Below are 57671 nucleotides of genomic sequence, written 5' to 3' on the forward strand. Positions count from 1 at the left end.
GAAATATCTGGCCGTACCCGGGGAAACCCGTGGCCACAAAATGCGCCGTATACGGCCGCCAGCGGGGAGCTTACGAAGACCGCCGTCACCCGTTCCCGAGATCGGCGACGAGTACGCCGCCGGCCGCGCCCTCGCGGAACTCGCGCGCCAGCTGCTCCACGCCGGAAGGACGGACGCCACCGCGAACGAGCCGTGAGGTCGACCGGATCGGTGGTGTCGGGTCCGAACCGGTGGGTGGTGAGCTGTGCCGCGCGGCCGGGGTGCGCCACCGCCCTGCGCCGGTCCGCCCGGGCGCGGGTGATCACGACCGCCCGTTCTCCCGCCGGTCGGGCGTCAGATCCGCGACCAGGAGCGCCAGCAGTTCCGCCGGCGCCTCGATGAAGCGGTAGTGGCCTCCCTCCAGGAGTTCGAAGGTCGCTTCGCCGCAGGCCGACCAGCCGGTCATCAGCGACGGCGGTATGCCCGTGTCCTCGGTCCAGCCGATGGCGGTGACCGGGCAGGGCAGCCGGAGCGGCTCGGCCACGTGGTAGCGCTTGTTCATGTCGACGTCGTTGCGCAGGACGCCAAGGTAGAGCGCGAGCAGGCTCGGTTCCAGGGTGCCGCCCAGTTCCGCGACGAGCCCGCGCAGTTCGGCGGCCAGCTCGTCGTCGTCCATGTCGAGGAAGCGGCCGTAGGGGCCGTCCTGCGGTGCGACCTCGGAGGAGACGAACACCTGGGTCGGGGCGGGGCAGCCCCTTTCGACCAGCCGTACGGCGGTCTCGTACGCCGCCAACGCGGAGCCGCAGTGCCCGAACAGGGCGTAGGGGCGGTCCAGGTAGGGGCGCAGGGCCTCGCAGAGGTCGTCGGCCATCGCCTCGTAGGTGGTGTGGGCGGGCTCGCGCATCCGGTTCTCCCGGCCCGGCAGCTGTACGGGGCAGAGCTCGACGCCGTCGACCGATGACGGCCACCGGCGGTACATGCTCGCCCCGCACCCCGAGTAGGGCAGGCAGAACACCCGCGCCGGTGCCACCGGCGACGGCTCGCGGATGAACCACTTGTTGCGGATGGGGGCCGTCGGAGCGTCCACTGATGTCCTTCCGGGTGGGGGCTTGTTCGCGGATTCGGCCGCGGTGCTGCCGGTGGAGGTGACGCCGGCTGCGGTGAAGGCGGCGAGGAGCGGTTCCTATCGGGTCCGCGCGGTGATCGGCAGGTGCGTGAAGCCCGCGATGACGTTCGAGCGCATGCGCCGCGGCGCACCGGCGAGTTCGAAGTCGGTGAACCGGCCCAGCAGTTCGGCGAACAGGATCCGCAGGGCCACCCGTGCGACGGTGTGTCCGATGCAGTAGTGCGCGCCGACGCCGAACGCGATGTGCCTGTTGGGCCGCCGTCGGATGTCGAAGGTGTCCGGGTCGGCGAACACGGTCTCGTCGCGGTTGGCCGACCCCAGCCACACCACGACCGCGTCCCCGGCGGGGATCGGCACGCCCCGGATCTCGACGTCGCGGGTGGCGTGGCGCATGAAGTGCTGGGTGGGCGAAGCCCATCGCAGGGCCTCCTCCACACCGCTGTGGAGCAGCTCCGGGTGTGCCGCCCAGTCGTCCAGGACCGTGGTCCCGGCCAGTTCGACCATCGCCGCGATCGGCGGCTGGGCGGTGGTGACGGTCGCACCGAGGAGCAGGCTGTAGCAGTTGGACACGATCTCGCCCGGCGACAGTCGGCGTCCGTCCAGTTCCATGGTGAGCAGCACGCTGATCAGGTCGTCGCCCGGTGCGCGCCGACGCGCGGTGACGGTGTCCTGGAAGTAGGCGAACAGTTCGCGGTGGGCGGTCACCAGGGTGGCCCGTGGTCCGTCGGCGAGCTGGAACTCGGGGTCGTCCGCGGCGATGCAGGCGTGGGCGAGCCGGACGAGCCGCGGCCAGTCCTGTTCCGGTAGCGCCATCATGGTGCCGATCACGGCCATCGGCAGGCCGGCCATGGCGGCGGCGAAGTCGTACGGGCCGCCGTCGGCCAGCGGCCGGAGCAGTTCGACGACGACCCGGCGGATGGCCTCCCGGTCGTTCTCCACCGTCTTGATCGACAGCGCCTGCTGCAGCGGGCCGCGCAGGTGCGAGTGCCGGGGCGGGTCGGTCGCGGCCATCTGCCGGCCGCCGGCGGGGTCGCCCTTGCCGAGGAGGTTGAGCAGGGTGCCCTGTTCGGAGGTGAACGTGTCGTGGTCGCGCAGGACCCGGCTGGCCTCGGCGTGGCCGACGATCGACCAGTAGCCGATGTCGCCGACCGGCTGCCAGCTCACCGGGGCGTGGCGGCGCAGCCGTCGCCACACCTCGTGGGCCCCGCCCGAGTGGTGGAGGTCGGGGTCGATCAGGTCGACCGGCTGCGGGGCGAGGACCGGGCATCGCGTGGTCGGGGGAGGCGTCGTCATCGGTGCCGCTCCTCCCCCGCCGCGTCGTCCGGGCTCCCTGTCGGGCCGTCCGGGCCGTCCGGGCCGTCGGCCGGCCGGATCCGGGCGGTGAGGGCCGTCGCCAGTTCGGCGACGGTCGGCGACAGGTACAGGGTCTGCGCGGGGAGGTCCACGCCGAACTCGCGCTGGGTGGCGACCAGGAGGTCGGTGGCCAGCAGGGAGTGTCCGCCGAGGTCGAAGAAGTCGTCGCCGACGCCGACCGGTTCGACGCCGAGGACGTCGCCCCACAACTCGGCCAGTCGCGTCTGCACCTCGGTGAGGGGCGGGACGAACTCGTTGGCCACGTTGCGCGGTACCCGGGTGGCGGTGGGCAGGGCCGCGCGGTCGATCTTGCCGTTGCGGTTCAGCGGCAGCTCGGGACGGACGAGGATCGCCCAGGGGATCAGGTAGCCGGGCAGCCTGTCCCGCAGTTCACGGCGCAGCCGCCGACCGAGGTCGGCGGTACTCGCCGGAGCGGGTTCCGCGGGCACGACGTAGGCCAGCAGCCGGGTGCCGCCCGCCGGATCGGGCTGCGGCAGGACGACCGCGTGCCGCACCTCGGCGAGCCGTTCCAGTTCGACCTCGACGGCGCGCGGTTCGGCGCGGTAGCCCTGGACCTTGACCTGGTCGTCCGCGCGTCCGACGAACTCCAGCGTGCCGTCCGGCAGCCATCGCACGAGGTCGCCGGTCCGGTACATCCGGGCGCCCGGTTCGGTCCCGAAGGGATCCGGCAGGAACCGTTCGGCGGTCGCGGCCGGGCGGCCCAGGTAGCCGCGGGCCAGTCCCGCCCCGGCCACGTACAGTTCCCCGCACTCGCCGACGGGCACCGGCGTGAGGTCGCCGTCGAGCACGGCGACCCTGGTGCCGCTGATCGGGCGGCCGATCGGCACGCTGCGCAGTTCCGGCAGGGTGCTGCTGGTCCAGCAGGTCGTGTACGTGGTGTTCTCGGTCGGTCCGTAGCCGTTGGTGAAGAGCAGCTCCGGGTAGCGGCCCAGCAGGTGCCGGACATGGCTCGGCGAGGCCACGTCGCCCCCGGTGAGGACGTGCCGCACGTCGGCGAACGCCTCCGGGTGGGAGCTCGCCATCTGGTGGAAGAGCCCGGTGGTCAGCAGCAGGACCGTGACGCGCTCGGCGCGGACGACGCGCGCCACGTGCTCCAGCGTGATGGCGACCGGCGGGAAGAGCACCAGTCGGCAGCCGTTGACGAGGGGTGCCCAGATCTCGAACGTGGACGCGTCGAACGCGACCGGCGCGAGGTGGAAGAAGACGTCCTCGGGGCGGACGTCCATCCAGTCCGCGCCCCGGACGAGCCGGTCGATCGCCCGGTGGGGCACCCCGACGCCCTTGGGCTCGCCGGTGGAGCCCGAGGTGTAGCTGACGTAGGCGAGCCGGTCCGGGTCGCCGGGGCGGGCGGGAGCCGTCGGGGCGGTGGCCGGCTGCTCCTGTGCCGGGTGGTCGTCCGTCACCGTGACGACGGTGCCCGGCAGGTGCTCCCGCAGGGCCCCTTCCGTGATCACCATGCGCGCGCCGGCGTCCTGGAGCAGCAGCGCGTGGCGGCCGGCCGGGTCGTCCGGTTCGAGTCCGAGGTAGGCGCCGCCGGCGACGAGGACGGCGAGCAGGGCCACGATCAGCTCCGGTGAGCGCGGCACCAGCACGCCCACGACGTCCTCCTGCGCCAGTCCGGCCGCTCGCAGTCGCGCGGCGAGCCGGTGGGCGCGGTCGTGGAGCTGCCGGTAGGTGAGGGTCCGTCCGTCGCAGGTGACGGCGGGCGCGTGCGGGGCCCGCTCCGCCTGTTCGGCGACCAGCTCGTGGATGGCCCGTGCGTCGAACGGTGGCCGTCCGCTGCCGACGAACGCCGGGTTGTCGGAGGTGAGGAGCGTCTCGGTCAACTGCTTCCCGCTTTCCTGTGCTGGGGTGTCCCCGTCGGGGTCGGACGAGTTGCCGCGTGGGCCGGCGCCGCGGTGGCCGCTGCCGGCGCTGTCCGGTGGGTGGTCGTCCCGGCGGCCGGTGCGCGGCACGAAATGCGGCACGGGGTGCGTGGTGTCACCGGGTGTGTCCACCGGCTCAGACCGCCGGCACGTGGAAGAAGGTGTGCCGCGAGGCGATGCGGCCCTGCGGCGTCATCCGGAAGAAGTCCGCGAACCGCAGTTCGACCTCATCGCCGTCGTGCAGCACGCCGCGGAACAGGCCGTGCACCGCCACCTCGTCGTCGGTCGTGACCACGGTGGACAGGGTGTGCACGCCGGTGCGGATCACCCGCTGGTCGCGGTAGAAGCGTTCCAGTTCGGCGTGCCCGACCATGGGTTCGTAGCCGGGGCGGTGGTAGCGGGCGTCCGGGGCGAACAGGGCGACCAGCGCGGGAACGTCCCCGGCGTCGACGAGCTGGTAGTACCGGTGGATCTGGGACACCGCCGGCGCCGGGGTCACCGGGTCGGCCGGGGTGGTCGGGGCGGTCGGGGCGGTCGGGATCGCCGTGGCCACCGGTGTTTCCGGTGGTGCCGGCGTTCCGTCGGGATGGGAGAGGGTGTGGGCCATGCCGAGGTGCTTCCTGTGATCGCTGTCGGATGATCGGGGTCAGAGAGGTGTCAGGGGTGTCGGAGTCGTGTCACGTGCTGTGAGAGCCGGTACGGCCGCGGCGTCCGGGGCTCCGTCGAGCGCTTCGACCAGGCGCGCCGGCGTGGGTGCCTGGAACAGGGCGCCGAGGGTGAGTTCACGGCCGAACCTCACCCGCACCCGGTTGACCAGCCGGGTGGCGAGCAGGGAGTTGCCGCCCCGGTCGAAGAAGCCGTCGTCGACTCCCACCGCGGGCAGGCCGAGCACCTCGGCGAACAGCGCGCACATCGTCCGCTCCGCCGGGGTCCGCGGCCCGGGCCCGGACGGTGCCGGGGCGGGGTCCGGGGCGGGCAGCGCGGCCCGGTCGATCTTCCCTCTGGGTGTCAGGGGAAAGGCGTCGAGCGTGACGATCGCCGAGGGCACCATGTAGTCCGGCAGCACCGCGCGGGCGTGCTCCCGCACCGACGCCGGGTCGAGCCGCGCGTCCCCGGCCGGGACGACGTAGCCGATCAGACGCCCGCCGGGCGAGCTGCCGGGGCCCGCGAGCACGGTCGCCTGGGCGACGGCGGGGTGCCCGGCCAGGACCGCCTCGATCTCGCCCAGCTCGATGCGGAAGCCGTGGAGCTTGACCTGCTCGTCCGCGCGGCCGAGGAATTCCAGCTCCCCCTCGGCGTTCCAGCGGACGACGTCGCCCGTGCGGTACATCCGCTCGCCCGGGTCGCCGAACGGGCACGGCACGAACTGGTCGGCCGTCCGGCGGGGGTCGCCCAGGTACCCGCGCGCCACGCCGGCGCCGGCGACGTACAGCATGCCCGCCACTCCCGGCGGCACCGGGGACAGCGCCTGGTCCAGGACGTACACCCGCCTGTTGTCCATCGGCCGGCCGAGGGGGACGACGTCGGGCACGGCCTGACCGGGGCGCAGCACCCTGCGCGTGGTGAACGTCGTGGCTTCGGTCGGGCCGTACCCGGCGACCACCACGGAGTCCGGGCAGCGTGCCAGGACGCGCCGTACCGCGTCGGCCGGCACGATGTCACCGCCGGTCCACACCTGGCCGACCCCGGCCAGCGTGCCGGGGGACTCCTCGGCGAACACCCGGAACAGCCCGGCCGTCAGCCACAGCGCACCGACCCGGTGGTCGACGACGAGCCGGTGGAGGTCCGAGAGCGCCAGCTCGCCGGGCGGGGCCACGATCACCCGGCCCCCGTTGAGCAGCGGCACCCACCACTCGTAGGTCGAGGCGTCGAAGGCGTGCGGGGAGTGCGCGAGCACGCGCGGGCCGTCCGCGCCCCGCCAGCACTGTTGCGCGGTCAGGCTGACGACGTTGCGGTGGCTCAGGGCCACGCCCTTCGGCGTGCCCGTGGACCCGGAGGTGTACAGGACGCACGCCAGGTGGTCCGGGCGCAGCGGCACGACGGGGTCGGTGGCGGGCTGGTCGGCGAGGCCGGGGTCGGCGTCGACGACGACACCCGGGGTGCCGTGGGCCAGTTCGTGGTCCCGGGTGGCCCGGTGGGTGAGCAGCACCGCCGCCCCGGTGTCCGCCAGGACGCGGCGCAGGCGGGCCGCCGGGGCGCGGGTGTCCAGCGGCACGTAGGCGCCGCCGGCCTTGACGACCGCCAGGACCGACACCACCACGTCGACGGAGCGTTCCATGAGCACGGCGACGGTGCTGTCGCAGCGGACGCCCAGGGCGATGAGCCGGTGGGCCAGCCGGTTGGCCCGGGCGTTCAACTCCGCGTAGGTCAGGGTGGTCTCCCCGCACACCACGGCGGTCGCGTCGGGTGTGCGCCCGGCCTCGGCCGCGAAGGCGAGCGGCACCGTCGGGTGCGGGAGCGGACGCGTGGTGCGGTTGGCGGCCACGAGGGTCCGGTGCCGTTCCCCGGCGGTGAGGAGGTCGGGCCGGCCGATCGGCCGGTCCGGGGCGGCGGCCACCGCGTCGAGGAACCACAGGAACCGCCGCTGGTGGGCGGTGAGTTCGGCCTCGGAGTAGAGCGCGGGGTTGGCGTCGACGTCGAGCCGGGGCTCGGTGCCGTCGGAGCGGTCGTAGACGGAGAACGAGAGGTCCTCGACCGGTCCGTTGGACAGGTTGTGCGCGGTGGCCCGGACGCCCGCGAAGTCCAGGTGGTAGTAGAAGGACATGATGTTGACGACGGGCCCGAACAGGACCCGTTCCGACCGGGCCGGGTCCAGCTCCCTGCGCAGGTCCTCGCTGCGGTGGCGCTGGTGCGGGCGCAGGGCGGCGATCTCCTCGGCCACCTGTCGCGCGAGTGCGGACAGACCCTGGTCCGGGTCCACGCGCAGCCGCAGCGGCACCACGTTCGCGACCATGCCGGGGACGGCCGGGGCGGCGGAGCCGGTGCGCCCGGTCACCGGCATGCTGAGCACGATGTCCCGTTCGCCGCTGAGACGGTGGAGGTACCCGGCGACCGTCGCGGTGAAGGCGGTGGGCCAGCTCGCGCCCACGGGTCGGGCGGCCCGCCGCAGCGCGGCCAGGGTGGGCGCGTCGAGGGTGCCGGTACGGCGCAGGAAGCCGTCCGAGGCGGCCGCCGAGCGGCTGGCGAGGCTGACGGGATCCGGCCGGCCGGCCAGCCGGGCCGACCAGAACGCCCGGTCCTGTCCGGGCTGTTCCGACGCGTGGTAGCCGGCGTCGTACGCCAGCAGGAGGCTCAGCGGCCCGAAGGCCGGCCCTGCCCCGTCCCTGCCCCGGACCAGTGCGGTGTAGGTCCTGGCGACGCGGCGCGCGATGAGCGACATGCTGAAGCCGTCGACCACGATGTGGTGGACCCGCTGGTACCAAAGGAAGCGGTCCGGCGCGATGGCGAACAGGGCCTGGCGGAACAGCGGGCCCCGGGTGAGCGCGACCGGTGCGGCCAGGTCGGCGCGCATCCACTGCTCGGCCGCCCGCAGCGGATCCGGTGTCGCCGTGAGGTCGACGTGGTCCATCGTCCAGTCGGGCGACGGGGTGACGACCTGCCGGGGGCCCTCGGCACCGTCGACGAGGCGGACGCGCAGTGACGCGGTCCCGTCCACGACGCGCCGCACGGCCGTCTCGAACAGCTCCGGGTCGATCGGTCCGGGGATGTCCACGTACTCGCCGGTGTTGTACGCGGGGCTCCCGGGGCGCAGGTGGTGGGCGAACCAGATGCCGGACTGCGCCGAGGACAGCGGCAGCTCGTGTGCGTCGCTCATCCGAGCTCCTCCAGGACGGCCGACAGCGCGTCGGCGAAGGGCACCACGTGGGGCTGCGACAGCATGTCGTGGTGGTTGCCCGGGACCTCGACCACGGTCAGCGCCCCGTGGGTGCGTTCCCGCCACCGGGCGGGGACCACGACCGGGCCGGCGAGTTCGGGGTGGGTCCCGGTGCTGGTGAACAGGTGGATCGGTGTCCGCAGCCGGGCCGTCGACCGGTAGCGTCGGGCGGCGGCGCCGTTGGTGGTGAGGACCCGTGCCATGCGGCGCAGTTGTTCGGTGCGCACCCGCTGGGGAAGGCGTTCACGGGTGTGCGCGTCGTGGAGCAGCAGGGCGAGGGCGTCCTTCTCGTCGGGCTCGTGGTCGGGCCCTTCGGTGGTTCCCCCGGTGGACGCGGGCGCTGCGGCGTCGATGATCCCGAGGAATCCCGGGGGGTTCCCCTGTTCCTCCAGCAGGCGGGCCATCTCGAAGGCGACCAGCCCGCCGAAGGACCAGCCGGCCAGCAGGTAGGGGCCGTCGGGCAGTTCGGACCGCAGCTCCCGCAGGTAGCGCCGCGCCTGTTCCTCGACGGTGGCCAGTGGCGGCTCGTCGGTGTTGTAGCCGACGGCCTCCAGACCGTGGACGGGCCGGCCGCCGGCGAGTTGTCCGCTCAGGTGGAGGAGGGAGCACACGTCGCCGCTCTGCGGGTGCACCAGGATCAGCGGCGCCCTGCGGCGGTCCCCTTCGGCCAGCGGGACCACGAGCCGGCGCAGGGCCCGCGAGGCGTCGGGCACCTCCGCGCACAGAGCCTCGACGGTGGGGTGGCGGAACACCGTGTTCAGCGGCACGGTGACCCCCCACTCGCGCCGGATCGCCTCCACGAGCTCGACCGCCCTGAGGGAATGCCCGCCCAGCGCGAAGAAGTCGTCCCGGACGCCCACCCGCGGGGCGCCCAGCACGCGCTCCCAGATCCCGGTCATCAGGAGTTCCAGCAGGTCCCGCGGCGGTAGCGCGCCCGCCTCGCGGCCGTGGCGCTCGGGCGCGGGCAGGGCCGCGCGGTCCACCTTGCCGTTCGTGGTCAACGGGATGCGGTCGAGTGCGGTCAGCGTCGCGGGCACCATGAACTCGGGCAGGGTCTCGCGCAGGGAACGCCGCAGGAGCGCCGGGTCACCGGGCTGGTCCTGCCACACCAGGTAGCCGGCCAGTTCGGCGTCCGTCCCGGCGCCGCGCACCGTCACCGCGGCCCTGGCGACGCCGGGCTGGGCGCACAGCGCGGCCTCGACCTCGCCCGGCTCGATCCGGTATCCGCGGATCTTCACCTGCTCGTCGGTGCGGCCGAGGAAGACGAGGCTGCCGTCCGGCAGGTACCGCGCCAGGTCGCCGGTCCGGTACAGCCGGCCGCCGTCGGCGCCGAACGGATCGGGCACGAAGCGCTCGGCGGTCAGCCCGGGCCGGTTGGCGTACCCACGGGTGACGCCGACCCCGCCGATGTGGATCTCCCCCGCCACGCCGACGGGCACCGGGGCGCCGGCGGGGTCCAGCAGGTGGATCCGCAGGTTGCCGAGCGGCCGGCCGATCGGCACGGACCCTCCGGGCCGGGCCAGGTCCCGTTCGGCGTCGACGCGCCGGGTGACACAGCCGACGGACGCCTCGGTGGGACCGTAGCCGTTCCACAGCGTGGAGACCCGGTCGAGGAGCCGGCGGGCCAGCGCGGGCTGGAGCGGTTCGCCCACGCAGATCGCCTGGAACCGGCCGCCCTGCCAGCCGCCGTCCAGCAGCAGGAGCCAGGTCGCCGGTGTGGCCATGAGCGTGGTGACGCCGAACTCGCGCAGCATCTCCGTCAGGCGCGGGCCGTCGACCGCGACCTCCGACGGGGCGATCACCACGCTCGCGCCCCAGGCCAGGGGCATGAGCACCTGGGGAACGATGACGTCGAAGGAGATCGAGGCCACCGAGGCGACGACGTCGTCCCCGCCGAGGTCCAGCTGCCGGCCGCGGACCACCAGGTAGTTGACCACACCCTCGTGCGGGACCAGCACGGCCTTGGGGCGGCCGGTCGAACCGGAGGTGTAGATCGAGTACGCCAGGTTGGCGGGCACCGCGAGCGGTGGCAGCCGGTCCTCGGGCAGGGCCGCGACGTGCCCGGCCTCGGCGTCCAGCCACACCGTCGTGGCGTCGTGCCGCGGCAGCCGGTCGGCCAGGGAGCGCGTGGTGAGCAGCAGCGGCACGTCGGCGTCGGCGAGCATGAACGCCATGCGCTGCGCCGGGAGGTCGGGGTCCAGTGGCAGGTAGGCGGCGCCGGACTTGAGGACGGCCAGCAGGGCCACGACCAGGTCCGCCGAACGCGGCAGGCACACGCCGACCAGGCGTTCCGGCCGGGCTCCGCGAGCTCGCAGGTGCCGGGCCAACCGGTTGGCCCGGCGGTCGAGTTCCCGGTAGGTCAGGCGCTCGGAGCCGCAGCGGACGGCCACCGCGTCGGGGGCCAGCCTGGCCCGCTCCTCGACCAGCTCGTGCACGCAGAGGTCCCTGGGGAAGGGTTCGTCGGTGGCGTTGGCGGCCACCAGCAGCGCTTCGCGCTCGGCCTCGGTGAGCAGGTCCAGTCGCGAGACGCGACGGTCGGGATCGCCGGACGCGGCGTCCAGCAGCCGGAGGTAGTGGCCGACCAGACGCTCCACGCTCGCGCGGTCGAACAGATCGGTGTCGAAGGCCACCGTCCCGGTCGTGCCGGCCGGCCCGTCGGCCACCACCAGGCTGAGGTCGACCTTGGCCGTGCCGTTGTCGACGTCGATCCGCTCGCTCTGCGTCCCCTCCAGCCGGAGGGAGTCGGTCGGGTCGGACAGGCCGGCGAACATCACCTGGAACAGCGGATTGCGGTCGAGACCGCGTGCCGGGCGCAGCTCCTGCACCAGCCGTTCGAACGGCAGGTCCTGGTGCGCGTAGGCGTCCAGGGCGGTCCGGCGGACCCGGTCGAGCAGCTCGGCGAAGCTCGGGTCGTCCGAGAGGCCGGTGCGGATGACCAGGGTGTTGATGAACGAGCCCACGAGCGGGTCGAGTTCGGGACGGGTCCGGCCCGCGACCGGTGTGCCGACCGCCACGTCGAACTGCCCGCTGTAGCGGGCGAGCAGGGCCTGGAACGCGGCGAGCAGCGTCATGAACATCGTCGCGCCGTGCCGTCGGCCCAGCAGCCGCAACCGCTCGGCCAGTTCCTCGGGCACCGTGAAGCCGATGCGCTCGCCCCGGCCCGCGCGGGCCGGTCCGCGCATGCGGTCGGTGGGCAGGTCCAGCGGCGTGAGCCCGGACAACTGGGTTCTCCAGTAGTCCAGTTGGCGCTGGAGGAGGTCCCCGGAGAGCCGGGCCCGCTGCCAGTGGGCGAAGTCCGCGTACTGGATCCGCAAGGGGGGCAGCTCGGGCTCGCGGCCCTCCAGCCGGCTCCGGTACACCTCCGCCAGGTCGTCCCAGAGCAGCGGCATCGACCAGCCGTCGACCGCGATGTGGTGGACGACCACCACCAGGAGGTGTTCGTCCTCGTCGACCCGTAGCAGGGACGCACGCAGCAGCGGGGCGGTGGCCAGGTCGAACGGGCGCAGGATCTCGGACCGGACGAGGTCGAGGGCCAGCCGCGTCCGGCGCTCCGGGCGCTCGGTCCGCAGGTCCGTGACGGGGAGGTCGAGCGGCCGGGCCGGCTCGAGCGAGGGGCCGGGGCGTCCGTCCCGTTCGGGGAAGGCGGTGCGCAGGACTTCGTGGCGCCGCACCAGCTCGGTGAAGCCGTGGCCGAGGGCGGCCACGTCCAGCGGGCCGCGCAGCCGGAAGACCTCGTGGACGTTGTACATCGCGGGTCCGTCGGCCAGCCGCTCGATCAGCCACATGCGTTCCTGGGTGAACGACGTCACCCGCGTGCCCTCCGGGCGGGGTGGGATCGTGGCCTCGGGCTCGCCCCCGGCGGCCCTGTTCCGGGCCGCGCGGACGCGCTGGTCGAGCAGGGCCCGTGCGGTGGCCGGCGTGGAACCGGTCGGCCGGCCGGGCTCGGGGCGGCTGTGCTGTGCCTTCACGGGTGACGGGCCTTTCCGGCGGGAAGCGGTTCCGCTTCGGCGGCGGCGCCGAGGTCCGCCAGCAGGGCGGCGTCGATGCCGTCGGCGAGTTCGGCGACGGTCGGGTGGTGGAACAGCAGGACGACCGGCAGTTCGAGGTCGAGTGCCCGGCCGAGTCGGGACATGACCTTCGACGCGAGGAGCGAATGGCCGCCCAGCTCGAAGAAGTCGCTGTGCACGCCGTCCGGGGTCACTCCGAGCACCTCGGCCCAGGTCTCCAGCACGAGCAGCTCGGTCTCGGTCCTGGTCTCGGTCTCGATCTCGGTCCTGGCGGCGGGAGCACCGGCCCGGTCGGCCTCGGGCCGCGGGGCCGAGGGCCGCCCGGCGGGGGCGGCGGGGGCGGCGGGGGCGGAAGGGCTCACCCGGAGGGTGGGAGGGGTCTCCCACGCCGACACCGGCCGTTCGGGGCTGCCGGCGAGATGGTCGAGCAGCGCCCTGAAGTTCTCGCAGAGCTGCCGCACCGTGTCGTGGTCGAAGAGGTCGGCGGCGTAGCGGATGACGCCGGCGAAGCGGTCGCCGAGGTCCGTGAGGGAGACCTCGAGGTCGAACTTCGCCACGACGTTGGGTATCGGATGGTCGCTCACGTCGAGTCCTGGCAGGCCGGACGGGAGCGCGGGCGGATCCTCCAGCTGGAACATGACGGTGACCAGCGGGTGCCGGCCGAGATCGCGTTCGGGCCGCAGCTCCTGCACCAGCCGTTCGAAGGGGACGTCCTGGTGGGCGTAGGCCTCCACCGCGCACCGCCGTACCCGGGCGAGCACCTCGGTGAAGTCCGGGTCGCCCGACAGGTCGGTGCGCAGGACGAGCGTGTTGACGAAGAAGCCGACCAGCGGCTCCACCTCGATCCGGGTCCGCCCGGAGATCGGCGTCCCCACCGTCACGTCATCCTGTCCCGTGCAGCGCGCGAGCAGGACCTGGAAGGCGGCCAGCAGCGTCATGAACGGCGTCACCTCGTGGGCGCGCCCCAGTGCGCGGATCCGGTCGGTGAGTCCTGCGGGGATCTCGATCTCGACCTGGTCGCCCCGGCCCGACCACACGGCGGGGCGGGGCCGGTCCGTCGGGAGCGCTGACGGGCTCAGCCCAGCCAGGTGGTCGCGCCAGTAGGAGAGTTGATCCCGCAGTGCCGTTCCGTCCTGGTGGCTCCGCTGCCATGCGGCGAAGTCGGCGTACTGGACGGGCAGTTCCGTCAGGGTGGCCGACCGGCCCTGCACGGCGGCGCCGTAGCCGGCGGAGAACTCCTGCCACAGCACCGACAGCGACCAGCCGTCACAGGCGATGTGATGGATCACCAGGACCAGCAGGTGGTCGTCGGGGGCGACGCGGATCAGCCGGGCCCGCAGCATCGGAGCGGTCCCGAGGTCGAACGGGGTAGCCGTGTCGGCGGCCACCAGCCCCCGGGCCCGCCGCCAGGCCCGCTCCGCCGGGAGGTGCGTCAGATCGGTGACCGCCGGTACGAAGGCCTCGACCGGCTCCGTGACATGGCACGGGCCGTCCCCGGAGTCGACGATCCTGCCGCGCAACACCTCGTGGCGCCGCACGACTTCGGTCAACGCCCGGTTCAGCGCCCTCTCGTCCAGCCGGCCGCGCAGGCGGACCGCGGTCGGAACGTTGTGGTCCGGCCGCCCCGGCCGCAGCCGGTCGAGGAACCACAGCCGCTGCTGGGCGAAGGACAGCGGAGTCGGAGCGTGCGCACGCTGATCGGGGCCAGGCATGACGGATCCACCTTTCACGGCGATCGGGAACGCTTCGGCGTCCCGGAAATCCCTTTGCCGATTCGCTACTTCGCGAACAGTACGGCGGATACTAGGCAGCTCCCGTCTCACTCCGCAAGATCGGTACGAGGGATTCGGGCGTCAGGACAATCTTTACGCCAGCCCACCGGATTCCTTATCCAGATCGAACACGCTCGACGGCTAGCATTCGCGCGCCAGGCCCGGGCACGCGGACTGACGTGCTGTCATGCGACCCCTGGCGAACCCCACTTCCGTGGACGGCCACCCCCGTGATAATTCTTCTGTCGCCAAGGCGGCGGCCCGGCGGGCCCCTTTTCTGCCGGGCCTCGAATGTTCCGATCGAGATCGGTGAACCCATTGCGTGAACTCATCCGTTGTCCATGAGCCCGCCCCCGTCGCATGAAGTCGGAGAATTCGTGAAACGGAAACAGAGCCTGGTGGGTTCATTCGTCTCGCACGCCGCCACCCACCCCGGTGATCCGGCCCTGGTGTGGCACGGGGAAGAGACGACCTACCGTGAACTCCACCAACTGGCGGAGCGGGAGCGCCTGCGGATCGCCCGGCTCGCCCCGGGCGGGGACGAACCGATCGGCATCGTGGCCGTCAAGTCGCCCTCGGTGATCGCCCTGGTGCTCGCCTGCCTGCTGGAAGGGCGGCGCTTCCTGCTGCTGCCGGCACCCACGCCGGACGGGAGAACGTCCCGCGCGCTGGTCGAACAGGCCGGGATCCGGCACGTCCTGTCGCCGGACGGCCCCGAGGTGCCCGGCCCCGGGCCGGGTGCCCCGGACCGGCCGGTGGAACCGAGGGCGCCGCACCGTACCGAGCCCGGCGACGTCTCCTTCATGTTCACCACCTCCGGTTCCACCGGGCGGCCGAAGATCGTGCCGCTGAGCACGGGGGCGGTGGACCGCTTCACCACCTGGGCCGGCGAGCGGTTCGGCATCCGCCGGGGAACGACGGTCCTCAACCACGCCCCGCTCACCTTCGACCTGTGCCTGCTGGACATCTGGGCCACGCTCAAGCACGGCGGCCGCGTCGTCCTGGTCGATCCGGCCCGGGCCACCCAGCCGGGCCACCTGCTGGACCTCGTGTCCCGCCACGCGGTACAGATCGTCCAGGCGGTACCGATGTTCTACCGGCTGCTGGTCGACGCGACCGCGCGGAGCGGCCGCCGGCTCGACACGGTCGAACACGTCGTCTTCACCGGCGACAGCATGCCCGCCCGCTGCCTGGCCGAACTTCCGCGCCTGTTCACCGGCGCGCGGTTCTACAACGTCTACGGCTGCACCGAGACCAACGACAGCTTCCTGCACGAGGTCGACGGCGCCGAGCCGGCGGACGGCCCGGTGCCGATCGGGCGCCCACTGCCCGGGGTCCACGCGGTGATCGTCGATGCCGACGGCGGGATCGTGACCGGGCCGGGTCGCGGCGAACTCCACGTCGCGACGCCGTTCCAGACCGACGGCTACCTGGACCGGGAACAGGACGCGGACAGGTTCGCGACCCACCACCACGAAGGGCGGACGCGGCGCTACTTCCGCAGCGGCGACCTCGTGCGGCGGGACCGGGACGGCCGCATCACCCTGGAAGGCCGGAACGACCACCAGGTCAAGGTCCGCGGTGTGCGGGTCAACACCCACGAGGTCGAACAGGTGCTGCTCGACCACCCCGACGTCGTCGAGGCGGCCGTGGTGGCCGTGCCCGACCCGGTGGCCGGCCGCCTGCTGCGCGGCGTGGTCCGCCGCGCCCCGGACAGCCCGCTGAACTCGCTGGCGCTGCGCCGGCACTGCGCACAACGGCTTCCGCTCACCGCGGTCCCCTCGACCCTGCTGATCACGGACGACCCGCTGCCCAGGACGTCCACCGGAAAGATCGACCGCGCGCCCGTCGAGCGCGCCTGCTCCCCGTCCCAGCCGAACGAAGGAACGACCACGTGAAACACGCCGCGGCAGTCACGCAGTTCATCATCGAGGAGTTCCTGCCGGACGTCGGCGAGAGCGAGCTGGACGCCGACTACGACCTCGTGGACGGCGGGGTCATCGACAGCCTCGGCCTGCTCAAGACGATCGCCTGGCTCGAGGACCGCTTCGACCTGCACGTCGAGGAGTTCGACCTCGACCCGGACAGCTTCCGCTCCGTCGGCTCGATCAGCAGGTTCATCGAACAGGCCCAGCGGCACCGGACGGAATCCCACTAGTCATGCACGAGGTGCTGCGAGCGCTGATCGACCGGGACCGCACCGTCGACCAGGAGATGTGGGGGTCCTTCTGGGACCGGCTGCGGGACGGCGCCCTCCGGTCCGGCGAGACGGTGGCGCTGCTGTCCTCGCTGTCCACCCGGATGCCCGACGGGGAGACGCTGGTCGCGATGCTCCGCTCGCTGGACGAGCGGCGGCCGGACGTTGCCGCGCGGTCGGACGGCACGGCCCGGCCGGCGGGCACGGCCCGGGCGGAGGGCACCGCGCGGCCGGACGGCACCGCCAACATCGTCGGCACCGGAGGCGGGCCGGCCACGTTCAACATCTCCACCGCGGCGGCGTTCGTCGCCGCGGCCCTGGGCGTCCGCGTCGTCAAGACCGGATCCCGCGCCTACACGAGCACCTGCGGCTCCCACGACCTGCTCGACCGTCTCGGCATCGCGACGACCACCTCGTACGAGCAGACCGACGACCTGCTGGAACGCTTCGGCATCGCATTCCCCGGGAACTTCGTCTACCCGCGGGAGGTCGCGCTGCTGGCCCGCAGCATCGTGCCGATGGACCTGCGGATGATCGGCGGATTCGTCAACTCCGTCGGCCCCTTCCTCGCCGCGGTGCCGGTCCGCGCCCAGATCGTCGGCGTCTCGGACCGTTCGCTGCTGCCGGCCCTGGGCCAGGTCGCCGCCACCGTCACCGACCGGAGGATCTGGCTGTGCTCCAACGAGCTGGGAGTCGACGAGCTCGTCGACTCCGTCGACAACGTCGTCCTCACCAATGACGGCACCGACGCGATCAGCCTGTGGGCCGCGGCTCCCGAGACCGGGGCCGGAGCCGGAACCGACGCGATCGCCGGACTGCGGCCGGCCGGAGCGGGCGAGGACGTCGTCGACCACTTCCTCGGCGTGCTCTCCGGAGAGCGGACGGGCCCCGCGACACGGACCGTCCGCCTGAACGCCGCCGCACTCGCCGTCGCGAGCGGGCTGATCGCCGAGTGGCCGGAGGCGATCAGGGCGGCCGACGACGCCCTGCGCAGCGGCGCCGCACGCGACCTCGTCGACCGTCTGCGCGCGCGACCGGCGCGCCGCGCGGTGGCCGCGGCGCGTGCGCGGTGAGCGGGTTCTTCGCCCGCCGGCCACCGAACCAGCCCGGCCTGGCGGTGTTCCTCAACGCCGGAGACCCCCCGCTGCCCGTGCTGGCCGACGTCATGCGGATGCTCGACGACTGCCGCGTGGACTGCCTGGAGCTGGCGGTGCCCTTTCCCGACTCGGTCACCGACGGGCCCGTCATCCGCCGATCGGCCCGGCGGGCCCTGGCGGAAGGCGTCGGACTCGACGAGGTGCTCGACTTCCTCGGTGAGGTCCTGCCTCGGCTGCGCCACCTGAAGGTGGCACTGCTGGCCGACTGGGGCCATACGGTCAGAGGCCTGACCGTGCCCGGCTTCGTGCGGCGGGTCGCGGACTCGGGCGTCGACGGGCTGCTGGTCCACGGCCTGCCACCACGGCTTCGGGCCGACTGCCTCGAAGCGGCGCGGGAGGCGGGGGTGCCCATGGTCGCCACCTGCTACACGGCCTCGGCGTCCGCGGTGAAGGCCGCGGCCGCCGAGTCCGCCACCGCGTACCTGTACCTGGTGGCGCACTACGGCCGCAGCGGCGGCGGTCTCGCGGCCGACGACCGGGAGCTCGCCGCCACGCTGGCCGCACTGCGGAAGACGACCGCCGGGAGGGCGGCCGCCGGGAGGACGACCGCCGTACCGATCGCCGTCGGATTCGGCGTCCGCTCCAGGGCGGACATCGCCCTGCTGCACGGTCTCGGCGCCGACGCCGCGGTCGTGGGCAGCGCCGGGGTCGCCCGGATCGAGCGGGCCCTCACCGAAGGGACCGACGCGGTCGAGGAGTTCCACACCTTCGTGCACACCCTTTCGCCGTATTCAACACGCTACTAGGAGGTACATCAGATGATCGTCCGACGCCTTGACGAGGTGACGTCCGTGGACTGGGGCAACGGGCTCAGCCGCAGGTTCCTCCTCGATTCCGACGGCCTGGGCTACACGATCACGGACACCGTCGTCCGCGCCGGCACCAAGTCCAGGCTGGAGTACCGCCGCCACCTGGAGGCCTGCTACTGCATCGAGGGCAAGGGTGAGGTCGTGGACACCGACGGCACGTCCCACCCGATCGAGCCGGGCACGCTGTACGCGCTCGACCGGCACGACGCCCACTTCCTGATCGCGAGCCAGGACGAGGACCTCCGCCTGGTGTGCGTGTTCTCGCCCGCGTTGCGCGGCGACGAACGCCACAAGCTGGACTCGGCCGAATTCTCCGAGTACTGACGGGACTGACAGCGACTGACGGGACTGACGGATGATCAGGTGGAACGCCGACCAGATCGCTCTGGGCGAGGGGATCGGCCGGTGGTGCGAGGACCTCAGCTCGGGCCATCTCGAAGCGGACGCGCAAGGCGCCTTCCCGTGGGACAAGTGGAGACTGATCCAGCGGTCGGGCATCCTCGGCCTGCCGTTCGACGAGCAGTGGGGCGGGCTGGGCCAGGACCTGCTCACCACCATGTACGTGCTCGAACAGCTCGGTACCGGGTGCCGTGACGGCGGACTGAACTTCTCGGTCGCCACCCACCTGGTCAGCGTCGGAGTCCCGCTGCAGCGGTTCGGCTCGCCGGAGCTCAGGGCGCGCCACCTGCCGGGGATCTGCTCGGGAGAGACGATCGGGGCGCACGCGATCAGCGAGCCCGGGAGCGGCTCCGACGCGCTGGCGATGACGACCACGGCCACCCGCGAGGACGACGGCTTCGTGCTGCGCGGCGGCAAGTCCTTCGTCACCAACGGCCCGGTGGCCGACGTGTTCGTGGTCTACGCGCGCACCCACCCGGACGGCGGCCCGCTCGGCATCACCGCCTTCCTCGTGGAGCGGGACACCCCGGGGCTCGTTGTCGGGCCCCCCGTCGCCACCATGGGGCTGCGGACCGCACCGCTGGGCGAACTGCACTTCGACGACTGCAGGATCCCCGCGTCCGCGGTGATCGGCCGGGTCGGATCCGGGTTCCTGGTCCTGGACCACGTGATGAAGTGGGAGATCCTCTGCTCCTTCGTCATCACCGCCGGGCAGATGCGCTACCGGCTCGACCGCTGCGTCGAGTACGCCAGGGAACGTGTCCAGTTCGGCCGGCCGATCGGCTCGTACCAGTCGATCTCCCACCGGATCGTGGACATGGGGATCGGCCTGGACACCGCGCGGAAGTGGCTCTACGACACGGCGGTCCGGCTGACGGCGGGCGAGAACGTCACGAGGGACATCGCCGCCTGCAAGCTCCTCGCCAGCGAGAGCAACCTCTCCTCCGCGCTGGCCGCCGTGCAGGTCTTCGGCGGCAGCGGATACCTCACCGAGTACGGACTGGAGAAGGACGTGCGCGACGCGGTCGCCGGCCCGATCTACTCGGGCACCTCGGAGATCCAGCGCAACCGCATCGCCGCCATGCTGGGACTCGGCACCTGATGCTGGTCAAGATCTGCGGAGCCACCTCGGCCGAGGACGTGGCCTCCCTCGACCGCGCCGGGGTCGACCTCGTCGGCCTGTGGCACGGCGTCCCAGGGGGCCGAGCCGACCTGACGCTTCGTCAACTGACGCTGCTGGCGGACGCGGTGAACCGGACGGCGCGACTGCGTCCGGTTCTCGTGACCTTCCTCGCCGACGCCGAAGCGCTGCGCGCGGCGACGGCCGCGGCCCGGGTGCGGCGGGTCCAACTGCACGGCTACCAGCCGCCGGGCCTGGTCCGCGCCCTGAAGCGCGGCACGGACATCGACGTGGTCAAGGTGCTGCACCTCGGCGCGGACACCCGCACGGAGCGGTCCCTGATCCCGGCGTACGAGCGGGCGGGAACGGACCTCTTCCTGCTGGACACCGTGGCCGGGGACGGCCGGATCGGCAGTACCGGGCAACCGGCCGGCTGCGGGGCCGTCGTCGAGGTCGCGGACCGCCTCTCGCGGCCCTTCCTGCTGGCCGGCGGCATCTCGGCCGACAACCGGGAGGACTACCGGGCGGTGCTGGACCACCCCCTGTTCCTCGGCATCGACGTGGACACGGCGGCCAGGGGCGTCGACGGACGGCTGAGCACCGACCGGGTCGCGGCCGTACGGCGCGCCTGGCGAGGGGTGGACGGCACCGGGGCGGCGCGATGACGGCCGAGTTCATCGAGGCGCTGCTGGACGCCCGCCGACCGGTGATCATGGAGCTCAAGCGCCGGGACGCCACCGGGCACGACCTGTTCGGTGACAGGTCGGCCGCCCGGCTGGTCGCCGACTACCAGGACGTCGGCGCACCCTGCCTGTCCGTGGTGACCGGGCGGTGGTTCGGCGGCACCCCGGACCTGCTGCGCGAGGTCGTGGCGGCGACGGACCTGCCCGTGCTGCAGAAGGACTTCATCACCCGCCGCGACCAACTGCACCAGGCCCGCGAGACCGGCGCGTCCGCGGTCCTGCTCACCGCCGCGCTGCTGCCACGCGCCACCCTGGGCCGTCTGGTCGACCTCGGCCTGCGCCTGGGCCTGACGCCGTTCGTCGAGGTCACCACCGAGGAGGAGATCAGTCGCGTGCCACGCGCCGAGGAGTGCGTGGTCGCGGTGAACAACAAGGACATCGCCACCCGCGAACGCGGCGCGGGCGACCTCGGGCGGAGCTCGTCGCTCCTGCCCGCGGTGCTGAGCAGCGGCACCCGGTGCCCGGTGAGTGCCGGGGCCATCCAGGGCCCCGATGACGCCGCCCGCCTGCTTGAGGAGGGCTTCGCCGGTGTGCTCGTCGGGACGGGCCTGCTGCGCGCGGCCAGCCTGCCGCGATGGCTGGACGGCCTCGACGCCCGTCTCGGCACCCGCCTCGACCCCCGTCCTGGCACCCGTCTCGACACCGACCGCGAACCGGCTCCACCCGTCCGCCGCCCGGCGGAACCCCCGACCACCGACATCTGGAGGTAACGGCATGACCAGCGAAGCATCCGAGCAGTGGAAGGTCGTCGTCAACGACGAGGAGCAGTACTCGATCTGGTCCGCCGACCGCGAGTCGCCGGCGGGCTGGCACGAGGTCGGCGTCCGGGGCGCGAAGGACGAGTGCCTCGCGCACATCGAACGCGTGTGGACCGACATGCGCCCCCGCAGCCTGCGCCTGCGGTCCGTCCCGGAGGACGGTGCGCGGTGAACCGGACGACCGCACCGCACGGTGCGGGCCCGGTGACCGGGCCCATGCTCTCCACCGCCCTGGATCTCGGGCAGTGCCAGGCCCGGGGCTGGGTCGTCGTCGACTCCGTGGTCGACGGCCTGGCCATGGGCGGCACCAGGATGACCGAGGGGGTGACCGAGCGGGAACTGGCCGGGCTCGCCAGGGCGATGACCCACAAGCTGGCACTGGTCGACCTGCCCATCGGTGGCGCCAAGGCGGGCATCGCCCCCGATCCGGGCGCCACGGTCGAGCGGCGGGCGGTGATGCGGGGGTTCGGCCGCGCCGCGGCCCCGCTGCTGCACGGCGGGGTGTACCTGGGGTGCGACCAGGGCACCACCTACGCCGACCGGCAGCTGGCCTTCGAGGCCGCCGGGTACGACGTCACCCGCCGCCCCGGCACCACCCGCCTCACCGTGGACTGGGCCGAACTGTGGGACCACATGGCCGACATCACCGGGTTCGGCGTGGCCGTCGCGGTGCTCGGCGCCCTACGGGCCTCCGGTACGCGGACCCCGCAGCGCGTCGCGGTCCAGGGCTTCGGCACCGTCGGACGCGCGGTGGCCGGTCACCTGGCCGCGCACGGCCACCGGGTGGTGGCCGTGGCCGACGTCCGGGGCACCGTCGAGGACCAGCGCGGACTGCCCGTCGCCGAACTCGCCGCGCTCACCAGCAGCGACGGAACGATCGACCGGAGCCGACTGCCCGCCCGGGTCACGGTCCACGGGCCCGGGCAGGCGTGGCTGCACGTCGACGCCGACGTGCTGGTGCTGGCGGCGTCCGCCTCCGCGGTCGACGAGGAGGCGGTACCGGCGGTGCGGGCCCGTCTGGTGGTCGAGGGCGGGAACATGAGCTGCACCGCACCGGCCCGCCGGCTGCTGCGCGAGGCCGGCCACACCGTCCTGCCGGACGTGGTCGTCAACGTCGGCGGGGCGGCGGCCACCGGGTGCGTGCTCGCCGGGCTGGCCCCGTCCGACCTGCCGCTCCCCCGGCTGTCCGCGTGGCTGCGCGAGTGGGTCTCCGGCAGGGTCGCCCGGAACTGCGAGCTGGTGCAGGAGCTGAGCGCCTCGGGCAGTGCCGATCCGGTCGCGGAACTCCTCTCCTCGCGCGGAACCCCGGCCGGTGCCGCCGCCCCGGAGGCGCCGGCCGGGCGGTGATCCGGCCGGCGGACGTGGGACCGGGCGCCGGGTCGTCCTGGCGGGAGACGACCCGGAGCCCGGCTGTCCCGGAACTACCAGCGGCCGCGCGAGGGCGCGGGGTTGAGCTTCGCGGCGAGCGCCGACAGGAAGGTCGGGAGCTTGTCGACCATGGACTTGGGCACCGGGGTGGTCTGGACGGTGTCCCGCCGCACGTCCTGGACGACGAGGGTGTACCTGCCGTTCTCCTCGACGAGTTCGGCGGCGTAGAGCAGGGTTTCGGTGGAGGTCTGCATCGGGGTCCTAGGCTTGGGTGTCGTTGAGCCAGGCGGTCCACGCCTCGGTGGCCCGCTGCTCGTCGGTGTTCTCGGCGAACAGGTGGTGGGCCAGCCAGATCGGCGTGTTCCAGGTGCTGCCGTTGAAGAAGCGGTACAGCGCGTCCGGGCCGCGCAGGCCGACGAAGTCGGGGCTGAGCCAGTCCACGACCACCTCCTCCGGGCCGCCCTCCCGGCCGGGGACGTGGAGGGTGAGCCGGTCGCCGACGGCCGCGTCCTCGGCGAGGCCGAGGCGTCGGCGCAGGGCGGCGAAGTCGGCCGGGTCGGCGGTGGGTTCGGGGCGCCCGGTCTTGACGTAGACGGCGGGGCGGCCGGCGAAGTGCCGCAGGTACTCGGCGAGGCTGTGCTGGTAGAAGTGGACGTGCTTCTCGGCCGCGTCCGCCTTCCGGTCCCAGACCTCGTCCCAGACGCCCTGGTGCACCCAGTGGATTCCCATCCGCAGGTGGCTCGTTCCGCCGTCCACCGGCTCGATCCGGTAGCTGAGGGTGTTGGAGAACTCGTCGCCCAGGGTCGCCCGGACGGCGAAGTGGCTCGGCGGCTCCCACGCCACGACGGTGCTCTCGGCCCGGGTGACCTTTCCGCCGACGCGCGGCTCGATCTCCATGGGGTACAGCCAGCCGAGGTTGCCGGCGCCGGTGGCGACCGCGGCCCAGACCTGTTCGGGGGTCGCGGGCAGGTCCTGTTCCTTGCGGACCTCGAACTCTCGGGCCATGGTCGGGTTCTCCTTCGTCGTCATGGGTCAGTGGTCGTCATGGGTCAGTAGGTGACCGGGAGGGCGCTCAGCCGCCGCTGCAGCGGGTTGGGCCGCCACTCCAGCGAGGCCCCGTCGGCCAGCCGCAGCCCGGGCAGCCGGCGCACCAGGGTGCCGACGGCCACCTCCGCCTGGAGCTTGGCCAGCGGGCCGCCGAGGCAGAAGTGCGGGCCGTTGCCGAAGCTGAGGTGGCGGTTGTCGGGCCGGGTCAGGTCGAGCCGGTCGGGGTCCTCGAAGCGCTCGGGGTCGCGGTTGGTCGCACCGAGGAACAGGTAGACCAGCTCGCCCTCGCGCAGCGTCCGCCCGCCGATCTCCAGGTCCTCCGCGACGACCCGGACGATCGCCTGGGTCACCGTGTCGTAGCGGGCGAGTTCCTCGACGGCGCCGCGGATCAGCCCCGGGTCCGCGCGCAGCCGGGCCAGCTGGTCGGGGTGGCGCAGCAGGGCCAGCATGCCGTTGCCGATCAGCTGGGTGGTGGTCTCGTCGCCTGCGGTGATCAGGACGAAGCAGGTGGACAGCAGTTCGGAGTCGGTGAGCCGGTCGTCCTGCTGCTGGGTGGCGACCAGGGCGCTGATCAGGTCGTCGCCCGGGTCGGCCCGGCGGGCGCGGATGAGGCGGGCGAGGTACTCCTCGTACTGGTCGATCGCCTCCTCGGACTTGTCGAGGTCCTCGCTCAGCCGGCCGAAGCGGCTGAACCAGGTCTTGACCTGCGGGAGGTCGTCGTCCGGGATGCCGAAGAGCCGGCAGACGACGGACATCGGCAGCGGGGCGGCGACGGCCTCGATCAGGTCCATGGCCGGCCCGGCCTGGACGGCCCGGTCGATCAGCCGGTCGACGATCCGCTGGACGCCGTCGCGCAGGGCTTCGACGCGCCGGGCGGTGAAGGCCCGGTTGGCGAGCTTGCGCAGCCGGGCGTGGTCCGGCGGGTCGGTGTTGGACATCACCCGGCCGAGCCGGTCGGTGAGCCGGCTGAAGGACTTCAGGTCGCCGCCGAGGGCGACGTAGGCGCGGGTCATCCGGTCCCGGTCGTTGGACAGCCGCGGGTCGGTCAGTGCCGCCTCGACGTCGGCGTACCGGGTGAGGTACCAGATGCCCTGGGCACTGCGGTGGACCGGGCTCTCGCTCCGCATGCGGGCGTAGAACGGGTACGGGTCGCGGCGGGCCTCGGGGGTGAGCAGGTCCGCGGCGAGGTCGTGGGGCTCGGCGGGGCCTGCGGGCTCGGCGGGGTCGCGGGGCCGGGCGGGGCCCGCGGTGTCGCGGGCCCCGTCCCTGGTGTCGGTGGTGGTCACGTCGGCTACCGCTGGGCGTCCATGGCGTCGGCCAGGCTCCTGGGCCGCATGTCGGTCCAGGACTTCTCCACGTACTCCAGGCAGGCGGCGTGGGTGTCGGGGCCGTGGGTGACGGTCCAGCCGGCCGGGACGTCCGCGAACTGCGGCCACAGCGAGTGCTGGTTCTCGTCGTTGACGAGCACGAGGAAGGTGCCGTCCTGGTCGTCGAAGGGGTTGGTCATGGGTCAGTCCTCCTGGTGGTGGGAAACGGTGGCGTCGCCGGTGACGTCGGCGATCCTGGCGGCCAGGACCGGTCCGATCTGGGCCAGCGAGCCGGGTTGGGTCATCCGGTTGTGCCGGGTGGTGACCTCGTGCGATTCGATCCGGCCGGTGATGTAGGGCTGCCAGATCCCGGGCCCGGCGTTGTCGTCGGCGCTCCGGTCGATCGTGGAGTTGAAGAGCAGCAGGTCCCCGTCGAAGGTCCCGGGGACGAAGTCGACCGCCAGCTTCGCGTTGTTGATCATGATCTGGACGACCACCTCGACCTGCCGCTCGGTCAGGCCGGCCAGCGCGCTGCCCCGCCGGTTCAGCACCTCGGCGACCTCCGCGTAGGTGATCTCCCGGTCGCCCAGCTCGTCCGGGTCGACGTCGAGCACCCCGACGAGCACGTCCCGCTCGGTGGGCACCGGCACCTCCTCGAACTTCACGTCCTTCACCGGGTAGGCGTCGAGGATCGCCAGCAGCGCGGTCCGCTCGCCGCGCGACTGCAGCTCGCAGGCGAGCGCGTGGGCGATCAGCCCGCCGGCGGACCAGCCGAGCAGCAGGTACGGGCCCTCCGGCTGGATCTTCCGGATGTGGTCGGCGTAGTCGGCCGCCATCTCCTCGTAGGACGTCGGCAGCGGTTCGGGCCGGCCGAGGCCGCGCGCCTGGATCGCGTAGACCGGGTGCTGCGGGCCGACGTGGTTCAGCAGCCCGCTGTACGACCAGCTGATGCCGCCGCCGGGGTGGACGCAGAACAGCGGCGTGCCCGTCCCGGTCGACCGCAGCGGCAGCACCACGTCCAGCGCGTCGTCCGGGTCGTTCATGACCAGGCGTTCGGTGAGCCCGGCCACCGTCGGCGCCTCGAACAGCATGCGCAGCCCCAGCTCCAGGCCGAGGGTCTCGCGGACCCGGGAGGCCAGCCGGGCGGCCAGCAGCGAGTGCCCGCCCAGGTCGAAGAAGTTGTCGTCGATGGACACCGGCTCCCGGCCGAGGACCTCGGCGAACAGGCCGCACAGCAACTGCTCCTGCGGCGTCCGCGGGCCGCGGCCGGCGTCCGACGCCCCGTACTCGGGGGCGGGCAGAGCGGCCCGGTCGAGCTTGCCGTTGGCGGTCAGCGGCAGCGCGTCCACGGTGACGAACGCCGCCGGCACCATGTAGTCGGGCAGGTCGCGGCGCAGCCGGCCGGACAGCTCGACCACCTCCGGCGCGCCCTCGGGGGTGGGCACCAGGTACGCGACCAGCCGCTTGTCGCCCGGCCGGTCCTCGCGGGCGACCACGGCCGCCTGGGCGACGCCCGGGCAGCCCGCCAGGACGGCCTCGATCTCGCCGGGCTCGATCCGCAGGCCGCGCAGCTTGACCTGGTGGTCGGCGCGTCCGGCGAACTCCAGGGTGCCCTCGGGCCGCCACCAGGCCAGGTCGCCGGTGCGGTACATCCGGCTCCCGGACGGCCCGTACGGGTCGGCGGTGAAGCGCTCCGCGGTGAGGCCGGGCCGGCCGTGGTAGCCCCGGGCCACGCCGACCCCCGCGAGGTACAGCTCGCCGACCATCCCGGCGGGCAGCGGCCGCAGGTGGTCGTCGAGCACGTAGGCGCGCATGTTGGCCATCGGGCCGCCGATCGGCACGGAGGCGGCCTGCTCGGGCAGGTCACGCACCGGGTGGCAGGTGGCCAGGGTGGTGGCCTCGGTGGGGCCGTAGCCGTTGACCACCTCGATGCCGGGGCAGGCCTCCAGCACCCGGGCGGCCGCGGCCGGGGAGACCACGTCGCCGCCGGTCCACACCTCGCGCACCCCGGCGAGCAGGCCGGGGCGCTCCTCGGCGACCAGCCGGAAGAGTCCGGCGGTGAGCCAGAGGCCGGTCACCCCGTGCGTGCCGATGGTGTGCTGGAGCAGGTCGAGGTCGAGCTGCTCGGGCGGTGCGACCACGATCCGGCCTCCGTTGAGCAGCGGCACCCACAGCTCGTAGGTGGAGAGGTCGAAGGCCGTCGGGGAGTGCATCAGCACCCGCTCGTGTCCGCCGCCGCGCCATTCGGGGGTCAGCGCGTGGCCGACCACGTCGCGGTGGGTGACGGCCACGCCCTTGGGCCGCCCGGTCGACCCGGAGGTGTACATGATGTACGCCAACTGCCGTGGATCACACGGGACTTCGACGGCAGACGGGTCGGGCTCGGCGTCCACCAGGGCGGCCAGCACCTCCGCGGTGAGCACCAGGGCCGCGCCGCTCTCCCGCAGGATCAGTTCGATCCGGGACGCCGGGAAGCGCGAGTCCAGCGGCACGTAGGCGCCGCCCGCCCGGACGATCGCCAGGATGGCCACGACCAGGTCCGCCGAGCGTTCCATCAGCACCGCGACGGGTGTCTCCGGCCGGACGCCCTGGCGGACCAGCGCCCGGGCGAGCCGGTTGGAGCGCCGGTCGAGCTCCCGGTAGGTCAGCTCGGTGCCGCCCGCCACGACGGCCACCGCGTCCGGGGTGGCCCGCACCTGGCGGGCGAACAGCTCCGGCACCGCGGCCCGGGGCAGCTCGGCGGCCGTGTCGTTGAACCCGTGCAGCAGCCGGTGGCGCTCCTCCTCGGACAGGAGGTCGATCCGGCTGAGCGGCCGGTCCGGGTCGGCGACCGCCGTGCGCAGCAGCCGGGCCAGGCGGTCGAACAGCAGCTCCACGGTGGGCGCGTCGAACAGGTCGGTGGCGTACTCCACCGCGCCGACCAGGCCGCCGGGGGCACCGTCCGGGCGGAACTGCTCGGCCAGGCTGAAGGTCAGATCGACCCGGGAGGTCCCGGTCGGCGCCTCCAGGTGGCCGGTCTCCAGCCCCGGCAGCGCGAACTCGCCCAGCGGCGCGTTCTGCAGGGCCAGCATGACCTGGAACAGCGGGTGGCGGGCCAGCGACCGCGCCGGGTTGACCACCTCGACCAGGTACTCGAACGGCACGTCCTGGTGGTCGTACGCGGTGAGCGCCTTCTGCCGTACCCGGCCGAGCAGTTCGGCGAAGCCGGGGTCGCCGCCGGTGTCGGTGCGCAGCACCAGGGTGTTGACGAAGAAGCCGACGAGCTCGTCCAGTGCCTGGTCGGTGCGGCCGGCGATCGGGCTGCCGATCGGGATGTCGCTACCGGCGCCGAGGCGGGTGAGCAGCGCGGCGAGGCCGGCCTGGAGCACCATGAACATGCTGGCGCCGCGCTCGGTGGCGAGGTCCCGCACGGCCTGGTGCAGTTCGGCGTCCAGCCGGACGGCGACCCGGTCGCCCAGCTGGGAGGCGACCGGCGGGCGGGGCCGGTCGGCGGGCAGCTGGAGCTGCTCCGGCATGCCCGTCAACTCTTCCTTCCAGTAGGCAAGTTGCCGGGCGAACAGGCTGTCCGGGTCGGCGGCGTCGCCGAGCAGGTCGCGCTGCCAGCCGGTGTAGTCGGCGTACTGCACCGGCAGCGGGGCCCACTGCGGCTCCTCGCCCCGGCAGCGGGCCGCGTAGGCGGCCGCGAGGTCCGCGGAGAGCGGGCCCATCGACCAGCCGTCGGCGGCGATGTGGTGCACCACGACCAGCAGCGCGTGCCGGCCGGGCGCGAGCGCGTACAGCTCCGCCCGGACCGGCGGCTCCGCGGCCAGGTCGAAGCCGCGCCGGGCCGTCCGCGCCAGCCGTTCGGCCAGGCGGTCCTCGTCGAGCTCGACCAGCGGCAGCTCCGGGTACGCGTCCGCGGCGCTCAGCACGACCTGGTACGGCACGCCGTCCGTCTCGCGGAAGACCGTCCGCAGGCTCTCGTGCCGGGCGACCACGTCCGCGAGCGCGGCGTGCAGGGCCGGCCGGTCCAGTTCACCGGTCAGGCGCAGCGCGAGCGGCATGTTGTAGGTGGCGCTCGGCCCGTCCATCCGGTGCAGGAACCACAGCCGGCGCTGGGCGAAGGACAGCGGTACGTGCTCGGGGCGGGACCGGGCGGTCAGCGCGGGCCGCGCCGTTCCGGAGCCATCCAGGCGGGCCGCCAGGGCGGCCACGGTCGGGGTCTCGAAGAGCGTGCGGACCTCCAGTTCCGCGCCGAGGGTCGCGCGGACCCGGGAGGCCAGCCGGGTCGCCAGCAGGGAGTGCCCGCCGAGGTCGAAGAAGCTGTCCTCGACCCCGACCTGCGCCAGTCCGAGCACCTCGGCGAACAGCTCGGCGAGGAGCTGCTCCTGCGGGGTGCGCGGCGCCCGCCCGACCACGGCCGGGCCGAGGTCGGGGGCGGGCAGGGCACGGCGGTCGAGCTTGCCGCTGGCGGTCAGCGGCAGCGTGTCCAGCGCCACGAACGCCGAGGGGACCAGGTAGTCGGGCAGCCGGCCCCGCAGCCAGTCGCGGAGTTCGCCGATGAGGGCGCCGGTGCCCCGGCTGCCGGTCGGGCGGTTGGTCAGCGAGGACAGCGCGGTGCCGCCGCCGCGCACCGGCCGGTAGGCCTCGACGGGTGCGTCCGCCGGCCCGTCGGTGGAGTCGGCGCCGTCGGTGCAGTCGGTGAAGAGCGCGTCGAGGGCTTCGGGCGCGTCGGCCGACCAGGTGAGGTCGACCCGGCGGCCGAACTCCCCGCCGAGGGCGTGGAAGTCCTCCGGGTCGGGCAGTTCGGCACCGTCCGGACCGTGCGGCTCGGCGCCGTCCGGACCGTGCAGCCGCTCCAGCAGCCCGGCGAGCGTGCCGTCCCCGTCGCGCACCGCCCGGGCCAGCTCGGCCTCGCGTGCGACGCGGCGGTTCGGGATCCCGCTGAGGCGCACCGGGCCGGCGCCCGGTCGCCCGAGCAGTTCGCGCAGCTCCGCCAGCCCGGCGACGTCCCGGCCCCAGGCCAGGTCCAGCGGCTGGACGGGTACGGCGGGCCGCTTGTGCAGCGTCACGTCGTAGCGGTAGCGGCTCAGCTCGTTGTGGTGGCGGCCGCGCTTGACCTCCACGGCCACCGCGCCGATGCCGGTGCCCTGCTCCCGCAGGGCGGTGAAGAAGTCCGGGTCGACCAGGAGTTCCTTCTCGACCCGCAGGGCCTGCTCCACGGCGCGGCGCACGGCCGCGAGGTCGGCGCCGTCCCCGGCGCGGTGCAGTTGGACGGCCGTGGCCAGCGGGCGCAGCAGCCGCAGGTTGCGGACGTCACCGATGAACAGCGCGCCGCCGGGGGCGAGCAGCGCCGTCAGCTTCCCGATCACGTCGGCGAGGTACTCGGCGGACGGGAAGTACTGCACCACCGAGTTGATCACGATGGTGTCGAACGTCCCGGCCGGCAGCCCGTCGGTGTCGTGCGCCGGACGGGTCTGGAGCACGACCCGCTCGGCCAGCTCCGGTCGGCGCGCCACCTGGACGGCGAGCGCGTCGATCGCGGTGGCGGAGAAGTCGGTCGCCCAGTAGGTCTCGCACTGCGGGGCGATCTGCGAGAGCAGCAGGCCGGTCCCGACGCCGACCTCCAGCACCCGGCGGGGGCGCAGGGCCAGGATCCGGGAGACGGTCGCGTCCCGCCATTCCCGCATCTGCTCGACGGGGATCGGAGCGGCGTCGTAACTGCTGTTCCAGCCCACGAAGTTCCGGCCGAACGCGGCCTCCTCGGGGGTGATGGGCAGGGCGTCGTAGATGCCCCGCCACTCGTCCACGTGGTCGGCCTCGACGCCGCTGTCGCGGGCGGGCTCCTGTCGCGGGACGACATAGCCGATGAGCCGGTCGTCCTGGGCGAGGACGGCGGCCCGGGCGACGGCGGGGTGCTCGGCCAGGGCCGACTCGACCTCGCCGGGCTCGACCCGGAAGCCGCGCACCTTCACCTGCTCGTCGGCCCGGCCGAGGTACTCCAGCTGGCTGTCGGCACGGAAGCGGACCACGTCCCCGGTGCGGTACATCCTGGCGCCCGAGGCATCGAACGGGCAGGCGACGAACCGTCCGGCCGTCAGACCGGGCCGGTTCAGGTACCCGCGCGCCAGCCCGGCACCGGTCACGTACAGCTCCCCCGGTACGCCCGGCGGCACCGGCCGCAGCCGCTCGTCCAGCACGTAGACCCGGGCGTTGGTGATCGGACGGCCGATCGGCGGCACGCCGGACGCGGGCGACAGCGGGTCGCTCATCGTGGCGCACACCGTGGTCTCGGTCGGACCGTACGCGTTGATCATCCGCCGGCCCGGCGCCCAGCGGTCCACCAGCTCCGGCGGGCAGGCCTCACCGGCCACCACCAGCGTGGACACCGCCACCGAGCACACCGGCAGGGCGGCCAGGACGGACGGCGGCACGGTCACATGGGTGACCGCCAGGCCCGGGTCGGACAGCGCGGACACCGGATCGGCCGCCGGGGGCAGCACCAGGGCCGCTCCGCGCAGCAGGGCGGTGAAGATCTCCGACACCGAGGCGTCGAAGCTGGGCGAGGCGAACTGGAGCACCCGGCTGCCGGGTTCGATCGCGAACCGTTCGATCTGGGCGGCCACCAGGCTGGCCACACCGCCGTGGCCGACCACGACGCCCTTGGGGCGGCCGGTGGAGCCGGAGGTGTAGATCACGTACGCCGGGTGCCGGACGTCGAGCGCGACCTGCGGGTCGGTGTCCGGCCAGTCCCCGTCCGAGACCATCGCGGGGTCGTCGACGAGCACCGCCGGGCGGGCGTCGTCCAGCATGAAGTCGATCCGCGCCCGCGGGTACGCCGGATCCACCGGCAGGTACGCCGCCCCGGCCTTCAGCACACCCAGGACGGCCACCACCGACTCCACCGAACGCGGCAGCGCCACCGCCACCAGCTGCTCCGGGCCGACACCCCGCGCGATCAGCGCATGCGCGAACCGGTTCGCCCACGCGTTCAACCGACGGTACGTCAGCTCGCTCTCGCCCTGGACGAGGGCGACCGCGTCCGGCGTCGCCGCGACCTGCGCCGCGAAGGCCCGCGGCACCGGGACGGCGTCCACCTCGCGGGCGGTCGCGTTGCCGTGCTCCAGCAGCCGGTGCCGCTCCTCGGCGTCGAGGAGGTCGATCCCCCCGATCGGCCGGTCCGGGTCGGCGGTGACCGCCTCCAGCAGCCTGGCCCACCGTGCGACCAGGGTGGCGACCGTCGAGCGGTCGAACAGGTCGGTGGCGTACTCGACCGCGCCGACGATCCCGGCGGGGCTCCCGTCCGGGCCGAACTGCTCGACCAGGCTCACCCCGAGGTCGAACTTGGCGGTTCCGGTGGCCACCGCATAGGTGGCCACCTCCAGCCCGGGCAGCGAGAAGCGGCCCATCGGCGCGTTCTGCACGGCCAGGATCGTCTGGAACAGCGGGTGGTGGGACAGCGAGCGGGACGGGTTCAGCACCTCCACCAGGTGCTCGAACGGCACGTCCTGGTGCGCGTACGCCGACAGCGCCGTCTCCCGCACCCGACCCAGCAGCTCGGCGAAGCTCGGGTCACCGCTGGTGTCGGTGCGCAGCACCAGCGTGTTCACGAAGAACCCGACCAGCTCGTCCAGCGCCTCGTCGGTACGCCCAGCGATCGGGCTGCCGATCGGGATGTCCGTCCCCGCGCCCAGCCGGGTGTACAGCGCCGCCAGCGCCGCCTGCAGCACCATGAACAGACTCGTGCCGGTGCGCCGCGCCAACTCCGTGAGAGCGGCGTGCAGTTCGGCGTCGAGCTGCAGGCCGACGTGGTCCCCGCGCCAGTCGGCGACGGCCGGCCGGGGCCGGTCGGTGGGCAGCTGGATCAGCTCCGGAAGCTCGGACAACTGCCGCTTCCAGTAGCCGAGTTGCTCGGCGAACCGGCTCTGTGGGTCGGCGGCCTCGCCGAGCAGCTCGCGCTGCCACAGCGTGTAGTCGGCGTACTGCACCGGCAGTGCCGGCCGGTTCGACGCCCGGCCCTCGCGGCGGGCCGCGTACGCCTCGGCCAGGTCCCGGGCCAGTGGGCCGGTGGACCAGCCGTCGCCGGCGATGTGGTGCATGACCAGCAGCAGCACGTGCTCGTCGGCCTTGTCCGCGAGCGCGAACAGCCCGGTCCGCAGCGGGGGTTCCGCCGCCAGGTCGAACGGCTGCCGGGCGAACTCGGCCAGCTGATCGAGGAGTTCGGCCTCCGGCACCTCCGTCAGCCGTGCCCGGGGACGGGCCGCGGCCGGGTCCAGGACGCGCTGGCAGGGGACGCCGTCGATCTCCGGGAAGACCGTCCGCAGGCTCTCGTGCCGGGCCACCACGTCGGCCAGCGCCTGGTCCAGCGCCGCCCGGTCCAACGTCCCGGTCAGCTGGAGCGCCAGCGGGATGTGGTACGTCGCGGCGGCGGCGTCCATGCGGTGCAGGAACCAGAGCCGGCGCTGCGCGAAGGACAGCGGCACCGCGTCCGGTCGCTCGTGCGGCGTCAGCGCCGGACGGGCATGGCCCGCCCCGGCCAGCACCCCGGCCAGGCCCGCCACGGTGGGCGCCTGGAAGAGCGCACGCAGCCCCAGCTCCACGCCGAGCACCGAGCGCACCCGCGCGGCCAGCCTGGTCGCGAGCAGGGAGTGCCCGCCCAGGTCGAAGAAGTCCTCGTCGACCCCGACCTGCGGCACACCGAGCACCTCGGCGAACAGGCCGCACAGGATCTGCTCCTGCGGCGTGCGCGGCGCCCGGCCCGCCTCCGTGGTCGCGGACTCCGGCGCGGGCAGAGCGGCGCGGTCCAGCTTCCCGTTCGGCGTCACCGGCAGGGCGTCCAGCACCACGAACGCCGACGGGACCAGGTAGTCGGGCAGCCGGTCGCGCAGGTGCGCCGCCAGCTCCGCCGGCCGGACCGCCGCGCCGGGGCGGGCCGCCACATAGCCGACGAGCCGGTCGTCCCGGGCCAGGACGGCGCACTGGGCGACAGCGGGATGGCCGGCCAACGCGGCCTCGACCTCACCGAGTTCGACCCGGAAGCCGCGCACCTTCACCTGGTCGTCGGCGCGGCCGACGTACTCCAGCTCGCCTCCCCCAGCCTCCGGCCGGGGGGACCCCCATGCACGTCGCCGCACCAGGTCTCCGGTGCGGTACATCCTGGCGCCCGGGGGACCGAACGGGCAGGCGACGAACCGCCCCGCCGTCAGCGCGGGCCGGTTGAGGTAGCCGCGCGCCAGCCCTGGGCCGGCGATGTACAGCTCCCCCGTCACGCCCGGCGGCACGATGCGCAGCCGCTCGTCCAGCACGTACACCCGGAGGCCCGCGACCGGCCGGCCGATCGGCGGCACGCCCGCCCCCGGGGACAGCGGCTCGCTCATCGTGGCGCACACCGTGGTCTCGGTCGGACCGTACGCGTTGATCATCCGCCGGCCCGGCGCCCAGCGGTCCACCAGTTCCGGCGGGCAGGCCTCACCGGCCACCACCAGCGTGGGCACCGCCACCGAGCACACCGGCAGGGCGGCCAGGGCCGAGGGCGGCAGGGTGACGTGGGTGATGTCGAGCCGGTGGTCCGTCAGGGCCTCCAGCGGGGCCTCGGCCGGGGCCAGGACGAGGGCGGCACCGGCGAGCAGGGCGCCGCACAGGTCCCAGAAGGAGGCGTCGAAGCTGGGCGAGGCGCACTGGAGCACCCGGCTGCCCGGCGCCACGCCGAGCCGCTCGGTCTGCGCCGCCACCAGGCCCGACACCCCGCCGTGGCTCACGGCCACGCCCTTGGGGCGGCCGGTGGAGCCGGAGGTGTAGATCACGTACGCCGGGTGCCGGACGTCGAGCGCGACCTGCGGGTCGGTGTCCGGCCAGTCCCCGTCCGAGACCGTCGCGGGGTCGTCGACGAGCACCGCCGGACGGGCGTCGTCCAGCATGAAGTCGATCCGCGCCCGCGGGTACGCCGGATCCACCGGCAGGTACGCCGCCCCGGCCTTCAGCACACCCAGGACGGCCACCACCGACTCCACCGAACGCGGCAGCGCCACCGCCACCAGCTGCTCCGGGCCGACACCCCGCGCGATCAGCGCATGCGCGAACCGGTTCGCCCACGCGTTCAACCGACGGTACGTCAGCTCGCTCTCGCCCTGGACGAGGGCGACCGCGTCCGGCGTCGCCGCCACCTGCGCCGCGAACAGCTCCGGCAGGCTCACCGCGGCCGCCTCGCCGTCGACGGCGGGCAGCAGCTCGCGCCGCTCCTCGGCGGACAGCAGGTCGATCCCGCCGATCGGCTGGTCCGGGGCGGCGGCGACGGCCGCCAGCAGCCTGGTCCACCGGGCCGCCAGCGCCTCGACCGTCGAGCGGTCGAACAGGTCGGTGCTGTACTCGACCGCCCCGCTCAGCCCGGCCGGCGCGCCGTCCGGCCCGTGCTCCTCCGCGAAGCCGAAGGTCAGGTCGAGCCGCGCGGTCCCGGTGAGCACGGTCACCCCGGAGACCCCCAGGCCGGGGAGGTCGAAGTCGCCGCCCGGCGCGTTCTGCACGACCAGCCCGGTCTGGAACAGCGGGTGGTGGGACAGCGAGCGGGCGGGGTTCAACGCCTCCACCAGGTGCTCGAACGGCACGTCCTGGTGCGCGTACGCCGACAGCGCCGTCTCCCGCACCCGCGCCAGCAGTTCGCTGAACGACGGATCACCGCTGGTGTCCGTCCGCAGCACCAGCGTGTTGATGAAGAACCCGACCAGCTCGTCCAGCGCCTCGTCGGTACGCCCCGCGATCGGACTGCCGATCGGGATGTCCGTCCCCGCGCCCAGCCGGGTGTACAGCGCCGCCAGCGCCGCCTGCAGCACCATGAACAGGGTCGTGCCCGAGCGACGCGCCAACCCCGTGAGAGCGGCGTGCAGTTCGGCGTCGATCCGGAGTTCCAGCAGGTCGCCGCCGTACGACATGGTGGCCGGGCGCGGCCGGTCGGCGGGCAGCCGCAGCTGCTCGGGCAGCCCCGCCAGCGCCTCGCTCCAGTAGCCGACCTGGCGGGCGAACACGCTGTCGGCGTCCTGCTCGTCGCCCAGGATCTCGTGCTGCCACAGGGTGTAGTCGCCGTACGTCACCGGCAGCGGCGGCCAGGCCGGCGCCCCGCCACCGTGCCGGGCGGTGTAGGCGGTGGCCAGGTCACGGGCCAGCGGGCCCATGGACCAGCCGTCCCCGACGATGTGGTGCATCACCAGCAGCAGCACGTGCTCGTCGGTCCGGTCCGCCACCGCGAACAGCTCCGCCCGCAGCGGCACCTCCGAGGTGAGGTCAAAGCCGCGCACCGCCGCCTCGCGCAGCAGGGCGGGCAGCTCCGCCTCCCCGGCCGCGCGCACGGTCAGCGGGACGGCGGCCTCGGCGGAGTCCAGCACCCGCTGGTACGGGACTCCGGCGAGGTGCGGGAAGACGGTGCGCAGGGTCTCGTGCCGGGCCGCCACGTCCGCGAGCGCGGCGCTCAGGGCGGGCCGGTCGAGGTCGCCGGACAGCCGCAGGGCGAGCGGCATGTGGTAGGTGGCGCTCGGCGCGCCGAACTGCTGGAGGAACCAGAGCCGGCGCTGGGCGAACGACAGCGGCATCGGCTCTCGGCGGGGCCGGGGCACCAGGGCCTGCCGCGCGGTGCCGGCGTCGTGCAGCCCGGCCGCGAGTCCGGCGGGTGTCGGGGTGCGGAACAGGCTGCGCAGCTCCAGTTCCACCCCGAGGGTGGCGCGGACCCGCGAGACCAGCCGGGTGGCGAGCAGGGAGTGCCCGCCCAGGTCGAAGAAGTCCTCGTCGACCCCGACCCGGGCCACGCCCAGCACCTCGGCGAACAGCTCGCAGAGGATCTGCTCCTGCGGGGTGCGCGGCGCGCGGCCACCGGTCGTACCGGTCGGCTCGGGCGCGGGCAGCGCCGCCCGGTCCAGCTTGCCGTTGGGCGTCAGCGGCAGCGCGTCCAGCAGGACGAACGCGGACGGCACCAGGTAGTCCGGCACCCGGTCGCGCAGGTACGCCGCCAGCTCCGCCGCGCTCGACCCGGCTCCGGCCGGGGGGACGACGTACGCGACGATCCGGGTCTCGCCCCGGTCCTCGCGGGCGAGCACGGCCACCTGGGCGACGCCCGGGTGGGCCGTCAGCTCGGCCTCGATCTCGCCCGGTTCGATCCGGAAGCCGCGCACCTTGACCTGGTGGTCCACCCGGCCGGCGAACTCCAGCTCCCCGTCGGAGCGCCAGCGGGCCAGGTCACCGGTGCGGTACATCAGCGAGCCCGCCGGGCCGTACGGGTCGGCGACGAACCTGCTCGCCGTCAGCCCCGGCCGGTTCAGGTAGCCGCGGGCCAGCCCCGCGCCGGCCAGGTACAGCTCGCCCAGCACCCCGGCGGCGACCGGCCGCAGAGCCGAATCCAGCACGTACACCCGGCAGTTGGCGATCGGCCGGCCGATCGGCACCGGCAGCGGGCAGTCCGCCGGGTCGACCGGCAGCGGATAGGCGGTGATCACATGGGTCTCGGCGGGGCCGTAGTGGTTGTGCAGCACCCGGCCCGGGCGGCGGGTCCGGAAGCGGCGCACCGCACCGCCGAGCCGCATCGCCTCGCCGGCCTGGGCGACCAGCCGCAGGTGCGGCAGCTCCAGCCCGGCCTCCTCGGCGGCCTCGGCCAGCGCCTCGACCACCAGGTTGGGCGCGAACAGCTCGCCCACCCGGTGCCGGTCCAGCCAGTGCGCGAACAGCTCGGCGCTGCGGCGCTGCTCCTCCGTCGGCACCACCAGGGTCTTGCCGTACAGCAGCGCGGAGAGCAGCTCCTGCACGGAGACGTCGAAGCTGATCGCGGTGAACTGCGCGGTGCGGGTGCCGGGTTCGCCGCCGACGGCCTCGTGGTGCCAGGTCAGCAGGTTGAGCAGCCCGGCCGCGGGCATCACCACGGCCTTGGGCCGGCCCGTGGAGCCGGAGGTGTAGATGACGTAGGCCGGGTGCCGGGCGTCCACGGCGACGGCCGGGTCGTGCTCCGGCCACTCCCCGCCCGGGGTGACGGCGGCGAGGTCGTCGAGCACCACGGCCGGGCGCGCGTCCTGCAGCATGTACGCGATGCGGACTGCCGGGTAGTCCGGGTCGACCGGCAGGTACGCCGCACCGGTCTTCAGCACCGCGAGGATCGCCACCACCAGCTCCGCCGAGCGCGGCAGCCGCAGCGCGACGACCTGCTCCGGCCCGACCCCGCGGGCGATAAGCGCGTGCGCCAGCCGGTTGGCCCGACGGTTCAGCTCGCGGTAGGTCAGCACGGTGGACTCGAACACCACCGCCTCGGCCTCCGGGGTGGCCCGGACCCGCGCCTCGAACAGGGCCGGCAGCGTGGCGGCGGGGACGGGCCGACCGGTGTCGTTGCGCGCGACCAGCAGCTCGTGCCGCTCCTCGGCGGTGAGCACGTCGATCCGGCTGAGCGGCCGGTCCGGCTCGGCGACCACCGCCGCCAGCAGCCGCAGCCACCGGGCGACCAGTGCCTCCACCGTGGCGTGGTCGAACAGGTCGGTGCTGTACTCGACCCGCCCGACGATGCCCTCGGCCGGCCCGCCGGTGCCGCCCCCCTCCAGCAGGTGGAAGCCGAGGTCGAACATCGTCGTCGGCGTCCGCACCGGGACGATCTCGGCCGCCAGGCCGCTCAGCGCGAACTCGGTGCGGGGCGTGTTCTGCAGCGCGAGCAGCACCTGGAACAGCGGCTGGCGGGCGAGCGACCGGGACGGGTTGAGCGCCTCGACGACCTGCTCGAACGGCAGGTCCTGGTGGGCGTACGCGCCGAGCGCGCCCTCCCGGACCCGGCCCAGCAGCTCGGCGAACGACGGGTCACCGCTGGTGTCGGTCCGCAGCACCAGAGTGTTGACGAAGAACCCGACGAGGTCGTCCAGCGCCTGGTCGGTCCGGCCGGCGATCAGGCTGCCGAGCGGGATGTCCGTGCCCGCGCCGAGCTTCTCCAGCAGTGAGGCCAGGGCGGCCTGGAGCACCATGTACACGCTGGCGCCGTGCTCCCGGCCCAACCGGACCAACCCGGCGTGCAGTTCCGCGTCCAGCTCGACCGCCAGGTGGCCGCCGCGGTGGGAGGGGGTCGCGGGGCGGTGGCGGTCGGCGGGGAGCCGGATCTGCTCCGGCAGTCCCGCCAGCGTCCGCGTCCAGTAGGCCAGCTGACCGGCGAACAGGCTGTCCGGGTCGGCGGCTTCGCCGAGTAGCTCCCGCTGCCACAGGGTGTAGTCGGCGTACTGCACGGGCAGCGGCGCCCACCGCGGCTCCTCGCCCCGGCGGCGCGCCGCGTAGGCGGTGGCCAGGTCGGCGGCCAGTGGGCCCAGCGACCAGCCGTCACCGGCGATGTGGTGGACCACCAGCAGCAGCACGTGTTCGTCGGCGGAGAGCTCGAACAGCTCGGCGCGCAGCGGCGGTTCGGTCGCGAGGTCGAACCCTCGGGCCGCGGCTTCGGCCAGCAGTTCCGGCAGGGCCGTTTCATCGGCCGGGGTGGCCGACACGCTCGGGCGCGTCTCTCCGGCGGCCAGTACCTGCTGGTGGGGCACGCCGTCCGCGGCCGGGAAGACCGTGCGCAGGGTCTCGTGCCGGTCGACGAGGTCGCCCAGCGCAGCCGCGAGGGCCGCCAGGTCCAGCGGGCCCGAGAGCCGCCACGCGAGCGGCATGTTGTAGACGGAGTCGGCGTTCTCCAGCTGGCGCAGGAACCACAGCCTCCGCTGGGCGGACGAAAGCGGCACCCGCTCAGGCCTATCCGCCCGCTCCAGGGCGAGCCGGGCCCGGCTGGCGCACTCCAGTCCGGCGGCCAGCCCGGCCACGGTCGGGGTGCGGAACAGGGTGTGCAGCGGCAGCTCCACGCCCAGCACCGACCGTGCCCGGGCGACCAGCCGGGTGGCCAGCAGGGAGTGCCCGCCGAGGTCGAAGAAGTCGTCGTCGGCGCCGACCTCGGAGAGGCCAAGCACCTCCGCGAACAGCCCCGCCAGCACGTGCTCCTCGGGAGTGTGCGGCGCCCGGCCGGTCCGTGACACAGTGAACTCGGGCTCGGGCAGCGCGCGCCTGTCGAGCTTGCCGCTGGTGTTCAGCGGCAAGGTGTCGAGGGAGACGAACGCGGCGGGCACCATGTAGTCCGGCAGCCGCCCGCGCAGGTGGGCGCGCAGCTCCTCCGGTCGCAGCTCGGCGCCGGGAGCGAGCACCAGGTAGGCGACCAAGCGAGTGTCCGCCGCCCGGTCCCTCCGCGCGATCACCGCGACCTGGCCGACCTGCGGGTGTTCGGAAAGCGCCGTCTCGATCTCGCCGAGTTCGATCCGGAAGCCGCGCACCTTCACCTGGTCGTCGGCCCGGCCGATGTACTCCAGCTGGCCGTCGGCACGCCGGCGCACCAGGTCACCGGTGCGGTACATGCGAGCACCGTCCGGCCCGAACGGGCAGGCGACGAACCGTCCGGCGGTCAGCCCCGGCCGGTTCAGGTAGCCGCGTGCCAGACCCGGGCCGGAGAGGTAGAGCTCCCCGGTCACACCCGGCGGCACCAGGCCCAGGCGATGGTCCAGCACGTAGGCCCGCTGACCGGCGATGGCGCGGCCGATCGGCGGCACGCCGGACCCCGGCGACAGCGGCTCGCTGATCGTGACCACGACCGTCGTCTCGGTCGGGCCGTACGCGTTGAGCATCAGCCGTCCCGGCGCCCAGCGGGCCACCAGCTCGGGCGGACAGGCCTCCCCCGCCACCGCCAGTACCGGCACGGTCACCGCGTCCGGCGAGAGCGCCGCCAGCACCGAGGGCGGAACGGTCGCGTGGGTGAGCGCGAGGCTCGGGTCGGTCAGCGCGGCGACCGGCTCGTTCGCAGAGGCAGGCACCAGGGTGGCGCCGCTGAGCAGGGCGCCGAGGATGTCCCACAGCGAGACGTCGAAGCTGGGCGAGGAGAACTGGAGCACCCGGCCACCGGGCTCGATGCCGAGGCGCTCGGCCTGTGCTGCCGCCATGGCCCGCACGCCCGCGTGGCTCACCAGCACGCCCTTGGGCCGGCCGGTCGAGCCGGAGGTGTAGATCACGTACGCCGCGTGCCGGGCGTCCACCGTGACGACCGGATCGGTCTCCGGCCACTCCGGCGACTCGGTCACCCGGGCCACCGTCGCCAGGTCGTCGACCACCACGCTCGGCTTCGCGTCGTCGAGCATGAACGCGATTCGCGACTCCGGGTAGACCGGATCCACCGGCAGATAGGCGGCTCCTGTCTTCAGGACGCCCAGGACGGCCACCACGAACTCCACCGACCGGGGCAGCGCCAGCGCCACGATCTGCTCGGCAGCCACCCCCCGGGCGATCAGCGAGTGCGCGAACCGGTTGGCCCACGCGTTCAGCCGGCCGTACGTCACCTCCACCTCTCCGGAGGCCAGGGCGACCGCGTCCGGCCTCGCCACCACCTGGGCCGCGAAGGCCGCCAGCACGCTCTCGGCGTCCGCCGTGCCCTCGGCGGCGGGCAGCAGCGCGCGGCGTTCCCTGGCGGACAGGAGCTCGATGCGGCTGAGCCGCTGCCGCGGGTCGGCTACGGCCGCCGTCAGCAGCCGGACCAGGCGCGCGACCATCGTCTCGACGGTGGCCGGGTCGTACAGATCACTCGCGAACTGCACGAAGGCGTCGATCCCGGCGGGGGAGCCGTCCTCGGCGCGCTGCTCGGCCAGTGAGAGAACGAGGTCGAACTTGGAGGTGGCGGTGGTCATTTCCAGCTCGCTGACGCGCAGACCGGGTGGGGCGAACCCGACCCGGTCGTGGTCCTGCAGCACCAGCATGACCTGGAACAGCGGGTGGTGGGAGAGCGAACGGGACGGGTTGAGGGCCTCCACCAGGTACTCGAACGGCAGGTCCTGGTGGGCGTACCCGGCCAGCGCGGTGTCCCGGACCCGGCCCAGCAGTTCCACGAAGGTCGGGTCGCCGGAGGTGTCGGTGCGGAACACGAGGGTGTTGACGAAGAAGCCGACCAGCTCGTCCAGCGCCTGGTCCGTCCGGCCGGCGACCGGGCTGCCGAGCGGGATGTCGTCGCCCGCGCCGAGCTTGCTCAGCAGTGCGGCCAGACCGGCCTGGAGCACCATGAACAGACTGGTGCCGTGCGCACGGGCGAGCTCGCGCAGACCGCGGTGCAGTTCGGCCTCCAGTCCGGCGTGCACGAAGCCGCCCCGGTGCGAGGCGACCGCCGGGCGGGGCCGGTCGGTGGGCAGCTGGAGCAGTTCCGGCAGATTCGCCAACTGCCGGTTCCAGTAGGAGGACTGGCGGGCGAGCAGGCTGTCGCGGTCGCCGGCTTCGCCGAGCAGCTCGTGCTGCCACAGGGCGTAGTCGGCGTACTGGACCGGCAGCTCCTCCCACCGCGGCTCCTCGCCGCGGCAGCGCGCCGTGTAGGCGGCGGTCAGGTCCCGCGCGAGCGGGCCGAGCGACCAGCCGTCACCGGCGATGTGGTGGAGCACCAGCTGGAACACGTGGTGGTCCGGCGCCGACTCGAACAGCCCGGCCCGCAGCGGCACGTCGACCGCCAGGTCGAACGGACGGTCCTTCGCCGCCGCCAGCGCGGCCGGTAGCCCGGCGTCGGTGGTCGGGCTCACGAGCAGCCGCGGGCGGGCCGCCGCGACGTCCAGCACCCGCTGGTGCGGCACGCCGTCCACCGCCGGGAAGACGGTGCGCAGGCTCTCGTGCCGGGCCACCACGTCCGCCACGGCGGCCTCCAGGGCCCGCCGGTCCAGCGCCCCGGACAGCCGCCAGGCGAGCGAGATGTGGTAGTTCGCGCCGGCGCCCTCCAGCTGGTGCAGGAACCACAGCCGCCGCTGGGCGAACGACAGCGGGATCACCTCGGGGCGCTCGCGCCGTACCAGGGCGGCCTGCGCCGGTCCGGCCGCCACCAGGGCGGCGGCCAGGCCGGCCGGGGTCGGCGCCTCGAACAGGGTGCGCAGCGGCATCTCCACGCCGAGCGTCGCGCGGATCCGGGCGGCCAGGCGGGTCGCCAGCAGCGAGTGCCCGCCGAGGTCGAAGAAGCCGTCCTCGACACCGGCCGACGCCACGCCGAGGACCTCGGCGAACAGCTCGCAGAGGATCTGCTCCTGCGGGGTGCGCGGCGCGCGGGAGACGGCCGCCGGGGCGAGGTCGGGGGCGGGCAGGGCGCGGCGGTCGAGCTTGCCGTTGGCGGTCAGCGGCAGCGCGTCCAGCAGGGCGAACGCGGACGGCACCAGGTGCTCCGGCAGCCGCTCGGCCAGGTACCCGCGCAGCTCGGCCGGGCGCGGCGCGGCCGCGGCGGCCGGCACCAGGTAGGCGACCAGCCGGGTGTCGTCGGCGCGGTCCTGCCGGGCCAGCACGGCGACCTGGGCGACACCGGGGTGCGCGGCGAGGGCCGCCTCGATCTCGCCGAGCTCGATGCGGAAGCCGCGGACCTTCACCTGCTGGTCGGCCCGGCCGACGTAGCGCAGGCTGTGGTCCGCCGCCCGGCGCACCACGTCGCCGCTGCGGTACATCCGGGCGCCGGCCGGCCCGAAGGGGTCGGCGAGGAACCGTCCGGCGGTCAGGCCGGGCCGGTTCAGGTAGCCGCGGGCCAGGCCCGGGCCCGCGACGTACAGCTCACCCGCGACGCCCGGGGCGACCGGGCGCAGGGCGTCGTCGAGCACGTACGTCCGCAGGTCCGGCAGGGCCGTGCCGATCTGCCCGGCGGCGCCGGAGCCGTCGAGGGCCGCGTGGGTGACGTGCACGGTGGTCTCGGTGATGCCGTACATGTTGACCAGCCGCGGCGCGTCCTGCGGGTGCCGCTCGTACCAGCTCGCCAGCCGGGCGTGCTCCAGCGCCTCGCCGCCGAACACCACGGTGCGCAGGGCGAGTTCTGGCCCCGCCTCGTGGTCCGCCCGCATCAGCTGGTAGAAGGCGGAGGGCGTCTGGTTGAGCACCGTCACCCGCTCGCGGGCGAGGAGTTCCAGGAAGGCGTGGGGCGAGCGACTGGTCTCGTGGTCGACGACCACCAGGCGGCCGCCGTGCAGCAGCGGGCCCCACAGCTCCCACACCGAGAAGTCGAAGGCGTAGGAGTGGAACAGCGTCCAGACGTCCTCGGCGCCGAAGCCGAACAGCTCCCGGGTGGTGTCGAACAGCCGCACCACGTTCCGGTGCGGGACCACGACACCCTTGGGGTCGCCGGTGGAGCCGGAGGTGTGGATGACGTAGGCCGCCTGGCCGGGGTCGACCGCGACCTTCGGGTCGGTGTCCGGCTGTCCGGCCAGGTCGGCGGCGTCCAGCGGCAGCCGGTCCACGCCGTCCGCTCCCGGCAGCTCACCGGCCGCGCCGGTGGTCACCAGCAGCGCGGGCCGGCCGTCCTGGAGCAGGTAGGCGATCCGGGCGGCCGGGTAGTTCGGGTCCACCGGGAGGTACGCGCCGCCCGCCTTGAGTACGGCGAGCACCGCCACGACCTGCTCCGCCGAGCGCGGCAGGGCCAGGGCGACGAGCTGCTCCGGGCCCACCCCCCGGTCGATCAGGGCGTGCGCGAGCCGGTTCGCCCGGGCGTTCAACTCGCCGTAGGTCAGGGTGACTTCGCCGTCCGTGAGGGCGACGGCGGCCGGGTTCGCCCGCACCTGCCGCTCGAACAGCGCGGTCAGGCCGAGCTCCGGCGGCTGCTCGGCGCGGTCGGGACGCGTCGCCGGGAGCAGCGCGCCGAGTTCCTCGGCGGACAGCACGTCCACCCGGCCGATCCGCCGGCCGGGGTCGGCGACGACGGCGCGCAGCAGCCGCAGCCACCGCTCGACGATCCCGGCGGCGGTGGCCTCGTCGAACAGGTCGGTGCTGTACTCCAGGACGCCCGCGAGCCCGTCGGGCTGTTCGGCCAGGATGAAGGTCAGGTCGCACTTGGCCGTCCCGGTGTGGACCAGGTCGGTGGCCACCCGCAGCCCCGGCAGGTCGAAGGTGCCGAGCGGCGCGTTCTGCAGGGCGAGCATGGTCTGGAACAGCGGGTGGTGCGCCAGCGTCCGGGTCGGGTTGAGCGCCTCCACCAGGTGCTCGAACGGCACGTCCTGGTGCGCGTACGCGGCGAGCGCGTCGGCGCGCACCCGGCCGAGCAGTTCGGTGAAGGACGGGTCTCCGGAGAGGTCGGTGCGCAGCACCAGGGTGTTGACGAAGAAGCCGACCAGCTCGTCCAGGGCCTCGTCGGTGCGTCCGGCGATCGGGGTGCCGATCGGGACGTCGGTGCCCGCGCCGAGCTTGCCCAGCAGGGCGGCCAGTCCGGCCTGGAGCACCATGAAGAGGCTGGCCCCGCCGTCCCGGGCGAGGGTGCGCAGGCCCTGGTGCAACTCGTCGTCGATCCGCACCGGCAGGTGGGCACCCCGGTAGGACATCGCAGCCGGCCGGGGCCGGTCGAAGGGCAGCTCGACCTGCTCCGGAAGGCCTGCCAACTGTTCCCGCCAATAGGCGAGTTGGCTGCTCAGCAGGCTGTCCGGGTCGGCGCCGTCGCCGAGCAGCTCCCGCTGCCAGAGGGCGTAGTCGGCGTACTGGACGGGCAGCGGCGACCACTGCGGCTTCGCGCCCTGCGCGCGGGCCGCGTAGGCCGTGGCCAGGTCCCGTGAGAGCGGCCCGGCCGACCAGCCGTCACCGGCGATGTGGTGCACCACCAGCAGCAGCACGTGCTCCTCGGCCGCCGTCCGGAAGAGTTCGGCGTGCAGCGGCGGTTCCGCGGCGAGGTCGAAGCCGTACCGGGCCGCCGCCGCCAGCCGCTCCGGCAGTTCGCGCTCGACGGTGTCGGTCATCCGCAGCCGGGGTCGGGCCTCGTCCGGGTCCAGTACCCGCTGGCACGGCACGCCGTCCGTCGTCGGGAAGACGGTGCGCAGGCTCTCGTGCCGCTCGACCAGGTCCGCCAGGGCTGCTTCCAGGGCCCGCTGGTCCAGCTCTCCGGACAGCCGCAGGGCCAGCGGGATGTTGTACGTGGCGCTCTGGGCGGGTTCCATGCGGTGCAGGAACCACAGCCGCCGCTGCGCGAAGGACAGCGGTACGGTGTCCGGCCTCTCGCGCCGCCGCAGCGCCGGGCGCGCCCGGCCCGCGACGTCCACGGCCGCCGCCAGTTCCGCCACCGTCGGCGCGTCGAACAGGTCGCCGAGCCGCAGTTCCACGCCGAGGATCGAGCGGGCCCGGGCGACCAGCCGGGTGGCCAGCAGGGAGTGCCCGCCGAGGTCGAAGAAGCTGTCGTCCAAGCCGGGTTCGGACACCCCGAGCACCTCGGCGAACAGTCCGGCGAGCAGGTGCTCGGTCGCGGTGCGCGGGGCGCGGCCCCGGACGGCGGTGGTCTGCTCGGGCGCCGGGAGGGCGCGCCGGTCGAGCTTGCCGTTCGGGGTCAGCGGCAGGGCGTCCAGCAGCACGTAAGCGGCCGGCACCATGTGCCGGGGCAGCCGGTCCCGCAAGTGGTCGCGCAGAACGGTTTCGGTCGGCGCGGCTCCGGGTTCCGCGACGGCGTAGGCGACCAGCCGCGGTTCGTCCTCGGTGCGCACCAGCACGGCGGCCCGGGCGACCAGCGGGTGCTCGGTGAGCACGGCCTCGATCTCGCCGAGTTCGACCCGGAAGCCGCGGATCTTCACCTGGTCGTCGGTGCGGCCGAGGAACTCCAGGTTGCCGGACGCGTCCCAGCGCACCAGGTCCCCGGTGCGGTACATCCGGGAGCCGCCCGGCCCGAAGGGGTCGGCGACGAACCGCCCGGCGGTCAGCCCCGGCCGGTTCAGGTAACCGCGGGCCAGCCCCGTGCCCGCGATGTACAGCTCGCCCGCCGCGCCGGCGGGCAGCGGCCGCAGGGCGCCGTCGAGCACGTACAGCCGGGCGTTGGTGACCGGCCGCCCGATCACCGGGCGCGGGCTCGAACCCAGCGGCGCCACCACCGAGTTGACGGTGCACTCGGACGGTCCGTAGAGGTTGAGGCAGCGCACCCCCTCCGCCGCCCGCAGCTGCGCCCAGAGCCGCTCCGGGACGGCCTCGCCGCCCGCCGCGACCACGGCCGGCCGCCGCCGCGGGTCGCTCAGCAGCCCGTGCTCGACGAGTACCCGGAGGTAGGACGGGGTGGCCTCGACGTAGTCGAGCCCGCACCGCCCGGCGTAGGCGACGAAGGCGTCCGGGTCGGTCCAGGTCGCGTGCTCCAGGACGTGCAGCTCGTGGCCCCCGAACAGGGCGAGCAGCTGGTTCCAGGAGGCGTCGAAGGACACCGAGGTGGTCAGCGCCACCCGCAGCCGCTGCCGCTCCGCGAGCACCGGCTCGAGCTGCACCCGGCGGAGGTCGGCGAGCAGGTCGAGCAGGCCGCCGTGGGTCGGCAGCACACCCTTGGGCCGCCCGGTGGAGCCGGAGGTGTAGATGACGTACGCGGGGTGGTCCGGGTCGACGGCCACCATCGGGTCGGTGTCCGGCAGCCCGTCCAGGTCGGCGGTGTCCGGCACCAGCCGGTCGACGGGCCCGCCCTCCGGGAGCCGCCCCTCGTTGCGGGAGTCGGTGACCAGCAGGGCCGGCCGGGCGTCGTCCAGCAGGTAGGCGATCCGGGCGGCCGGGTACTCGGGGTCGACCGGGACGTACGCCGCGCCGGTCTTCAGCACCGCGAGGATCGCCACCACAAGCTCCGCCGAGCGCGGCAGGGCCACCGCCACCCGCCGCTCCGGGCCGGCTCCCCGCTCGATCAGGGCGTGCGCCAACCGGTTGGCCCGCGCGTCCAGCTCCGCGTACGTCAGCGAGACGTCCCCGCACACCAGCGCGACCAGCTCCGGGGTCGCCCGCACGTGCTCCCGGAACAGCTCCGGCAGGCTCGTGGCCGGAGCCGGAGCCGGAGCGACCGGCCCGGCACCGAGCACCGCCAGTTCGCGCCGCTCCTCGGCGGTGAGCAGTTCGATCCGGCCCACCGGCTCGTCCGGGTCGCAGTCCGCGACGGTGTCCAGCAGCGCGAGCAGCCGCTCCTGGTGGCCGGCGAGGTCCTCGTCGCCGTACGCCTCCGGCGAGCCGTGCAGCCGCAGCAGCGGCGGGTTGCCGTCCCGGTAGTCGAAGACCCAGACGGCGAGGTCGGTGGTCGACCCGGACACGAAGTGGTGCACGTCGGCGGGGTGCCCGCCGAAGCTCGGCCGGGAGTTGAAGGCCATGATGTTGACGATCAGCGGGAACGCCGTGCCGATGCCGCCCGGGGCGCCGAGGTCGCGCAGCAGGTCCTCGCTGCGGTAGCGCTCGTGCGCGACGGCCGTCTCGACCTCCCGCGCCGCCTGGGCGACGAGTTCGCGCCACGGCGTGTCCGGTCGTACCGTCAGCCGCAGCGGCACCACGTTGGACATGGTGCCCGGCACCGCCGTCAGGTCGCGGTCGGCGCCCCGACGCGCGGTGACGGGCATGGCGAGCACCACGTCCTGGTTGCCGGTCAGCCGGTGGGCGTAGAGCGCGGTCGCCGCGATCACCACGCGGGACCACCGGACGCCGGAACGCCCGGCCGCGGCCCGCAGGGCGTCCGGGCGGCGCAGTTCCCGCTCCTCGGCCAGCCGGAGGGCACGGTGCGGGTCGGTGGCGGTGCTGTCGGTGAGCCGGGTCGGGGCGGGCAGGTCGGCGAAACGCCCGGTCCAGTGGGCACGGTCGGCGGCGAAGTCGGCGGACGCGCGGTAGGCGGCGTCGCTGTCGACGAGGTCCCGCAGCGAGCCGAACGGGCACGGCGGCACGGCGCCGCCCTCGGCGAGCGCCGAGTACACCTCGCCGACCCGCCGGCGGAGCATGGAGCTGCTGATCGCGTCCAGCACGACGTGGTGGTAGTTCAGGTACCAGAGGAACTCCGTCGGCGACGCCTCGATCAGCGCGTGCCCGAACAGCGGGTCACGGGCGAGGTCCAGCGGGCGCAGCAGGTCCCGCTCCATCCACGCCACGGCCGCCGCGCGCGGGTCCGGCTCTCCGCTGAGGTCGAGGTGCGCGGGCGCCCAGTCCCAGCTCTCCCGGACGACCTGGCACGGACCGTCGCCGTCGTCGACGAAGGTCACGTGCAGGGCGTCCACTTCGTCGACGACCCGGCGCAGCGCGGTCTCGAAGAGCTCCCGGTCCACCGGCCCGTGGATCTCCAGGCACTCGCCGACGCGGTAGCCCGGGATCGGCGTCCGGGAGCGTTGCTCGGCGAGCCAGATCTCGCGCTGGGCCGCGGTCAGCGGAAGGACGTCGCCGTCGCGACGGGACATGGGGGTACCTCCAGAAGTGTGGGCAGGCGTGTGGGCAGGGCGCGCCGGGCCCCGCCGGCCGCGGTGGCGTCACGCGGCCGGCGGGCGGGCGCTGCTGCTGTGGTCAGGCGGCGAGTTCGCCGGCCTGGAGCTGCCAGAGGGATGCGTAGAGTCCGTGCAGGGCGAGGAGTTCGTCGTGGGTGCCCTGTTCGGCCACCACGCCGCCCTTGTCCATGACGTAGATCCGGTCCGCGTGGCGGACGGTGGAGAGCCGGTGGGCGATGACGACCATGGTCCGGTCGGCCGCGAAGCTGCGCAGGGTGCGCTGGATGGCGGCCTCGGTCTCGTTGTCCACGGCGGAGGTGGCCTCGTCGAGGATGACGACCGGCGAGTCCTTGAGGATCGCCCGGGCCAGGGCGATCCGCTGCCGCTGGCCGCCGGAGAGCGCGGCGCCGCGTTCGCCGATCAGGGTGTCGTAGCCGTCCGGGAGCGCCGCGACGAAGGCGTGGGCCTCGGCCATCGTGGCCGCCCGGACCACGGCCTCGTCCGAGGCCCCGAAGCTGCCGTAGCGGATGTTGTCGGCGATGCTGCCGTCGAAGAGGAACGGGTCCTGGGCGACGAAGCCGATCGCGTGGCGCAGGTCGTGCCGCCGCAGCTCCCGGACGTCCTGTCCGTCGAGCAGCACGCTGCCGGACTCCGCGTCCTGGAAGCGCATCAGCAGCTTGGCGACCGTGGTCTTGCCGGAGCCGGTGGCGCCGACGAGGGCGGTGACCTGCCCGGCGGGGATGGTCAGCGAGAGGTCCTCCAGCACCGGCGGCCGGCCGGGGTAGGCGAAGGTCACGTCGTCGAGGACGATCTCGCCGCGCACCTTGCCGCTGTCGAGCGGGTCGCCGGTGCCCTCGGCCTCGACGGGCAGGGCGCGCAGCCGGTGGACGCGGTCGTAGGCGGACATCGTGCGCTGGTACTGGTCGACGATGCCGCCGAGCCGGTTCATCCGCAGCAGCACCATCTGGGGCAGCCCGATCAGCGGGCTGAACACCTCGAACGGCAGGCTGCCGTTGAGCACCGACCGGCCGCCGATCAGCAGGGTGCCGGCCATCGAGCTGGTCGTGCAGACCCGGACGGTCTCGGCGTGCCGGATCGTGCTCCGGTCGGTCTGTTCGGTGCTGTCCTGGGCCCGCGCGCTCAACCGGTCGACGCGCTCGGCCTCGTAGTCCTCGGTGCAGAAGCTCTTGACGGTCGCGCCGGCCTCCAGGGTGTTCACCAGCTGGCTGTGCAGCCTGGCCCGGTCCTCGCCGGCGGCGGCGTAGTCGGCGGTGACCTTCTCCTGGTAGCGGAGCGACAGCCAGGCGATGACCGGGATCGGCAGGAAGGCGATCCAGGCGATCTGCGGTGCCAGCAGCAGGAACACCGGCACCAGGATCGCCAGGCTGGTGCCCATCTGGAGCACGTCGCTGGCCGAGGTGGCGAAGAAGGCGCCCAGCTGGCGGGCGTCGTCGGTGAGCACTCCGGCGATCCGGGTGGTCCGCTCGCCCTCCAGGTGCCGCAGTTCGAGGTGCTGCACGTGGTCGTAGGTGCGGCTGCGCCAGTCGTGCTCGATGTCCTGGCCGAGTTGGCGCCACTGGAGGTTCGAGGAGTACGACAGCCCCGCGACGGCGGCGCAGGCGACGGCCACCAGTCCGGCGAGGCCCCAGAGTTGGGCGGAGGCGGTGGTCAGGCCGAGGCGGACCAGCGGTGCGGCCTCGCCCTTGATGAGGACCAGGGCGGTCCAGCCGAGGAAGGTCGCGAGCGCCATCTCGGAGAACTGGCAGGCGACGGAGAGCGCGGAGGCGCGCAGGAGCCGCCGCCGGTGCGGTCCGACGATCTCCAGCAGGGGGTGGCGTTCGTCCCCGAGCCCGGCCGGTTCGCCGGCCGTGTCGACGGTTCTGCGCCAGGCCTTCCGCAGGACGGCCACGGTCGCGGCCGCGATCCCGCCGACTGCCACCAGCTGCTTGCTGAGCGCCGACCCGCGGATCAGCGCGACGCCGGCCGCCACCCCGCCGCCGACGGCGAGGACCGGGCGCACGACGAGGCCGCGGTTCGGGTGCGGGGCCGGTGCGGCGGCGGGCCGGGCGGGCGGCGGGCCTCCCGTCCCGACCGGCCCCTGGGTGACCAGGGCGACCGCCCTGCGGATGATCCGGCCGACGTCCGCGGCGCGCACCCGCGCGTCGTACCGGACGAGGACCCCACCGGTGATCGGACTTGCCTGCGCCTCGGTGATCCCGGGGACGCGCCGCAGGGCGGCGGCGAGGATTTCGGCGGTCCGGGGCCGTCCGAGGACCGGCTTGACGTCCCAGCGCTGGCGCCCCGGGACGACGGAACGCGGGCGCACGTCCGAATCCACGGAGAGGTTCCCGGCTGCGGCACCCAGCAGAGATGGCATGTGTACGATCACCTGTTTGCGGAGGTCGCGGATGGGCCGTCATTGGGCATGGCGGAGCACTGCGACGAAGTGGGAATTCTGAAGGGGAATACGGTTCGGCCTTCGGGCCGTCGGCTGACCCGCCGCTTGGACACATCCTCCGGGTTCGGCCGGAACATGCGCCCAGGCGGCGGCTCGGGCCCGCGGCGGGGGCGTCAGTTCGTCTTGGCGGCGCCGGCGCCGGCGCCGGCGGTCGCGCGGATCCTGGGGCCCCTCGCCTCGTGCTCGGCCCGCTGGACGGCCTCGTCCTCCTTCTCGCCGTTCGGCCTGGCGCTCTCGGCGGCCCGGTGGTGGTGCTCGTCGGACGCGACCTGCGCGGCCACCATGTCGGCGGCCACCTCGGCCGCGAGGTCGTGGATGTTCTCCCCGGCCTCGTGGGCCGCCTTCTTCACCTCCATCACGATTCCGACGGACGTCTTGACGACGCCGCGCACCAGCGGCTTGAGGAGGCGCTTGGCCAGTGGCGCGACGATGAGGCCGACCAGGAAGGGCGGTACTACGGGCGGCATGTTGCTCCAACCTCTCTACGCAGACGGATGACAGGGAAACCCCGGGGGCACTGCGAACTCCGGAGCACACACAACAGAGCGGGCCGAAGCACCCACGTCCGGAATTCTCGATTCCCGTGCCGGATTTCCCTGCTGGGCCGAATTCCTCGTCGACGGGGTCCACCGCCCGCTCCTTTGTCACCGTAGTCGAGCCGATCCTCTCGGGACCAAATATCCTCGGCAGATTCACCCGTGCGAGTGCTTTACAAGACACGCCTTCCGCAAGTTGCGACATACAGTGCCACCGAATCAACAAATGATCCGATTTTCAGATCAATACCGGTTGCCGACCTCCCTCTCCACCCTCCGCCCCAGCGCCGGAAACGGCAGCCCACCGCCACCCAGCACCGCCTCGTGGAAGGCCCGCACCTCGAACCCGGCGCCCAGCTCGGCCTCCGTCCGGGCCCGCAGCCGGACGAACTCCAGGTAGCCCGCCCGGTAGGAGAGCGCCTGCCCGGGCAGGTCCGTCGCGTAGCGCAGCAGGTCCGAGGCGATCTGGCCCTCCGCCTCGGTGGAGTTGGCGCGCATGAAGTCCCGGGCCTGCTCCAGACCCATCGTCCCGAGGTTGAGCCCGGTGTCGACGACGAGGCGCTGCGCGGTGAACCGCTCCTGCGCGAGGCGCCCGTAGGCGTCCCACGGGTCGTCGTAGAGGCCCATCTCCCAGCCGAGGCCCGCCGCGTACTCGGCCCAGCCCTCGTTGAAGGCACCGAACTCGGCCACCTCTCGGCGCAGTTGCGGCAGGGCGCGGTTCTCCGCCTGCCGGGCGAGGTGGAAGTGGTGCCCGGGAGCCAGCTCGTGGTGGATCAGGGAGGCCGCGCCGATCAGCGAGCGCCCCTCCAGGCCGGAACCGTTGTAGCGGTAGCGCCCGACCGGCGCGGCCGGAGTCGGCTGCTCGTAGTACCCGAAGGTCATCCCCGCCTCCAGCGCCGGGTCCAGCCGCGCCAGCCCGTACGGCGCGGCCGGCAGCACCGCGAACCAGCGCGGCAGCAGCGGGGCGAGCCGGTCGAGGTAGCCCTGGTAGCGGGCCTCGACCTCCTCGGGGGTCCGGGCGTACAGCCGGGGATCGGTGCGCAGCCGCTCGTGGAACTCGGCCTCCGAGCCGTGGAAGCCCAGCGTCGCGCGTACCTCCCGCATCCGCTCGGCGAGTTCCAGGCACTGCTCACGGCCCAGCTCGTGCCAGCGCTCGGGCGGCGTGTCGCCCCCGCTCTGGGTCCGCACGAAGTCCCGGTACGCCTCCTCGCCGCCCTCGTAGCGCGCCCAGCCGACCTCCCGCGGTGCCTCGCGCAGGTAGTCCGGGTCGTCGAGGAGGGCGAGCAGCCGGTCGAAGCCCGGCACCAACTCGCCGTCCACCAGGCGCCGTACGCCGTCCCGGAGGTGCCCGCGCCCGGCCGCTCCCAGCCCGCCGAGCCGGCCGTCGTCCACCTCCACCCGCTGCGCCACCGAGGTCCGCAGGCCGACGAGGGTGGCGCGGGCTCCGGCCAGGGCCGGGGCGGGCACCCGGAAGCCACGGGCGGCCTGTTCCGTCGTCTTGTCGGCGATCGAGCCGACCACCCGGGCCAGTTCGCGCACCAGTGCCACGTACCGTTCGGAGTCCGCCGGTTCGGCGAAGACGAACGGGCGGAACACCGCGTCGACGTACAGCGACAGCGGGAACAGCCGGTACGGCGTGGCCGCGGGCGTCAGCCAGTAGCAGCGGTGGGCGCGCACCTCCTGCTCGGCCAGACCCGCGAGGAATCCGACGGTGTCGGCATCCGTGCCGGGCAGCTCCGCTCCGTCGAGCGCCCGCGCCCGCGCCAGCACCTCCCCGGCGAACCGCGCCCGCTCCTCGGCCTCGACGGGCGAGGCCGGGGGCAGCGTCCCGACCGGGAGCCCCTGGCGAACTCTCAGCAGCGGCTCGCGCTCCAGCAGGAACTCCCAGTAGCGGTCCGCCAGATGACCCGGCTCGTTCGTCCTCACGCTCATGCGGCCAGTGTGGCGGCGACGGGCCGCCCTGCCACCCGGTCCACGGGGCGGCGGCCCCCGTGTCCCTCGAACGGGTGAGGCGACGGGTGGCGCGCGGGCGCCGGCCGACACGGAACCCCCGCGCCGGCCCGTCGGGCTGTCCCGACCGAGGCCTCCGGGAGCGCCGCCGGGAAGGGCCGGTCCGACCCCGACCCACACCACGCGGCATTCGAACATGCTTACTGCACAGGCGAGTTGACTCGCCAGTGACAGAACTCGCTGGCACCATGGCCCCATGCCCCGTCGCACCCCGTCGGCCGCCCGCTCCCTCACCGCCGCCGCACTGGCCCTCACGGTGGCCGGCTGCGGGGGTGCCGCCCCGTCCTCGACGAGCACTCCGCTCGTGGAGCACGGGACCGTCCGGATCGCCGCGTCCAGCGAGACGCCGAGCTTCGACCCGTACTCCACCTTCGGGGCCGGCCAGGCCCGTTTCTCCTACGACTCGCTGGTCAACCTCGCCCCCGACGGCACCGTGGTCTCCGGCCTCGCCTCCTCCTGGCAGGCCTCCACCACCACGGCCACCTTCACCCTCCGTCCGGACGTCACCTGTTCCGACGGCACCCCGCTCACCGCTTCCGCCGTGGCCAGGGCGCTGACGTACGCGAGCGACCCGGCCAAGCAGCTCGCCGGCGCCCAGACCGTCCTGCCGAACGTCCCGTTCACCGCGAGCGCCGACGACCGGGCCGGCACGGTGTCGGCCACCACCACCGCGCCCTTCCCGTTCCTCACCCGCTCCCTCGGCCTGCTGCCGATCGTCTGCCCCGCCGGGCTCGACGATCCGTCGTCGCTCGGCCGCACCACCCGGGGCACCGGCCCGTACGTGCTCACCCGCTACTCCCCCGGCGGGCCCTACGAGTTCACCGTCCGCGAGGGCTACAGCTGGGGCCCGGCCGGGGCGACCACCGCGGCGCCCGGCCTGCCGGCCCGGATCGTCCTCTCGGTGGTGCCCCAGGCGGCGACCGCCGCGAACCTGCTGCTCACCGGCGGCATCGACATCGCGAGCGTGAACGGCCCCGACCGCGCCCGGCTCACCGGCCACGGCCTGACGGCCGAGGACGTGGCGACGGTGGTCGGGCTGACCTTCTTCAACCAGCGCCCCGGCCGCCCCCTCGCCGACCCGGCGCTGCGCCGCGCCCTGGTGGCCGCCCTCGACCGCCAGGGCCTCGCCAACGTCGCCGTCGGCGGCACCGGCCACCCGGCCGGCGACTTCGGCGCCGAGGGCGCCGTCTGCCACGCCGACCTCGCCGCCGCCAACCTGCCCACCCAGGACGCCGCCGAGGCCCTGCGCGCCGCCGGCTGGGCCCGCGGGCCGGACGGCCGGCTGACCAGGGACGGCCGGCCGCTGCGGCTGCGCCTGATCACCAGCCCCGACCTCGGCCCCACCCTGCCGCCCGCCGCCGAGCTGATGGCCCGGACCTGGACAGCGCTCGGCGCGGACGTCAAGCTCGTCACCGAGAGCCTGCCCGCACTCGTCAACGCCATGTACCGGACCGGCGACTTCGACGTCGTGGTCGGCACCACGCCGGGCTTCGCCCTGCCGGTCGGCTTCATCCCGTTCTTCTCGGGCCCCACCCCCGCCCAGGGCCTCAACTTCGCGGGCATCACCGACCCCGAGTACGACGCCCTGGTCGCCCAGGCCCTCCGGGAGCAGGACACCGAGGGCTGCGGCACCTGGAACCGGGCCGCCGCCGCGCTCTTCCGCGCGGCCGACGCCCTGCCGATCGCCGACGGCCGGAGCACCGTGTACGGCCGGAGCACCACCTTCACCACCACCTTCGGCGGCCAGCTCGTCCCCACCAGCATCCGCCTCCACCGGTGACCGGGAGGCCGACCGTGTCCCTGCCCCGCCTGCTGCGCAACCCCTGGACGGTGTTCCTCGGGCGCCGCACCGCCCGGCTGCTGCTCTCCCTCGCGATCGTGCTCACCGCCTCCTTCGCGATGGTCCGCCTCGTCCCCGGCGACCCGGTCCGCGCCGCCCTCGGGGTCGACGCCGCCCCCGCCCTGGTCGCCGCGCGCCGACACCAACTCGGCCTCGACGCACCGTTCCCGACCCAGTTCCGGCACTACCTGGGCGGCCTCGTCCACGGCGACCTCGGAACGTCGCTGGTCACCGGCACGCCGGTCGCCGAGCTGGTCCGCACCCGGCTGCCGGCCACCCTGGAGATCGCCGGCCTGGCCTTCCTCGTCACCCTCGCCGTGGCCCTGCCCGGCGGACTGCTCGCCGCGGTCCGCACCCGCGACGGCCGGCGCCCGCGCGGCGAGCTGGCGTTCACCGTGGTCACCGCCGGCCTGGCCGGGGTGCCGGACTTCGTGCTGGCCGCCGGGCTCACCGCGCTGCTGGCCGTCGGCCTCCGACTGCTGCCGGTGGCCGGCGCGGCGGGCGCCGAGTCCTTCGTGCTGCCGGTCCTGGCACTCGCCCTCGCGCCGACGGCCGTCCTGGTCCGCATCGTCCGGGTCGAGGCGCTGAAGGTGCTGGGCGAGGACTACCTGCGCACCGCCCGGGGCAAACGGCTGTCCCCCACCCGCCGCTACCTGCGGCACGCCGCACCGAACATGGCCACCGCCGCGCTCACCGTCGCCGGGAGCCTGCTGCCCGCCATGATCGCCGGCACCGTCCTGGTCGAGAAGGTGTTCGCCTGGCCCGGCATCGGCTCGGCGATGGCCCAGTCCGTGGTCAGCCAGGACTACCCGGTGATCCAGGCGATGGTGCTGATCCTGGGCTCCGCCGTACTGCTCTCCGGCCTCCTGGTCGACGTGCTGCTGGCGGTGCTGGACCCGCGTTCGACGATCCGGGAGAGCTGAGATGTCCCTTCCCCGCCGGTACCTCCGCTCACCGATGGCCTGGACCACGGCGGTCATGCTGGCCTCGCTGCTCGTCCTCGCACTGGCCGCACCGCTCCTGTGGGGCACCGCGGCCGACCGTCCCGACCCCTTCGCGGTACTCCAGGGCCCTTCCACGGCCCACCCGTTCGGCACCGACAACCTCGGCCGGGACGTCCTCGCCCGGGTCCTGACCGCCACCCGGCCCTCCCTGCTGCTGGCCCTGGCCGCCACCCTGCTCGGCGCCACCGGCGGCATCCTGCTCGGCGCGGCCACCGCCGTGGTCGGCCACCGCGCCCGCCGGCTGCTCACCGCGCTGATCAACCTGCTGCTCGCCTTCCCCGCGCTGCTGGTCGCGATGTTCCTCGCGGTCGTGTTCGGCGCGGGCGCCGCCGGAGCGGTGCTCGCCCTCGCCGTCGCCGGCGTCCCCGGCTTCGCCCGGCTCGCCCAGACGCTCTCCGCCGCCGTCGCCGGCACCGACCACCTGGCCGCCGCCCGGGTCCTCGGCCTGCGCCGCCACCGGCTGCTGTGGCGGCACGTCCTGCCGAACACCGCCGAGCCGCTGCTGCTGGCCACCACCACGGCCGCGGGCACCGCCCTCGTCGCGCTCGCCGGGCTGAGCTTCCTCGGCCTGGGCGTCCAGCCGCCCGACTACGACTGGGGGCAGCTGCTCAACCAGGGGCTCGACCGGATCTACGCCGACCCGCTGCCCGCCCTCGCCCCCGGTCTGGCCGTCCTCTACGCGGCGGTGACCTTCCAGCTCCTCGGCGAGGTCCTGGCCGGCGGCGTCGCCCGGCGCACCCCGGCACCCCGTACGCCCGCGCCGCCGCCCGCC

General features: G+C 74.1%; 29 protein-coding genes (1 of these 29 running past the window's edge). 14 read left to right on the forward strand and 15 right to left on the reverse strand.

The annotated features are described in order from the left end of the window. The first annotated feature begins 40 nt into the window (after nucleotides 1-40). Complete coding sequence (locus ACIQ87_RS24325) at nucleotides 41-196, forward strand: dsRBD fold-containing protein (protein ID WP_402410158.1); 156 nt, start codon at nucleotides 41-43, stop codon at nucleotides 194-196. 105 nt (nucleotides 197-301) lie between these two features. On the opposite strand, the gene ACIQ87_RS24330 is transcribed toward ACIQ87_RS24325, so the two are convergent. The 7 genes from ACIQ87_RS24330 to ACIQ87_RS24360 form a co-directional block, all read right to left on the reverse strand. Then, the gene (locus tag ACIQ87_RS24330) at nucleotides 302-1066 is read right to left on the reverse strand and encodes a thioesterase II family protein (RefSeq protein ID WP_402410042.1); all 765 of its coding nucleotides are present in this window, start codon (nucleotides 1064-1066) and stop codon (nucleotides 302-304) included. 96 nt (nucleotides 1067-1162) lie between these two features. Then, entirely contained in the window at nucleotides 1163-2398 is a 1236-nt protein-coding gene (locus tag ACIQ87_RS24335; RefSeq protein ID WP_402410044.1) for a cytochrome P450, read from the reverse strand. After that, nucleotides 2395-4305, reverse strand: a complete 1911-nt coding sequence (locus ACIQ87_RS24340) for an amino acid adenylation domain-containing protein (protein WP_402410045.1) — start codon at nucleotides 4303-4305, stop codon at nucleotides 2395-2397. Before ACIQ87_RS24340 ends, ACIQ87_RS24335 begins: the two co-directional genes overlap by 4 nt. A 175-nt stretch (nucleotides 4306-4480) precedes the next feature. Next, complete coding sequence (locus ACIQ87_RS24345; RefSeq protein WP_402410047.1) at nucleotides 4481-4897, reverse strand: nuclear transport factor 2 family protein; 417 nt, start codon at nucleotides 4895-4897, stop codon at nucleotides 4481-4483. 93 nt (nucleotides 4898-4990) lie between these two features. Beyond that, nucleotides 4991-8158, reverse strand: a complete 3168-nt coding sequence (locus ACIQ87_RS24350) for an amino acid adenylation domain-containing protein (RefSeq protein WP_402410049.1) — start codon at nucleotides 8156-8158, stop codon at nucleotides 4991-4993. Then, complete coding sequence (locus ACIQ87_RS24355) at nucleotides 8155-12186, reverse strand: amino acid adenylation domain-containing protein (protein WP_402410050.1); 4032 nt, start codon at nucleotides 12184-12186, stop codon at nucleotides 8155-8157. The genes ACIQ87_RS24350 and ACIQ87_RS24355 overlap by 4 nt, the downstream gene beginning before the upstream one ends. Further along, on the reverse strand, nucleotides 12183-13937 hold the full coding sequence (locus tag ACIQ87_RS24360) for a condensation domain-containing protein (protein WP_402410051.1): 1755 nt from the start codon (nucleotides 13935-13937) through the stop codon (nucleotides 12183-12185). Before ACIQ87_RS24360 ends, ACIQ87_RS24355 begins: the two co-directional genes overlap by 4 nt. Before the next feature lie 437 nt (nucleotides 13938-14374). On the opposite strand from ACIQ87_RS24360, the gene ACIQ87_RS24365 reads away from it, so the two are divergent. The 10 genes from ACIQ87_RS24365 to ACIQ87_RS24410 are packed head-to-tail and all read left to right on the forward strand — an operon-like array spanning nucleotide 14375 to nucleotide 22527. Next, nucleotides 14375-15895, forward strand: coding sequence for an AMP-binding protein (locus ACIQ87_RS24365; RefSeq protein ID WP_402410052.1), 1521 nt, complete (start codon nucleotides 14375-14377; stop codon nucleotides 15893-15895). Beyond that, on the forward strand, nucleotides 15892-16155 hold the full coding sequence (locus ACIQ87_RS24370; protein ID WP_402410054.1) for an acyl carrier protein: 264 nt from the start codon (nucleotides 15892-15894) through the stop codon (nucleotides 16153-16155). Before ACIQ87_RS24365 ends, ACIQ87_RS24370 begins: the two co-directional genes overlap by 4 nt. A 2-nt stretch (nucleotides 16156-16157) precedes the next feature. Then, complete coding sequence (locus ACIQ87_RS24375; RefSeq protein ID WP_402410055.1) at nucleotides 16158-17267, forward strand: anthranilate phosphoribosyltransferase; 1110 nt, start codon at nucleotides 16158-16160, stop codon at nucleotides 17265-17267. Beyond that, nucleotides 17264-18097 (forward strand): tryptophan synthase subunit alpha, encoded by an 834-nt coding sequence (trpA, locus tag ACIQ87_RS24380; RefSeq protein WP_402410057.1) that lies wholly within the window; start codon nucleotides 17264-17266, stop codon nucleotides 18095-18097. Before ACIQ87_RS24375 ends, trpA begins: the two co-directional genes overlap by 4 nt. A 12-nt stretch (nucleotides 18098-18109) precedes the next feature. Continuing rightward, nucleotides 18110-18484 (forward strand): ectoine synthase, encoded by a 375-nt coding sequence (locus ACIQ87_RS24385; protein WP_402410058.1) that lies wholly within the window; start codon nucleotides 18110-18112, stop codon nucleotides 18482-18484. Nucleotides 18485-18515: 31 nt separating this feature from the next. After that, nucleotides 18516-19661 (forward strand): acyl-CoA dehydrogenase family protein, encoded by a 1146-nt coding sequence (locus ACIQ87_RS24390; protein ID WP_402410060.1) that lies wholly within the window; start codon nucleotides 18516-18518, stop codon nucleotides 19659-19661. Beyond that, nucleotides 19661-20344: an N-(5'-phosphoribosyl)anthranilate isomerase gene (locus ACIQ87_RS24395; RefSeq protein WP_402410062.1), complete on the forward strand. Its 684-nt coding sequence runs from the start codon at nucleotides 19661-19663 to the stop codon at nucleotides 20342-20344. Before ACIQ87_RS24390 ends, ACIQ87_RS24395 begins: the two co-directional genes overlap by 1 nt. Next, nucleotides 20341-21132: an indole-3-glycerol-phosphate synthase gene (locus ACIQ87_RS24400; RefSeq protein ID WP_402410063.1), complete on the forward strand. Its 792-nt coding sequence runs from the start codon at nucleotides 20341-20343 to the stop codon at nucleotides 21130-21132. Before ACIQ87_RS24395 ends, ACIQ87_RS24400 begins: the two co-directional genes overlap by 4 nt. 4 nt (nucleotides 21133-21136) lie before the next feature. Beyond that, nucleotides 21137-21352 (forward strand): MbtH family protein, encoded by a 216-nt coding sequence (locus ACIQ87_RS24405; protein ID WP_402410065.1) that lies wholly within the window; start codon nucleotides 21137-21139, stop codon nucleotides 21350-21352. A 32-nt stretch (nucleotides 21353-21384) separates the two neighbouring features. Beyond that, nucleotides 21385-22527, forward strand: a complete 1143-nt coding sequence (locus tag ACIQ87_RS24410) for a Glu/Leu/Phe/Val dehydrogenase dimerization domain-containing protein (protein WP_402410067.1) — start codon at nucleotides 21385-21387, stop codon at nucleotides 22525-22527. A 74-nt stretch (nucleotides 22528-22601) separates the two neighbouring features. Here the strand turns inward: ACIQ87_RS24410 and ACIQ87_RS24415 are convergent, their stop codons facing one another. The 8 genes from ACIQ87_RS24415 to ACIQ87_RS24450 form a co-directional block, all read right to left on the reverse strand. After that, nucleotides 22602-22802 carry a hypothetical protein gene (locus ACIQ87_RS24415; protein ID WP_402410069.1) on the reverse strand — a complete coding sequence of 67 codons (201 nt, stop codon included), beginning with the start codon at nucleotides 22800-22802 and terminating at the stop codon, nucleotides 22602-22604. 7 nt (nucleotides 22803-22809) lie between these two features. Continuing rightward, nucleotides 22810-23577: an SRPBCC domain-containing protein gene (locus ACIQ87_RS24420; protein ID WP_402410070.1), complete on the reverse strand. Its 768-nt coding sequence runs from the start codon at nucleotides 23575-23577 to the stop codon at nucleotides 22810-22812. A 20-nt stretch (nucleotides 23578-23597) separates the two neighbouring features. Continuing rightward, nucleotides 23598-24881 carry a cytochrome P450 gene (locus ACIQ87_RS24425; protein WP_402410071.1) on the reverse strand — a complete coding sequence of 428 codons (1284 nt, stop codon included), beginning with the start codon at nucleotides 24879-24881 and terminating at the stop codon, nucleotides 23598-23600. A gap of 5 nt (nucleotides 24882-24886) precedes the next feature. After that, a complete protein-coding gene (locus tag ACIQ87_RS24430; protein ID WP_402410072.1) occupies nucleotides 24887-25102 on the reverse strand; it encodes an MbtH family protein in 216 nt (71 codons plus the stop codon). A gap of 3 nt (nucleotides 25103-25105) precedes the next feature. Further along, nucleotides 25106-49027 (reverse strand): non-ribosomal peptide synthase/polyketide synthase, encoded by a 23922-nt coding sequence (locus tag ACIQ87_RS24435; RefSeq protein WP_402410073.1) that lies wholly within the window; start codon nucleotides 49025-49027, stop codon nucleotides 25106-25108. Nucleotides 49028-49130: 103 nt separating this feature from the next. After that, nucleotides 49131-51428, reverse strand: coding sequence for an ATP-binding cassette domain-containing protein (locus ACIQ87_RS24440; protein ID WP_402410075.1), 2298 nt, complete (start codon nucleotides 51426-51428; stop codon nucleotides 49131-49133). A gap of 194 nt (nucleotides 51429-51622) precedes the next feature. Beyond that, nucleotides 51623-51976: a DUF5132 domain-containing protein gene (locus tag ACIQ87_RS24445; protein ID WP_402410076.1), complete on the reverse strand. Its 354-nt coding sequence runs from the start codon at nucleotides 51974-51976 to the stop codon at nucleotides 51623-51625. A 312-nt stretch (nucleotides 51977-52288) separates the two neighbouring features. Continuing rightward, nucleotides 52289-53977 (reverse strand): DUF885 domain-containing protein, encoded by a 1689-nt coding sequence (locus ACIQ87_RS24450; RefSeq protein ID WP_402410077.1) that lies wholly within the window; start codon nucleotides 53975-53977, stop codon nucleotides 52289-52291. A gap of 274 nt (nucleotides 53978-54251) precedes the next feature. On the opposite strand from ACIQ87_RS24450, the gene ACIQ87_RS24455 reads away from it, so the two are divergent. The 3 genes in view from ACIQ87_RS24455 to ACIQ87_RS24465 are tightly spaced (at most 14 nt apart) and all read left to right on the forward strand, a layout consistent with a single transcriptional unit that may run on beyond the window. Further along, entirely contained in the window at nucleotides 54252-55835 is a 1584-nt protein-coding gene (locus ACIQ87_RS24455) for an ABC transporter substrate-binding protein (protein ID WP_402410078.1), read from the forward strand. Nucleotides 55836-55849: 14 nt separating this feature from the next. Next, entirely contained in the window at nucleotides 55850-56818 is a 969-nt protein-coding gene (locus tag ACIQ87_RS24460; RefSeq protein ID WP_402410080.1) for an ABC transporter permease, read from the forward strand. Between the two features lies 1 nt (nucleotide 56819). Then, nucleotides 56820-57671: the start of a dipeptide/oligopeptide/nickel ABC transporter permease/ATP-binding protein gene (locus tag ACIQ87_RS24465; protein WP_402410082.1), read on the forward strand. It continues 1026 nt past the right edge of the window; 852 of the gene's 1878 nt are visible here — the first part of the coding sequence; its start codon is at nucleotides 56820-56822; the stop codon falls past the right edge of the window.

Origin of the sequence: Kitasatospora sp. NPDC096204 (genome assembly GCF_044763205.1) — a bacterium.
In the GTDB taxonomy this organism is placed as follows: Bacteria; Actinomycetota; Actinomycetes; order Streptomycetales; family Streptomycetaceae; genus Kitasatospora.

Excerpts from the sequence above, each read along its gene's own strand:
- ACIQ87_RS24325 (WP_402410158.1), top strand. The coding sequence starts at position 41 with ATGCGCCGTATACGGCCGCCAGCGGGGAGCTTACGAAGACCGCCGTCA.
- ACIQ87_RS24335 (WP_402410044.1), bottom strand. The coding sequence starts at position 2,398 with ATGACGACGCCTCCCCCGACCACGCGATGCCCGGTCCTCGCCCCGCAG.
- ACIQ87_RS24350 (WP_402410049.1), bottom strand. The coding sequence starts at position 8,158 with ATGAGCGACGCACACGAGCTGCCGCTGTCCTCGGCGCAGTCCGGCATC.
- ACIQ87_RS24360 (WP_402410051.1), bottom strand. The coding sequence starts at position 13,937 with ATGCCTGGCCCCGATCAGCGTGCGCACGCTCCGACTCCGCTGTCCTTC.
- ACIQ87_RS24375 (WP_402410055.1), top strand. The coding sequence starts at position 16,158 with ATGCACGAGGTGCTGCGAGCGCTGATCGACCGGGACCGCACCGTCGAC.
- ACIQ87_RS24385 (WP_402410058.1), top strand. The coding sequence starts at position 18,110 with ATGATCGTCCGACGCCTTGACGAGGTGACGTCCGTGGACTGGGGCAAC.
- ACIQ87_RS24390 (WP_402410060.1), top strand. The coding sequence starts at position 18,516 with ATGATCAGGTGGAACGCCGACCAGATCGCTCTGGGCGAGGGGATCGGC.
- ACIQ87_RS24395 (WP_402410062.1), top strand. The coding sequence starts at position 19,661 with ATGCTGGTCAAGATCTGCGGAGCCACCTCGGCCGAGGACGTGGCCTCC.
- ACIQ87_RS24400 (WP_402410063.1), top strand. The coding sequence starts at position 20,341 with ATGACGGCCGAGTTCATCGAGGCGCTGCTGGACGCCCGCCGACCGGTG.
- ACIQ87_RS24405 (WP_402410065.1), top strand. The coding sequence starts at position 21,137 with ATGACCAGCGAAGCATCCGAGCAGTGGAAGGTCGTCGTCAACGACGAG.
- ACIQ87_RS24415 (WP_402410069.1), bottom strand. The coding sequence starts at position 22,802 with ATGCAGACCTCCACCGAAACCCTGCTCTACGCCGCCGAACTCGTCGAG.
- ACIQ87_RS24420 (WP_402410070.1), bottom strand. The coding sequence starts at position 23,577 with ATGACGACGAAGGAGAACCCGACCATGGCCCGAGAGTTCGAGGTCCGC.
- ACIQ87_RS24430 (WP_402410072.1), bottom strand. The coding sequence starts at position 25,102 with ATGACCAACCCCTTCGACGACCAGGACGGCACCTTCCTCGTGCTCGTC.
- ACIQ87_RS24435 (WP_402410073.1), bottom strand. The coding sequence starts at position 49,027 with ATGTCCCGTCGCGACGGCGACGTCCTTCCGCTGACCGCGGCCCAGCGC.
- ACIQ87_RS24440 (WP_402410075.1), bottom strand. The coding sequence starts at position 51,428 with ATGCCATCTCTGCTGGGTGCCGCAGCCGGGAACCTCTCCGTGGATTCG.
- ACIQ87_RS24445 (WP_402410076.1), bottom strand. The coding sequence starts at position 51,976 with ATGCCGCCCGTAGTACCGCCCTTCCTGGTCGGCCTCATCGTCGCGCCA.
- ACIQ87_RS24450 (WP_402410077.1), bottom strand. The coding sequence starts at position 53,977 with ATGAGCGTGAGGACGAACGAGCCGGGTCATCTGGCGGACCGCTACTGG.
- ACIQ87_RS24455 (WP_402410078.1), top strand. The coding sequence starts at position 54,252 with ATGCCCCGTCGCACCCCGTCGGCCGCCCGCTCCCTCACCGCCGCCGCA.